Here is a 57,671-nt window from a genome sequence, read left to right as displayed (position 1 = left end):
TACTGGTGATGCAATCGGAATTACCTTTCCATCAATTTTTGCATTGTCTGTTTTTAAGTAATTTTCCGCTTGATTGTAATAGTAATAACCGCCAATACCGCCGCCAACTAGTACAATTAATGTGATAATGTTGATAATCACCATTCTTCGAAACTGATTCATTGCATTCCTCTCCTTATATCGCATATAATTTTTTTCTAAACTATTTACGTCCTTATTGTTTAGATTGTTTAATTGTTAATTATATTAACTTTTAAACAAAAAAATCACACCATCTGCGGTGTAAATCGAAATTTATCTACCTGCGAGCGGTGCTGATTTCTGAAGGACTATCGTTTATAATTATAAATAATTATTTTAAATCTACAACCGACAATTTACGTATGAAATGTCGCTTAAACAACAATATAATACCAATATGTTGCTTAAGTACAGAAAATTAAACGAGGGGAAATAAAAATGTCTATTAAAAATACAAATGATCCACGTGTAAAACGGACGAGACAACTCATACAGGATGCTTTTGTCGCTTTAGTAGGCGAAAAAGGGTTTGAAAATGTAACTGTTCAACATATTGCAGAACGTGCTCCTGTAAATCGTGCTACGTTTTATAGCCATTACCACGATAAATATGACTTATTGGACAAAAGCATTGAAGAAATGTTAGAGAAGCTAACAGAAGTTATTAAACCGAAAAATAGAAATAAAGAAGATTTTCAACTTGCATTTGATTCACCACATCCAAATTTCTTAGCATTGTTTGAACATATTGCAGAAAATGCGAATTTCTATAACGTCATGCTTGGTGATAAAGCTGCCGGAAACTATACGTATAAAATGATGAAAGCCATTCAAACACATTTAACATTAAGCCTCTCTATTTCACAACCTAACGATGAAAAACTAATGGTTCCGCGTGATATTCTCATTAGTTATGTTACCGGTGCCCACCTCGGCATGATTATGTCATGGCTAAAGAGAGGAATGATATATACCCCGCATTTTATGGCCATGCAATTAACTCGTTTAATCATTTTAGGGGCTCATACTGCAGCGGGATTAGAACGACCTTTTTAAAACATAAAAAAGCGAAGGAGAGGCTCCTTCGCTTTTTTTATTAATTAAATGTAATGTTATGTACAGCCTCTTTATCAAGACGTTTAATAACTTCTACAATTAACTTCACTGCATTTTCATAGTCGTCACGGTGTAACATTGCCGCGTGAGAATGAATGTAACGAGTTGCAATCGTAATTGCCATAGACGGAATACCATTTACAGCAATATGAATTGCACCTGCATCCGTTCCTCCGCCCGCTACTGAATCATATTGGTATGGAATTTGTAATTCATCAGCAACATCAACTACAAAGTCACGTAAACCGGTATGACCGATAACAGAAGCATCATATAAAATGATCTGTGGTCCATCACCCATTTTACTTTGCGCTTCTTTTGACGTTACACCAGGTGTGTCACCAGCAATACCAACATCTACCGCGAACGCGATATCTGGTTTAATATAGTTTGCAGATGTTTTTGCACCACGAAGACCAACTTCTTCTTGTACAGTCCCTACGCCGTATACAACGTTTGGATGCTTTTCATCTTTTAATTGTTTTAATACGTCAATTGCAATTGCACAACCAATTCGGTTATCCCATGCTTTTGCAAGTAACATTTTTTCGTTCTTCATCACTTGGAATTCAAAGTAAGGTACAACTTGATCTCCTGGTCGTACGCCCCACTCCATTGCTTCTTCTTGGCTAGAAGCACCAATATCGATGAACATGTCTTTAATTTCAACTGGCTTTTTACGCGCTTCTGGAGGTAAGATATGCGGTGGTTTTGAACCGATAACACCTGTTACATCTCCTTTACGCGTTACAATTGTTACGCGCTGTGCAAGCATAACTTGTGACCACCAGCCACCAACTGTTTGGAAACGAAGGAAACCTTTGTCATCAATTTGCGTAATCATAAAGCCAACTTCATCTAAATGACCTGCAACCATAATTTTCGGGCCGTTTTCTTCCCCTACTTTTTTCGCAACTAAACTTCCTAAATTATCAGTAGAAAGTTCGTCCGCAAACGGCTCAATATATTTCTTCATTACTTCGCGTGGTTCACGCTCGTTACCCGCAATACCACGTGCATCTGTTAATTCTTTTAGCATTGTCAATGTCTCGTCTAATTTTGTCATTGCCAACACCCTCCTTTTTCTTCAGTCACTTCATTATACAAAAGGAAATTGAAATATTCAAAAATTAACTTAGTATCCTTGTGTTTGACGCTGATGATTTACTTCGTTTTTATCTAAATATGCCTTTTCAATCTCTTCTTGTTCAAACTCAAGCGCTTGTCCAAGTCGAAGATAACTTGTAAATAATTCAATATAGTTCGTAATAGATGGTTGATCTGTAAAACGAATCACCTTCGCATATGTGTCTAAGAAAATTTCTACTTGTGTTTTATTCGTCTGTGCACACTTATAGAATAAGAAGTTTTTATCAATACCTAAATCAATTCCGATTGATAAAATAAAATGCAAACCATCTACGTATTCTTCTAGTATGACTTCACGTTCTGATGCTGGTTTATTGCTCCAATATTTAAAACAACGTGTTTCATTTGCAAGTTCTCCAATTTCTACAAGAAGAGCTAACATTTTCTCTTTTAACAATTTTTTCGGTTGTAAGTCATGTTCTTTCGCAATACGGTCATCTAATTCTTTTTGTAATTTAAATAGTTGTAGTAAGTCCACTCTATTGCCCTCCTCCAACATCGCATTTTACGCAACAATGTTGTTTCATCTCAAAGTTCATTATTATTTTTCGTTTCTTATTAATAAGTCAGCCATTTACCTCTTTACAAAATAGCTTGTCCTTAATTTACAAATACGTTTCAATCATCACGATTAGATTGTTCACTCCGATTGGTGATAGTTAATAATTATCCAGGAATTACCCACTATTAAAAATATTATTTTATCTGATGAAAGTTCCATATCATCTTTCCATTATAGCAGTGTCGTTTCAGGTAGGAAAGATACTCTTCTTTCCAGAGGATGATAATTAAAAGAAGCCAGGAGGATTCTCCTGACTTCATATGCATATTCTTCTATATTGCTATAACTTTTATATTGATTTTGTCATATCGATAACGACATACTTCTCTTTGCATACAAATAAAAAAACCTTAGAAGAAAAATCTTCTAAGGTTTCAACTAATTAATTAGTTAATGTTGTTTTTTGCAACTGTTGCTAATTCAGCGAAAGCTTTTTCGTCATGAACAGCTAAGTCAGCAAGCATCTTGCGGTTAACTTCGATGCCAGCATTTTTAAGACCGTGCATTAAGCGGCTGTAAGAAAGACCATTCATACGAGCTGCTGCGTTGATACGTGTAATCCATAATTTACGGAAGTCACGTTTCTTTTGACGGCGGTCACGGAATGCATACATTAGAGATTTCATAACCTGTTGGTTAGCAACCTTGAATAATGTATTTTTTGAACCGTAGTAACCTTTTGCTAATTTAATTACTTTTTTACGACGTTGACGAGTAACTGTACCACCTTTTACTCTTGGCATAATATTACCTCCTAATTGTTCTATATATCAGCCGAACTTATTTTAAGTTGTCAAGCATTTGACGAATGCGTTTGAAGTCACCAGCGCTTACTACACCAGCTTTACGTAGTTTACGTTTAGCTTTTGTAGATTTGTTAGCGAATAAATGGCTTGTGTAAGCGTGAGAACGTTTCAGTTTACCTGATCCAGTCTTTTTGAAACGCTTTGCAGCGCCGCGATGAGTTTTTTGTTTAGGCATAGGTATTTCCTCCTCTATCTATTACTTATCGTTTTTCGGTGCTAAAACTAAGAACATACTGCGTCCTTCCATTTTAGGCTTAGATTCGATTGTACTAACTTCAGCACAAGCTTCTGAGAAGCGATCTAAAACACGTTGACCGATTTCTTTATGAGTAATGGCACGTCCTTTAAAGCGAATTGACGCTTTAACCTTGTCGCCTTTCTCTAAAAACTTGATAGCATTACGAAGTTTTGTGTTAAAGTCGTGTTCATCAATTGTTGGACTTAAACGAACTTCTTTCATGCTAATTACTTTTTGATTTTTGCGCTGTTCTTTTTCTTTCTTCTGTTGCTCAAAGCGGAATTTACCGTAGTCCATAATGCGGCATACTGGCGGTTTCGCATTTGGAGCAACTAATACTAAATCAAGATTAAGATTTGCAGCTAAGTCTAAAGCGTCATTACGAGACTTGATTCCAAGTTGATCGCCATTTGCACCAACTAAACGTACTTCACGTGCACGAATTTGCTCGTTAATCATCATATCCTTGCTAATAGTAAGCCACCTCCAAGGTTTTCTCAGAACATAGTTTGTAGTCATAGAACCCGACAAAAAAAGTGCGGGCATACGACACCCACACTTGTAAAATCTTAAGTAAGAAATACATTTACCTGTAAACTGCGAATGCGTCCATCAGGTGAGAAGCGGGTGCTTCTACTTGTTCCACAAAACAATATTCTATTATCCTTGATGAGTTTATCATAGGACATGACGTCTGTCAAGAAGACGCGATGTGTTTTACTAACAACAAGAAATATTGTAACAAACAACTAACATACTTGCAATACTTTTTTACGATAAGTATTACATGGTTTTTTTTTCTAATTTCTCTTACTTATATTACATAGAAAAGCCGCGGTATACCGCGGCTTTTTCTTATCGTTTTCCTTCTACTTTAATCATATCAACAAAAGCATCTAATGCGATTGTTTCTGATTTTTGTTCACCGTATTTACGTACGTTTACGCCGTTTTCAGTTACTTCATTGTCACCTACTACAAGCATGTACGGAATTTTTTGCATTTGTGCTTCACGGATTTTGTAACCAATTTTCTCTTCACGAGTATCTAATTCAACACGGATACCAGCACGGCGCAATTCGTCTTGTACTTTCTTCGCATAGTCTAAATGTACTTGCGGAGAAACTGGAATTACTTGTACTTGAACTGGAGCTAACCAAGTTGGGAATGCACCTTTGTATTCTTCAATTAAGAATGCTACGAAACGTTCCATAGTTGATACAACACCACGGTGAATTACAACTGGACGGTGTTGTTTACCGTCTTCACCAACGTAAGATAGTTCAAAGCGTTCTGGAAGTAAGAAGTCTAATTGTACAGTTGAAAGTGTTTCGTCTTTTCCAAGAGCAGTACGAACTTGAACGTCAAGTTTTGGACCGTAGAATGCCGCTTCACCTTCAGCTTCATAGTAATCAAGACCCATTTCATCCATAGCTTCTTTTAACATACCTTGTGCTTTTTCCCACATCTCATCATCAGCATAATACTTTTTAGTATCTGCTGGGTCACGATAAGATAGACGGAATGAATAGTTCTCTAAACCGAAATCTTTGTACACTTCTAGAGTTAAGTTTACAACACGTTTTAACTCTTCTTTAATTTGATCTGGGCGAACGAAAATGTGCGCATCGTTTAAAGTCATTCCGCGTACACGTTGTAAGCCAGATAACGCACCTGACATTTCATAACGGTGCATTGTTCCAAGTTCCGCAATACGGATTGGTAATTCACGATAGCTGTGAATATCGTTTTTATAAACCATCATGTGGTGAGGGCAGTTCATTGGACGAAGAACTAACTCTTCATTATCCATTTCCATTGATGGGAACATACCATCACGGTAGTGGTTCCAGTGTCCAGAAGTTTCATAAAGCTCTCTGCTTCCTAGTACTGGAGTGTATACGTGATCATAGCCTAAGCTCGCTTCTTTATCAACGATGTAACGCTCGATAATGCGGCGGATTGTTGCACCCTTTGGTAACCAAAGTGGTAAACCTTGTCCTACTTTTTGGCTATTAGTAAATAGTTTTAATTCTTTACCTAATTTACGGTGATCGCGCTCTTTCGCTTCTTCAAGCATACGTAAGTGCTCATCTAATTCTGCTTTTTTAACGAATGCAGTACCGTAAATACGTTGTAGCATTTTATTATTGCTATCGCCGCGCCAGTAAGCACCTGCAACGCTTAATAATTTGAATACTTTAATTTTTCCTGTAGATGGAAGGTGAACACCACGGCAAAGGTCGAAGAATTCGCCTTGCTCATAAATTGAAATAACTGCATCTTCTGGAAGATCGTTAATTAAATCTAATTTTAACTCATCGCCGATTTCTTCAAAACGACGAATTGCTTCTGCACGTGGTACTTCATGACGAACGATTTCTAAGTTCTCGTTCACAATTTTTTGCATTTCTTTTTCGATTTTCTTGAAGTCTTCAACTGTAATTGCTTCTTCCATATCAATATCGTAGTAGAAGCCATTTTCAATTACCGGACCAATGCCAAGCTCAACCTTAACATCTTTATATAAACGTTTTAACGCTTGTGCTAAAAGGTGAGCTGTTGAGTGGCGTAAAATATATAAGCCATCTTCAGAATCTAATGTAATGATAGAAACTGCACCATCTTCTTCGATTGGTGTAACAAGATCAATCATCTCATCGTTTAATTTTCCAGCCACAGCTTTTTTCTTTAAGCCTGGGCTAATAGAAGCTGCGATTTCTTCAGTTGTTACGCCTTTTGGAAACTCCTTCACAGCTCCATCAGGGAAAGTAATTTTAACTACATCTGCCATCACTGGTCACTCCTCTTTTTCTCAAAATAAAAAACACTCATCCCGTAAAAAGGGACGAGTGTTGAATTCGTGGTTCCACCCTTGTTCCAATTAACCTTATTGTTAATTGCTCAAGTTCAACATAACGGTGTTGTCCGTTAGCAATTACTAGAAGAATCGTTCACTGCTAAAGTTTAGAGGTGGTAAGTAATAATCCCGTACTAGGAAGCTCACACCCTAAGGCTTCCCTCTCTGAAAATCGTAGAAAACTACTCATGTCCTCATCATGACATTTCAATATATTTCATTTATGTAGGTAATTATATGCTCAAAAACTTAGAAAATCAAGGGCGTTACCTTTATTTTTTAAATTTTTCACATTGCGCTCAAACTCATGTAATCCATGTAATTGTACCCGTTCTTGAAATACATTTCGCAAAGTAATAATCATATTATGGTCTTGTTCTTTCGTATATAAATAAATTTTTTTCGGCGAAATAGAAAGAAGTGGCGCAATTACTTTCGTATCAATATATACATCCTTTTGCTTCAATAATTCCTCATCTATATATTGAACCAATTTCTCCTGTTTTAAACGTCTACCTTTATCATCGTAGAAAATAAAACTCTCATCAAAAATAAGATGCACACAGGACAAACGTGATTTCCGACTACGCACTTGTTGCCTTAGCGACTCAATAAACATTTGATATTCTTGTTCCAACTTATACTCATCAATCGCCACTTCGGCAAGCTTAGCTACCATTTCCCTATATGTACGAAGACGAAAACGAACATATGATGAAAACGAGAATGAAAGCGGATCACAAAGCCAGTTATTTAAAGAAGATTTAATATATGATTCAAATGTGTGACGCGTTAATTCACGAGCAATTCCTTTTCTTCTTCCTTTTAAAATCTCTTGTGCCATATGCAATATTTGATGACACTCTTCCTCTTCTTCATAAAAAAACTTCTCTTTTAAGATTGTATATATCCACTCATTTTGTTTCACATTCACAATGAAATATACCATGACTGGTAATAAAATCTTTTCAATATAATTTGATTCACATACTGGTATGTGAATCACCACTTTTTGTTCCTGTAAATACACACTCGTTTCCTTATATAACAGTTCCGCTCTTTTCAGTAGTTGTCTATATACGTGCATAGCATCATTTTTTTCTTCGAAGCAAATTTCAATCACTTTTGTCCCCCCTTTTATCCCTGCTCTAAAGGACTGTATCTATACGTTACAAATCCTATAAGAGTCCGTCCCGCGTGAAAGTTCACTCTTAGTAGAATTACATTTCTTATCGTTAGAAAATCCACTCGATATGGCTTGCTAATTTTATATATATTAAGGGAGGGAGAAAAAAATGATACAAGCTACTAGGAATTTTCAATAAGAACTTTTCATTTTATAATTCGGCTACTTTAAAAAGCGTTTAACTACAAAAGAAGAGCAAGCTTCTCAGCTTGCTCTTTACTTATGACGACGGTTTTTCCCGCCAATCGGAATTGGTTTCGCCAAATATTTAATGCGTTCCATAATACGAGCTGCTTTCATTTCTTCCGCTTCACCGCGCTGCGTATATGTTAAATGATGTTCTAGTTGTTTAAAATCAAAGTTAGACGTAAAGAACGTCGGTAAGTTTTCTAACATACGGAATTGCAAAATTGCACCGAGTACATCATCACGCACAAAGCTTGACATCGCTTCTGCTCCAATATCATCTAACATTAAAACTTGTACGCGTTTCACCGCATCAATCTTTTCCCCAATCGAATTATCTTGAATTGAACTTTTAATTTCACGTAAAAATTCAGGGAAATATACGAGCATTGAACTTATTTTCTTTCGAGCAAGCTCATTCGCAATTGCTCCTAATAAATACGTTTTCCCTACACCAAATTTACCGTACAAATATAAACCTTGTACTTTTTTACCAGGTTCATATGTACTTAAAAATTCATTGGCTGCACCAATTGCATCAATACGCGCATCTAAATCTGAAGGGTCTAAGTTTTCCATCGTTGCTTGTAAAATATCAGTCGGCATATATACACTCTGAACGAGCTTTTCATATTTCTTTCTTTCGTCATAGGCTACTTTTCTCACGCAACGATCGTATTGAATATCAATCATCTTCCCTTGGATAACGAGCTTTGGCTCATACCCTTGCAGCATGTTTTTACACGAACCTAGATCCGGACAATCCGCGCAACCTACACTTTGTCCAATATATTCGTATAATTTCACAAGACTGCGTTCAATCATAGACGTTGTTACTTCCCCTTTATGTTCGTCTATAAATTCTTTCACACGCGGATGTGCCATTACTTCCGCCTTTAATATTTCATATCTATTTTTAAAATTTTCATTTTCCATTAACTTTGCAAATGAATTTTGAATATGCTCCATTTTCTCACCTCAAAGAGCGTTCATTCTCTTCTATTAATCACGCTTATATTTTTTTAACACTTCTTCTAATCGTTTTCGTTCGTCCTCTAACGTACTTGCACCTTTTTCAGCACTTACATCTTTTTTCACAGTTTCTTTCTCTTGTTCTTTCGGCTCTTCTTTCAGCCAATCTGGTACCATTTCTTTTCGTACCGTTTTCTTCGACGTACGGCCTTTCTTCTTCGTCTCAGCCCATTCTTGATATTGACGGTTTTCTTCTTTCGCTAACGCCATTGCTTCAGCTACTGTGCCGACCTTTTTACGTGCCCAATGTCCAGCAATCTTCTCCACATACGTTTTCGCAAGTTTCATATCTGAGCGTAGCATAACGTAATAAATAAGTACATTCACAACACCTGGCGTTAATTTTTGATTGATCATTACATCTTCAACGATTTGCAAGTCAGCCTTCGTTGCCTCTGCACCGCCAGAGATTTCTTTCAATAGTTGCTTTGGTGAGATTTCCTCTAGCTGTTTGATTAACATCTCTTCTTGCGTAGAAGGCTCTTTTTCTTTCATCATACGTGCAGCGTGAGGCTGTACTCTTTCACTTAATACAGGTAACGCTTGGCCGTTTTCGAACTGATACCAATCACGCGCTCCTTTTCTAAGCCTTTCGATATCAATTGTCTGCAGCTCTGTCACCGCACCAAGAACGATATTTTGCATCGATAACACATCTACATCATACACGTAAGCAAGTGTAATGACACATTCTCGCACTTGATCTGTAATCGCCTTTTTAGGGACAAGAGCGGACAAGCCATCTACAAATAAGGAGAAATCAAAGAAATCATTCCAAACTTTCGGAGCGTCTCCCTTTTCATTACTTGGCATAGCTGTCGTTTTTGGAATACGAAGGTCTTCTTGCGCATGCTCAAGCTGACCTGGATTAAACGAACCAAACACATCATTAAAAGAACGCGTAACATTTTCATAAGATGCAAAATCAAATTCTTCTTCTAAGAAATAATGCTTTACTTGATTATATTTTGTCCGACTCAATCGATTGTATAAAAAGATACTTAAAACAATATCATCAAAAAACTGCTTTGGAGATAAAGGTGGTTGCAGCTCATATATAAACATTCGAATATCTTTTTCTTTCTTAATATATACTTTCAAAAGTCCAATTGCCTCTAACTTTACTCGTTCCTCATATACTTCGGGAAGCTGCATTTGCATGGTCACCATAAGGGAATGATGCGTATTCTCTTTTCCAAATACACGATCTTGTTCTAACTCTCCCCATAGCGTCATGTACAAGCTAAAAGCTCTACTACCTATTAACGGCTGATATAACATCGTTAACACTTTTCGGTCGTAATTATGCAATAACCCTTTCGCACTTACTTTATAACGATCAATCGGCAATAGCTCCATCCATGACTGTTTTTCCATTCTTGCTTTCCTTTCTCTCATCCAATCTTCACTATATAATTTATTAGCGAAAAAGAGCTATTAGCTTTCGCTTCTAGCTCTCTTATCTCATTACTTACGGTATGTAAAGAGAATACGATACAGATTCTACTCTCTTTCTTTTTGCAGTATATCTTTTAATTCTTCAATAAATACATTTAAATCTTTAAATTGGCGATATACAGAAGCAAAACGCACGTAAGCAACATCATCGATATCACGCAGTTCTTCCATAACAATTTCACCAATCATATCACTTTTCACTTCTGATATACCTAAATTACGAAGTTCACGTTCCACACTTTGAGTTACTTCTTCTAATTGTCTTAAAGATACTGGTCTTTTTTCACACGCTTTAATTAAGCCACGTAAAATCTTTTCTTTATTAAACTCTTCTCGTGTTCCTTCTTTTTTTACAACGATAAGAGGTGACTCTTCCACTCTTTCAAATGTCGTAAAGCGGCTTAAACAGCTTTCACACTCTCTCCTTCTTCGAATAGAGCGCCCCTCGTCTACCGGACGCGAATCTAACACTCTTGTACCATTATGAGAACAGGATGGACAACGCAATATATTCACTCCTTTACACTATACTCTTTATTTTTCTCTACTTACTTCATCTGACAATATATATACATTATTATATAACTCATTTTAACTCTCTTACCACTTTAAGTTTAAGCGCATTATTTTATCATCTCGTTTTTAAGAATACGATGATAGATGCGTTGTTAACTTATTCGTAAGAGCTCCATTTATTCAACTAACGAGTACATCATATTTTTCCTTTTTTATAAACTAAAAAAGAGGTGCATTATACACCTCTTTACATTTTAAATCAATTATGTTCTTTTTTAAAGAGCTTTTGTTTCTCTCTGCTTAATTTCGAAGCTACCAGTGCCTCGAGGAAGCTCGATGCTCTCACGCGTTTTCGCGTTTAAACCTTCTGCAATATATTCTGCAGCAACATTTGGATCAATACGATCCCCACAAGTATAAACATCAATACTTGCGTAACCGTGCTCCGGAAAGCTATGAATTGTTAAATGTGATTCCGAGATAATTACTACTCCACTTACACCTTGTGGTGCAAATTTATGGAAAGCAACCTCACGCACTTCAGCACCAGCTCTTAGTGCTGCATCCACAAATAATTGTTCAATATACGGCATGTCATTAAGCTTGTCGAAATCGCAATCCCAAAGTTCAGCGATCACGTGACGACCCATCGTATCCATAGTATCCATTCTACAGTTCCCCCTTGTAAATTTATTCTAACTGTTCGAATTGAAAACTAATTTGCAATTTGGCTTGCTCCACTACCACGGGGGAAAGTTAGTCCAGAGAGGTCCTAACCCTTTAAGTAGTGACTACGTACCTCAGCTCTTAAGTTTACGAGTGTTAGTATACTTTGTTTATTTTCATTTTGCAACAACAGTTTTTTCGATTTTCTGTCATATTTTCCTCTTTACTTTTCCCTAAAAAAAATAAATGATTCACAAATACAGTAACCCCAACGTTTCGTGGTATGTCCACTATCAAAAATATACTCCTATAATTTTTTTCCTTTTCAGAAAAAAATAAAAAAAAGAGGGCAAATATTCCACTTGCCCTCTCCCTTATTCACTTAAATATGTTGCACATTTTCTTGCTTCGCTAATTCGTCAACAACTAACGTTACAAGATCTACAACACGACGAGAGTAGCCCCACTCGTTATCATACCAAGCCAGCACTTTCACTTTACGATCACCCATTACCATTGTAGATAAACCATCAATGATAGCTGAGTGTGTATTTGTATTAAAGTCAATAGATACTAAAGGCTCTTCGCTGAATTCTACAATGCCTTTTAACGCACCGTTTGCAACAGTTTTGAATGCATCGTTAATAGCTTCCACTGTCACATCACGTTTTACATCTACTACTAAGTCAACAAGAGACACGTTTGGCGTTGGTACACGAAGTGCCATACCATGAAGTTTCCCATTTAAATGTGGAAGAACTTTTGCTAGCGCTTTCGCAGCACCTGTCGTTGTCGGAATAATTGATTGTCCGCAAGCACGTGCTCTTCTTAAATCTTTATGTGGATTATCAATATTTTTTTGGTCATTTGTATAAGCGTGAACTGTCGTCATTAAACCGTTTTCAATTCCAAACTGCTCATCTAACACCTTCACAACAGGCGCTAAACAGTTTGTTGTACAAGATGCATTTGAAATAACAGTATGTTTTGTAATATCTAATTGGTCTTCGTTCACACCTACTACAATTGTTACATCTTCATTTTTACCAGGCGCAGTTAAAATAACTTTTTTCGCTCCAGCTTCAACGTGAAGAATTGCTTTTTCTTTTGAATTAAATTTACCAGTTGCTTCAATTACAACTTCAACACCTAAATCTGTCCAAGGCAATTCCTTTGGATCGCGGTTGTTTAAAAGGCGAATCATTTTCCCATCAACTAATAAGTGATCTTCAAATGCTTCTACTGTTCCGTCAAACTTGCCGTGAACTGTATCATATTTAATTAAATGTGCTAACGTTTCAGATGGATAGCTTGCATTGATTGCTACAATTTCGAATGCGCTTTCTTTTATTGCCTGACGAAATACCATTCTCCCAATACGTCCAAATCCATTAATTGCCACACGAGTCATAATATGTTATCCCCCTTGAATGCGTTATACTATTTATCTCCAATCCCAATAATAGTATAACACAAAAAGAGGATATGTCACTAAGCATTTTCATTAATTTCACAATTTTTTAGTCAATAATGTTCCATTTCTTTAAAATCCCCTGTAATTGTGTTTTCGTTCCCATAATTGTGCCATCATTATTTATCACTTCATCTGCATGTTTCACTTTTTCTTCTAACGGCATTTGAGATTGAATACGAGCTGTTGCTTCTTCTTCTGAAAAATTATTTCGCTTCATTAAACGTTCTAATTGCGTATGTGGCTTAACTGCTACAACTAAAACGCGGTCAACGAGACTTGTTAATTTACTTTCAAATAAGAGAGGAATATCTAACACAACCGCTTGCATACCTTCTTTTATGTACATTTCCTTTTGCCTATTCATTTCCTCACGCACTGCAGGATGAACAATTTTGTTTAACTGCAATCGTTTCTCTTCATTATAGAAAACGACACTTCCTAATTTCGGCCGATCTAGTTCTCCATCTTCTTGTAACACTTCCGTTCCAAACACTTCTACAATTTTGTTATATGCTGGTTTTCCTTTTTCTACAACTTCTCTTGCGATAATATCTGCATCAATAACTGGTATACTGAGCTCGCGAAACATTTGAGATACTGTACTTTTTCCGCTTGCAATACCTCCCGTTAATCCAATTACTACTGTCATCATAATCCTCCTCATAATAAAAGGCGCGAAACTAATGTTCCACGCCCGTACTTACATTTTCCAAATTCCAATAATAATGAGTAATACCCCAGGCAGGAATGTAAATTTTTGCAACCATTTCATATTTGATAAAACCGTTCCAAGTTTCATTCCAATAAATAAAAACAAAGAACTCATCACTGCAACTAATATCGCCATCATAGCAGGTGCATACCCTAATAAAGACGCACCAATTCCAGCACCGAATGAATCTACAGAAAGAGCGATACCAAGAAGCAATGCTTCTCCTGCAGAAATGGTGCCTGATTTATCGAAATCTGCTACAGTCGGTTTCCGTAAAATTTGAATGACTAACCCAAGCGAGGCAATCTCTAATTTCCAGACCTTCTCCTCTTGCTTCGGTTCTTCTTTTTTCTCACTTCGAAAAAATTGATATAATACCCAAATCCCTATTCCAATAAGAACAAGCCCACCGATACGCGTTGCGATAACAGGTGAAAATACTTTCGCGATCATATGTCCAATTCCCATTGAAACAAGCATAACAGCCGCTGAACACATTCCGATAATTACAATTGATCTTAGTGGAATTCTTACGCTTCTTAAACCATATGTTAGCCCTACACTACAGCTATCTAAGCTTAATGTAAAAGCTAATAAAATAAGAGATAAATAAAGGTACATCGGTAAGCTCCTCCCTTATACATAGCTCTGCTGTATGTATATGACAAATGCCTATCCGATGTTATCTCTTTTCTATATTCTTGGCTGACAAATCGGGCAATAATGCGTTCCTCTTCCGCCAACAACTGTTTTTTCTAATATCGTACCGCAAGTCACACACGGTTCTCCTTTTTTTCCATATACATTTAGCAGTTCTTGGAACGAACCAATTTGCCCTTGTGAGTTGATATACGTTCGAATTGTACTTCCGCCACGCTTCACTGCTTCACCTAACGTTGTAACGGTCGCCTCATAAATTCGCTCAATTTCTTCTACTGTTAAAGACGACGCTTCTCGTTCTGGATGAATTTGAGAACGGAATAAAACTTCATCTACATATATATTTCCAAGTCCTACTAAAAGACGCTGGTCTAACAATACAACTTTTATTTTACGATTTGTCTTTCGCAATCTCTCTTGTAAATACTGTGGTGTCAATTCAGCATCAAATGGCTCTGGACCTAAGTCAGCAAGAGGCATTTGATTCATTTCCTCACCTTTTTTAAAGAGATGCATCGTACCAAACTTTCTCACATCTTTATAATGTAATTCAGTTCCATCTGTAAATAAGAAACGGACGTGCGTATGCTTATCAATTGGTTCATCCTCTTGATGCAGTAAAAACTTACCTTCCATACGCAAATGTGAAACAATGACATAATTCGTTACATATAAAAGCAAAAACTTTCCTCTTCGCTTTATATTTTCAATCGTCTCGCCTTTTAGCATTTCTTTAAAGATTTCTGCATCATCCGGTCGTTTCACTATTTTCGGATAAGTAACAATAACATCTTCAATCGTTTTTCCTGTTACAAGATTTTCAAGTGTCCGTCTGACGTTTTCAACCTCTGGTAATTCAGGCATTTCATCACTTCCTTATTTTGCGTCGTACCAAGTTGGACCGTAAGAATAATCAACTTTCAACGGAACTGCAAGTTCAATTGCATGCTCCATTACTTCTGGTACAAGCTTCTCTAATTTTTCAATTTCTTCTTTTGGTGCTTCAAATATTAATTCATCGTGTACTTGCAATAGAAGACGCGCTTGTAATCCTTCTTCTTCTAAACGATCTGCCATAATAATCATCGCTTTTTTAATAATATCTGCTGCAGTACCTTGAATTGGTGTATTCATAGCTGTACGCTCAGCAAAGCTACGCAAGTTGAAATTACGACTCGTAATTTCCGGAATGTAACGGCGGCGATTTAATAATGTAGCTACATATCCTTTTTGTTTCGCATCTTTTACGATGTCATCCATGTATTCTTGTACACCAGGGAAACTTTCTAAATACTTTTCAATAAATTCCGCTGCTGCTTTTCTTGTAATTCCTAAGTTTTGTGAAAGACCATAATCACTAATACCATACACAATTCCGAAGTTAACAGCTTTCGCTTGTCGTCTCATATTTGAAGTTACTTCATCTTTTTCAACGCCAAATACATCCATAGCTGTTTTCGTATGAATATCCATGTCATGTTGGAACGCGTCGACTAGCCCTTTATCATTTGCAATATGAGCTAATACACGAAGTTCAATTTGTGAATAATCCGCTGCGTACATAATCCATCCTTCTTCTGATGGAACGAATGCCTGACGAATCTTTCTTCCTTCTTCTAATCGAATTGGGATATTTTGTAAGTTAGGATCCGTTGAACTTAATCGGCCCGTTTGCGTTAATACTTGATTGAAACGAGTATGGATTTTAGATGAATCTTCATGTACAACTTTTAATAAACCTTCAATATAAGTTGAATTTAGTTTCCCTAATTGACGGTAATGTAAAATGTTTGGAATAATTTCATGGTGATCCATCAGCTTGTCTAATACATCTGCTGACGTAGAATAACCTGTTTTCGTCTTCTTAATAACCGGTAAGTTTAAATTCTCAAACAGAATCACACCAAGCTGCTTCGGTGAATTTATATTAAATTCTGTTCCCGCCAGCTTATAAATTTCCTGTTCCATTTCCTTTAATCTACCTGCAAGTTCTTCTCCCATATTACGAAGACGTTCTGTATCAACTTTTACACCTTTTACTTCCATATCAGCTAATACACGTGCAAGTGGTAATTCTAACTCTGTAAACAGTTCATATTGCTCATTCTTTTCTAACTCTTCAACGAATGTTTGCTTTACATCATATAATACATGCACTTTACGAGCTACATGCTCCGCTACTATCTCTAACTCTGGAACAGCACGCTTCGCACCTTTTCCGTAAACTTCTTCATCAGATTTCACAGCATGCGTTTCTTTCATTTTCGCTACAGTACGGAAATCTTTATCTGTATCAGCCGGGTCAAGTAAGTAAGCAGCGATTAATAGATCAAAGTCAATCCCTTGCATATCTATACCGTTCCATTTCAGCGCAACGATCGCACGCTTCGCATCAAATGTATACTTTCTCATTTCTCCATCTGCAAGCCACTCTTTAAAAGCATCTGATTTAAGTGCAATGTCTGTCTGAATAAAGTAACATCCATTTTCATTTTGAATACCGAAACCTTGAATGTCTGCTTTATGATAATTATCTTCTTGTACTTCAACGATAAGCGCACTATCTTGCTGAAGCATTTCTTCTGTAACTTCTTCTACAATATCAAATGTAATATCATCTAATTCAGCTGGAGCCGTTTCTTCTGGCGTAACACCTAATTTGTTTAAAAGAGATGTAAATCCTAAATTCTCGAACATTGGAATGACATCACTTGGCTCATATCCTTTATACTCCATATCATCCACATGCACAGTAATCGGTGCGTCTGTAATAATGGTTGCAAGATCTTTACTCATAAGAGCTTGGTCTTTATTTGCTTCCAGCTTTTCCTTTAATTTCTTCCCGCTTACTTGATCTATATTTTCATACACTTCTTCAACCGTTCCAAACTGTGTTAACAATTTAATCGCAGTTTTTTCACCAACTCCTGGTACACCTGGAATATTATCTGATTGGTCTCCCATTAAACCTTTCATATCGATAATTTGCTTTGGTGATAAGCTGTATTTTTCAAATAAAGCTTCTTTCGTATATTCGTCTACTTCCGTAATCCCTTTTCGAGGAATACATACAAGCGTGTTATCAGAAACAAGTTGAAGTAAGTCTTTATCTCCTGAAATAACTTTTACACTTGCGCCTTGTTCACTCGCTTCTTTCGCTAGCGTTCCCATAATGTCATCCGCTTCATAATTTTCTAATTCATAACGCGGTACATTGAATGCATCAAGCATCTCACGAATAAATGGAAATTGCTCTGATAACTCAGGCGGAGTCTTTTGACGTCCTCCTTTATACTCACTATATGTTTTATGACGGAATGTCGTTTTCCCAGCATCAAATGCTACTAACATATGCGTCGGTTTTTCTTCCTCTAATATTCTCATTAACATCATTGTAAAACCGTAAATTGCGTTCGTATGTATACCTTTGTCGTTATTTAAAAGCGGTAGTGCAAAGAAAGCACGATACGCGATATTATTACCATCTACTAATACGACCTTTTTTTCCAAATCAGAAACCTCCCCATACAAATTTGAAATGATTTTTTTCACAGAAAAAAACCGTTTCTTTCCTCTCTCTATATTAACATGACTAATAGAGAGAAGAAAAATAACGGTTATTTTCTTTCATATATAAAACAGACTTATATTGGCATAAAGGGAAGTGACGAGAACAGCTTAACTATTCTCGTCCAAAATTACTCCTTGGATGAAGGGGTTTTCATGTATTATATTAACAGAGCTTTATTAATATTTAATTAAGCCATTGTTAATATATTGTAAACATCCTTCATCCTATTTTTCAGTTGCTGATTTTGGTAAAACAACTGTAAACGTTGTCCCTTCTCCTACTTCACTATCCACTGTAATCGTACCGTGATGGGCCTCGACTAAATGCTTTACGATTGATAACCCAAGACCTGTACCACCAGTATTTCTACTTCTCGCTTTATCAACTCGGTAAAAGCGTTCGAAAATACGCGGAATTTCATCTTTACTAATACCAATTCCAGTATCCGACACTTTTATATAAGCATTATATTTATCTTCTGCTAATTCTACAGAAACAACGCCTCCAGCCGGTGTATATACGATTGCGTTATTCATTAAATTAATAAAGATTTGCTGCAAGCGACTTGGATCTCCAATGACAGAGACACGTTTTAATGCATTTACTTGTAAAGAGATTTCTTTTTCTCCCGCTTTATTATCAAGCACCATATGAATATCTTCAAGAAGTCCCTTCATATCAACGGTACCCATATTCAATTTAAATCCTTGTTGCTCAATCTTTGATAAATCTAATAAATCTTCAATTAATCCTTGCATACGTTCACTTTCTTTTAAAATAATATGCAAGAAATGTTCGCAGAATTTTTTATTATCCATAGCACCGTCTAAAAGTGTTTCTGAAAAACCTTTAATAGAAGTAATCGGCGTTTTTAGTTCATGAGAAACATTCGCTAAAAAGTCTTTTCTCATTTGTTCTAACTTTTTCAGCTCAGTAATGTCATGGAATACAAGGACAATCCCTTTCCATTCATGGTTCGTCCCGATAATCGGTGCTCCATATACCTCGAAATGCTTTCGCTCAATTCCAAGTGGCAATAACATTTGTTTGCGCACTTTCACTTCTGTCATAAAGATTTCTTCCACAAGCTCTATAATTTCCGGATGATGAAACGACTCATAATATAAACGATCTAAATATTCTTCATCTGTGACGTGGAAAGTTTCCTTATACGAACGGTTTACAAGGTTGATATAACCGCGGCTATCAATTAAAATCATTCCGCTTCCCATATTTTCAATTAACGTATGCAGACGATCTTGTTGCATTTCTTGCTCAAGTGTCATCTCTTGTAAATTACGAGCTAAAATATTAATCGCTTTACTTAACATTCCCGTTTCATCCGAATGACTTTCATAAGCGCGTGCTTTATAATTACCCTTCGCTAATTCGATGGCAACTTTCGTAACGGACTCAATCGGCCTAATATATTGCCCTGTAATTTTCATACCTAAAAATACGACTACAAGACACGCAATAACAAATCCGATAATTAATAATCCCCACGTTTTTTGATGAACGTCTTTCAAAGGCTCGATTGTGCTCTTCACCAAAATGTATCCTTGTTTCCCTGCTACATCTTGCACGAACACCGCATGGTAAAATTCATTATTTTGATCTGTTTCTTTCGTAATGACTTTATTTCTTTGTTTCGTTGTTTCAGAGGAAAGTTCTTTTATTGTCCCTTGGCTAAAAGCAGACGGTTCTCCCCCGCTATATTGAACTTTCTTTTTCTCATCTACAAAAGCAATAGAAGCCTGAATTTTTTCTTCTAGCTTTTTAAATATATATGGATTTTTTAAAACATCATCAAAACCTTGTTCTTCTGCTAATACCGCAACATACTCTGTCTCTTTTACCATTCTCTCTTTCGCATGATCTATATAATAGTTTTCAAACACGGTTTCCAGCAATAAACCGAGTCCGACTAAAATAAAAACAATAAGAGAAACAAATGTAAAAAGAAGCCTGGAACGAAATTTATTCATCCCCTTTTGGCTCCTCTAATTTATATCCTAAACCACGTATCGTTTTAATGTACGTCGGTTTTTTCGTATTTTGTTCAATTTTATCGCGCAAATGGCTAATATGAACGTCAACAATTCGTGTATCACCAGCGAAATCATAATTCCATACAGCACTTAATAATTGATCACGCGTTAATACGCGACTTTTATTTTTCGCAAGATAAACAAGTAGTTCAAATTCTTTTGGTGTTAATTCAAGCTTTCTTCCTTGGAAATAAGCCTCATAAAACTCCGGTAAAATTTTAAGTTCAGCAATTGTAATGCTCTCTTCATCTGACGATTCTGTAACTTGCTCTTCTTGTTGTAATTTCGTACGGCGTAAAATTGCCTTCACACGCGCAACAACTTCCCTTGGGCTAAATGGCTTCGTCATATAATCATCCGCCCCAAGTTCAAGACCTAGCACCTTATCAAACTCATCATCTTTTGCTGTCAACATTAAAATCGGCGTCATAACGCGCTGCAATCGTAATTCTTTACATACTTCCATACCATCCATTTTTGGAAGCATTAAATCTAATATAATTAAATCTGGACGTTCTGTTGTCGCTTTTTGAAGCGCCATTTCTCCATCCATCGCTGTTATCACTTCAAAACCAGCTTGTTGTAAATTAAATTCGATTAAAGTTAAGATAAACTCCTCATCATCAACTACTAAAATACGATTGTTCATTCTTTTCCTCCAAGTTATAGACTTGAAACCTTCTTCATCCTAGTATTTTCCCCGTTATTCTCATCATACTAGAAAACAAGGTCCCTCTCAATATAATTGTCTATTCATGGATTCGGATTGCGCAATTAACTTGTAGTGATCCATCCTTTATACACTTCTATATCTTTATTAAATTCAATACTCGTATGGATATGATATTCTCGACTTTGCGCTAAGAAAAAGATACAGCGTACGCTATTTTATAATCTAGTGTTTCATACCCATCAAATACTCTTCCATGCATTTCATTCGCAACCCCGTCCGCCCACACTTCAGCTTCTCTTATCGTTTCAAAAATAACGTCTTCTCTCTTCCACTTCATCTTAAAAAACCCCTTTAATTGACTTTAATTATCAATTTATATATTATTAATTTTAATATATAAATAAATGCAATAAAGGAGCTATTATGCGAATATTACTACCTATTTTAACTTTAGTAGTAACATGTTTCCTTACTTTTAACGTACCGAGCTGGAATACGATTAAAACGGGGTGTTCAGATTTTGCTGAAGGGTTCAAAGAGGGATTCTTCAACTAAAAATAGCGCTAGCCCCCTTATGAAAGGTATGCTAGCGCTATTCACATTTTCATGTTTTAAAAATTATCTAATGCTTTTTCCATAATAGAGACTGATTTGTAAGGTGGCGTTACTGTTAATGAGCCTTTCACAACAGTATCCCCTTTTTCATCATGAGCAGATACAAGCATATCAATTGTATGTTCCTCCTCAGAAACAGCCACAACTTCAAAGTGGATTTGTAACGTTTCATAATGGTGAACATGCTTCACGAACGTAAGGTCCTTTCTCGTAATATGACTACCTGGACCTGGTAAATATTTCGTAACTGCCGTTGTAATCATTCCAGTTAGCATAATGCTTGGTACAATCGGCTTTTCATACGGAGTTTGGGATGCGTAATCATGCTGAATATATAATGGATTGGCATCATTCGTTAACCCTAAGTACAATAACAAATCTTTATCCTCAATTTTTTCAGTGATAGATAATTTCTCTCCTACTGTAATTTCATCCATTTTACGACCAATTTGAACTTTTTTCTTTAACATGTTACAACCCCCTCCGATTTTTTCACCTTATTATCCTACTAAAAGCGATACTTGATCCGACATTTACTATGATGAGGGCAATGTATAGTATAAATCTACAGTTTCATTATAGGATATTACAAATGATAGCGTTTTCATGTTATTTCAAAAAAACATTTGTATAAATAGTAGAAAAAGATTCGGGGCCCCGAATCTTTTTCTACTTATATTTAATGATTAAACAAGAACCTTCATAACATTACGTACAGATTCTACAGAGCGATCTAACGCTTCTTTTTCATCTGCAAGAAGTTCTAATTCAATAATTTTTTCAATTCCGTTACCACCTAGAATTACTGGTACCCCTAAGTAAAGGTCACTATAACCGTATTCACCTTCAAGGTACGCAATAGCCGGTAATACACGGCGTTGATCTTTTAAGATTGCTTCTGTCATTTCAACTAAAGAAGCAGCTGGTGCGTAATATGCACTACCGTTTCCTAATAAGCCTACAATCTCGCCGCCACCTTTACGGGTACGTTCTACGATTGCTTCTAAACGCTCTTTCGGAATTAACGTTTCTAACGGAATGCCACCTGCATATGAATAACGTACAAGAGGTACCATATCGTCACCGTGTCCACCAAGAACAAATCCTGTAATGTCTTTCACAGAAAGATTTAATTCTTGTGCGATGAATGTACGGAAACGAGCTGTATCTAATACGCCCGATTGACCGATAACACGCTCTTTCGGGAATCCAGCTTCTTTAAATACAGAATATGTCATTGCATCAACTGGATTTGTTAACACAACAATAATTGCATTTGGTGAATGTTTTGCAATGTCGCGCGTAATACTTTTCATAATTTTGGAGTTTGTTGCTACTAAATCATCACGGCTCATACCAGGCTTACGCGCAATACCTGCTGTAATCACAACAACGTCAGAATCAGCAGTATCTGCGTAATCAGATGTTCCAATAATGTTAGCATCAAAACCTTGTACTGGGCTCGCTTCTAACATATCTAACGCTTTCCCTTTTGTTGGATTTTCCAGCTGTGGAATGTCCACTAATACAACATCTGCAAGTTCTTTTTGTGCTAATAAGAATGCTGTTGTTGCTCCTGTAAATCCTGCACCGATGACTGAAACTTTCTTGCGTTTGATTGTCATAATTTACCCCCCACTTTAATCATGCGTTTTTGATTATCGCTACATCCATGTTTTTAATAAGTTCATTAGCGAACTCAGAACATTTCACTTCTGTTGCACCTTCCATTAAGCGTGCGAAATCATAAGTTACTACTTTTGAAGCAATTGTCTTCTCAACTGAAGCAGTTACTAATTTCGCAGCTTCGTTCCATCCTAAGTGTTCTAATAATAATACACCAGAAAGAAGAACTGAAGATGGGTTTACTTTATCTAAACCTGCATATTTTGGAGCTGTACCGTGCGTAGCTTCAAAGATAGCATGTCCAGTTACATAGTTAATGTTTGCACCAGGTGCAATACCAATTCCACCTACTTGTGCAGCAAGTGCATCAGAGATGTAGTCACCGTTTAAGTTCATTGTTGCAACAACATCGAACTCACGTGGACGAGTTAAAATTTGTTGTAAGAAGATGTCTGCAATAGAATCTTTTACGATGATTTTTCCAGCCACTTCAGCGTCTGCCATCGCTTTATTCGCTGCATCTTTACCATCTTTCTCAACGATACGATCATATTCAGCCCAAGTAAATACTTTGTCGCCGAATTCTTGTTCCGCTACTTCGTAACCCCAGTTTTTGAAAGCACCTTCTGTAAATTTCATAATGTTTCCTTTATGAACTAATGTAACAGAAGAGCGTTTTTCGTTAATTGCATATTGAATTGCAGCACGAACAAGACGCTTTGTCCCTTCTTCTGAGATTGGTTTAATACCAATACCAGATGTTTCTGGGAAGCGGATTTTATTAACACCCATTGCTTCTTTTAAGAAAGCAAGAACTTTTTCTGCTTCTGGAGATCCTTGCGCATATTCAATTCCAGCATAAATGTCTTCTGTATTTTCACGGAAAATAACCATATCAGTATCTTCCGGACGTTTTACAGGTGAAGGAACACCTTCAAAATAACGAACTGGACGTAGACATACATATAAATCTAATTCTTGACGAAGTGCTACGTTTAGAGAACGAATACCACCGCCAACTGGAGTTGTAAGTGGACCTTTAATCGCGATTAAATATTCACGAATTAAATTTAAAGTTTCTTCTGGTAACCACTCGCCTGTTTGGTTGAATGCTTTTTCCCCTGCAAGCACTTCTTTCCAAACGATTTTCTTCTCACCATCATAAGCTTTTTCAACTGCTGCTTCTAGTACACGAGATGCAGCTGCCCAAATATCAGGACCAATTCCATCTCCTTCGATAAATGGAATAATCGGATTGTTTGGTACATTCATAACACCATTAGTTACAGTAATTTTTTCACCTGTCGTCAATGTGATAACCCCCATGTTTGAAATTTCATATGTATGAAACTGAGGGAATAACCCCTCAGTTCAAACCGTTAGTCAAATTAAAATATTCTAATCATTACATCTTTCCGAAAAAATCAGACTTTTGAAAGCGTATTTTCACTATCAAAATAGTGTTATTCGCTTATCGTTGTGCAATTGGAACATACACTTGATGTGTTGGTCCATTATAATCAGCACGCGGACGGATTAAACGGTTATTTTCATATTGTTCTAGAATATGAGCTAACCAGCCTGACATACGGCTAATTGCAAAAATAGGTGTAAATAAGTCATGGTCAATTCCTAAACAATGGTATACAGAAGCTGAATAGAAATCAACATTTGGTGGAAGACCTTTTTCTTTTGTTACAATGTCTTCAATTTTGATAGACATATTATACCATTTCTCTTCTCCTAAAAGCACGCATAATCTCTTAGACATTTCGCGTAAATGTTTTGCACGCGGATCACCCTGCTCATATACACGGTGGCCAAAGCCCATGATTTTCACTTTATTTTGAAGAGCATTATGAATATATGATTCTACATTTTCTTCTTCGCCAATTTCAGTTAACATCTTCATTACATTTTCATTTGCCCCACCGTGAAGAGGACCTTTTAACGCACCGATTGCTGCTGTAATGCCAGAATATACATCTGAAAGTGTAGCTACACAAACGCGTGCAGTAAATGTAGAAGCGTTTAACTCATGATCTGCGTGAAGTACAAGCGCCTTATCAAAAGCTTCAATTTCAACTTCATTTGGCTCGCGATCATTTAACATGTACAAGAAGTTTGCAGCTAATGATAAATCATTTCTAGGCTCAACAACATCTAAACCTTTACGGATTCTTGCATAAGCAGCAACTAAAGTACCCACTTGAGCCTGTAATTTAACCGCTTTCAAATAATTGGACTTTTCATCCATAATTTCAGCGCTCTCATCGTATAATGATAGCATGGAAATTGCAGTTCGTAAAACAGACATCGGATGTGCGATTTTTAAATCTACTTGTTTCAAATATGCTAAAATCTCACCTGGAACTTTATAGTATTCCGATACAATCTCATTAAATTTCGCTAGTTCTTGCTCGTTAGGAAGCTTGCGATGCCATAATAAGTACACTACTTCTTCAAATGTAGCATTCTCAGCTAAATCATCAATATTATACCCAACATAAGTTAATGTATCATCAATAATAGAGCTCACAGATGATGTTGTTGCTACTACCCCTTCTAAACCTCGAATAACAGTCATGACATTCTCTCCTTTTCCTGAAAATTCTCCCAACCTTGCTCCTTATATCTATTTGCTCCCCTTTTGAATTATGAACGCCCGTTCACTCTTTAGGCAAGCAAAATGCACGATCATGCAAATTTGTTGCGATGTTCCCCTCTTATTGTCCATTGTCTACATGGAAAGCATGAGCGTGAATGTCTCCCCGAATCCTCACGCTCAAAACAACAAGTTAGTGAGGAAAATGAATTCCGAAGAGTTTTATGATAAAAACAACATAAAACAATATCATTATAAAATTGTTTTATGTTGTTTTTATTTTATCTGGTGTAAAGTCTCTGCTGTTATGTAACTTTTCAAAGTTTCTAATCCTATTATAAACAATTATCTGACTTTTGTGAACAGAAAGAATTCAAAAATTTTATATTACTATAAAATTCCTTATTTAAACATCTGTATAATACTCATTACTGCATAGGCAATTCCAGCCCCAATTAATGGACCTACAGCGACCCCATTAAATAAAGCAACTGCTATAATTGTCCCGAAAACGAGCGCAGTTGTAATATGAGGATCTGTCGTTAATAATTGTACGCCACCTTTTGCTAACAAAGCAACTGCTACCCCTGAAGCTAAAGCAATCCATGCATAATACGATTTCGCTGCTTCTCCAAGTTGCTTAAACCCTATTTCCCCCGTCGCAATCGGTACGAGTACTGCTATTGTAATAACCGTAACACCGAGGTTAATCCCTTTCGTTTGTAGATAAGGAAAGACTTTATCCCCTAGAAATGTAAATTTTAATAGAAATAACACACCAATAGCTACAGTAAGCGATTGGTTTTTCGCAATAAGTCCTATAATAAGTAGTATGAATAAAAATAACGTTGACTGACTAATCATGTTTGCACTTCCTTTCTGAAAATAATGAACTCATTTCCAAACAAAAATACCTTTAAACCTATCGTTATACATGCTATATCGATGCCTATTCAACATGAATCACTTCATTTTTTTACGCATTTTAAAATGCCAAACTGAGACTTTCACCATCCAAATGTAAGCATGTATACATTTTAAAAAACGGGCGTCTCTCCTTTCTTTTCTAATTAGAAACAGGTAAAATAAAAAGAAGAGAAAATGAAGTTTTTACCATATAGTAGAAGCATCAACACCAAGCTTTCACAGTCACTCACGTACCGAAAAAGCAGGAAAATCCATCATTCCACTATAACATAAAGTGAAACTTTAATCAGTGGGGCACACTCGTTATAAGTTGAACGAATTAGGATAATCCAAATTGGAATGGGAGGTATACATCTTTGAATCGAAACTTACTATATATGATATTGCGACTCGTATTTGTCATTATAGCGACGGTAGCCGGGTTCTATGCATTACTATATATGTCAGGGCTTATCTATCCTTTTATTATCGCTTTCGCATTTGCTTATTTAATTAATCCTGTCGTCAATTTCCTGAATCAAAAACTACAATTTCCTCGCGCACTCGCAGTACTCGTTAGCTTAATTCTCGTATTTGGAGCTATCGTCGGACTCGTTACATATCTTGTAACAGAAGCAATATCTGCCACAACATACTTACTACAACTTGTTACAGTAAAATTTCCGGATATCGTTGCATTCGCTCAGCAGTTTGCACTTAATCATATTATGCCTCTCTACGATGATTTAATCTCTAAATTTAATCATCTTGGGGAACCGCAGCGCTATACGATTACACAAAACATTCAAAACTTAGGAACCGAAGCAACGACGCAAATGAAAGAACTTTTAACCGCTATTATAAGCGGGTTAACAAATTTTATTAGTGCACTACCAACTACTTTAACTGTACTTGTATTCGTTTTATTAGCCACTTTCTTCATTAGTTACGATTGGCATCGTCTTGCTCAGAAAGTAAGAAAGTTTTTGCCCAACCGTGTTCATGGCTATGGAAAAACTATTTTTGTGGATTTAAGAAAAGCTTTATTCGGTTTTGTTAAAGCACAACTTACACTCGTATCTATGACAACTGTTATTGTACTAATCGGACTTTTAATATTACGCGTACCATACGCCATTACTATCGCGATTATTACAGGGGTTGTAGATTTACTCCCGTATTTAGGAACAGGAGCTGTCTTCGTTCCTTGGGTTATATACGTATTTTTCACTGGCGACACTGCTTTCGCCATCGGTCTTCTCATTTTATACATCGTCGTGATTGTCCAAAGGCAAATTATGGAGCCAAAGGTACTTTCATCTAATATCGGCCTTGATCCATTAGCAACACTGATTGCTCTATTTGTCGGCTTTAAGCTCTTTGGCTTCTTAGGATTAATCATCGGTCCAGTCACCTTAGTACTACTTAATACATTACACAAAGCTCGTGTATTCCATGATTTGTGGAAATATATTAAAGGCTCACCTTCAAAATAATAGTTTCTAATTCATACACAACAAAAAACTTACATATAATCAGTGGAAATTCCCCACTGATTATTCCTTGTACTTATTTTTCATACTCATTACACACAACAAGAGAATTACCCTAAAAACAGGATAATTCTCTTGTTTTTCGCATAAAAAACGCATATTTCGTGGTATTTTTACATATTTATTCTAATAACTTTATATTTATTACTTACATTTATTACTTTTTATGTAAATGAATAAATATACAAATCGGCATAGAATGAGACTTAAACTGACCATTTTCCTATTCTTATTTAACTTTTTTCATTCCAATTCATTCTTTTTTACATACAAAAACAATCTTAAGTTCAGATTCCCACTTTAAACACACTGATTCAGAGCTAATAACTCCCCAAATCACATATCCAATCGAAAAAATACACAACAAATACAACAAAGTAAAACTTTAATCTACAAGGGTCCTATCCCCATCGATTATCAACCATCACATTCGCCGCATATTAAAACACATCTTTCATTAACTGAACTTTAACCACCCTCTCATCCTTTTACAGACAAAAAAATAGTGCTTAGATCGCTATAATCTAAGCACTATTTCTGCACAATAATAGTTGAGTTTTTTCTAAACTTCCATTCCATCCACTTCATAACAAACGGCTTCAATAAAGCCCTCGTCATAGGGACAACAAAGATGAAACCTATTATATCCGTTACATATCCAGGAAGCACTAAAAGAATACCCCCTACAAAGATAAAAATACCATCTAAAACCGCTGCTCCTGGCATTTCTCCTCTATTCAACTTAGATTGAATCTCTCCAAGTACTTTAAACCCTTGTCTTTTCGCCAAATACACACCTACAACGCCTGTAAATACGATCATAGCGAACGTAGACCACAAACCTATTACATGACTCGATCCAATTAAGACTGTAATCTCAATAGCCGGTATTAATATAAACAAGAATAGTAACCACTTCATAGTTCTACACTCCTTTCATATCCTATCACTTTAAACACTCTCACAACGTCCATATACACCATATAAAAGCTAAACGCACTTTCCCATCAAACTTCATAATAAACAGCTTTTAAAAGCAATTTCAGACGTTTTAAGCTAGTTTCACCTCATTTTTGTGTAAAAAAAAAGAGAAGGACTCCGATCCTTCTCTCCGTATTACTTATAGCACTTCCGCATGTCCATTATAAACAATTCCGCGTGCTGCATCAACTGTTACTTCTTGGCCATTTTTTAAAGTTGCTGTTACGCCGTTTACACCAACGATAACAGGAATACCGATTGATACACCTACAACAGCCGCATGGCTTGTTAGGCCGCCTTCTTCTACAACTAGAGCAGCAGCTTTTTCGATTGCAGGAATCATATCTTTATCAGTGCTTGTTGTAACAAGGATATCACCTTCGTTTACGTTCGCTACAGCTTCAGCAGCTGTTTTCGCTACAACTACTTTACCTTTTGCAGCTTTACGACCGATTCCTTGTCCTTTAGCAACTTCTTCACCAACAACGTGGATTTTCATTAAGTTTGTTGTACCAGTTTCAGCAACTGGAACACCAGCAGTGATTACTACAGTGTCTCCAAGTCCGATTAGACCTGCATCCATACCTGTTTGAATCGCTGTATCTAACATTTCGTCAGTAGAAGCTGCACGCTTCTCAGCCATAAATGCTTGTACACCCCAAACAAGCGCAAGACGACGTCCTACTTGCTCGTCAGATGTTACAGCTACGATTGGAGATTTAGGACGGTATTTAGAGATCATTTTCGCAGTATATCCACTTTCTGTTGGAGCTACAATTGCAGCTACATCAAGAGCAAGTGCTGTATGCGCAACAGATTGGCTAATTGCATCTGTAATTGTTGGAGTGAACTCTTTAATACGTTTTTTGAACATATCTTCATATTGTAATGATTTTTCAACACGTACTGCAATGTTAGCCATCATTGTTACTGCTTCTACTGGGTATTGTCCAGCAGCTGTTTCACCTGAAAGCATGATTGCATCTGTACCATCAAAGATTGCGTTAGCTACGTCACTTGCTTCCGCACGAGTTGGACGTGGGTTACGTTGCATAGAATCTAACATTTGTGTTGCAGTAATAACTGGTTTACCTAACACGTTACATTTTTTGATTAGACGTTTTTGTACTAATGGTACTTCTTCTGGTGGAATTTCTACACCCATATCACCACGAGCTACCATTAAACCGTCAGAAACTTCTAAGATTGAATCGATGTTGTCGATACCCTCTTGGTTTTCGATTTTTGGTACGATTTGGATGTATTGAGCGTTATGCTCTTCTAGTAATTCACGGATTTCTAATACGTCAGCTGCTTTACGCACGAATGAAGCTGCGATGAAATCAACTTTTTGCTCGATACCGAAGATGATATCTTTTACGTCTTTTTCAGTGATACCAGGAAGCTTAATGCTTACGTTTGGTACGTTAACACCTTTTTTATTTTTTACAGTTCCGCTGTTAAGAACTTTTGTACGGATGTTTCCGTCAGCTTTTTCGATTACTTCTAGCTCGATAAGACCGTCATCGATTAGAATGCGAGAACCTGGGTTTACATCGTCATAAAGACCAGCATAAGATACAGAGAACTTCTCTGCAGTACCTAATACTTGCTCAGTAGAAATAACTACTTCTGCACCTGTTACAAGCTCAGCTTGTCCGTCTACGAAGTCGTGAGTACGGATTTCTGGACCTTTTGTATCAAGTAAGATACCAACTGTTTTACCAGTTTTCTTTGAAGCTTCACGAATGTTTTTAATACGAGCGCCGTGTTCTTCATGGCTACCATGAGAGAAGTTTAAACGAGCAACGTTCATACCTGCTTCGATTAATTGCTCTAATTTTTCAATACTTTCACTAGCAGGACCTATAGTACATACAATTTTAGTTTTACGCATATTGCACCTCCGAAAATTATGAAACCGTTCCCAAATATCCGACATTACGCCGATTAGATGGATAATTCTTTAGATAATTGATACATATCTTTATCGATTGTATGCTTTTGAGCTAACGCTTCGATAATATCATGATCAACAAGTTTGTTATCTTGAATACCTACACAACGTCCACCTTTACCAGCAATTAATAATTCAACTGCTCTTGCACCAAGACGGCTTGCTAATACACGGTCTTGTGCACTTGGTGATCCACCACGTTGTACGTGACCTAATACAGTTACGCGAGTATCAAAGTTTGTTGCTTCTTCAATGTGCTTACCGATGTCAATTGCACTTCCAACACCTTCAGCTACAACGATAATACTGTGTTTTTTACCACGTTCACTACCGCGCTTCAGACGAGCGATAACATCTTCCATGTCATACTCTTCTTCTGGAATTAAGATTGTTTCCGCACCATCAGCTAAACCAGCCCATAATGCGATATCACCAGCGTGACGTCCCATTACTTCGATAACATATGTACGTTCATGAGATGTAGCTGTGTCACGAATTTTATCAATTGCATCAATAACAGTGTTTAAAGCTGTATCGAAACCAATTGTGAAGTCTGTTCCAGGGATATCATTGTCAATTGTACCTGGTACACCAACACATGGGAATCCTTGTTCAGTTAATTTTTTAGCGCCTTGGTAAGAACCATCTCCACCAATAACAACAAGTCCTTCGATACCGTGTTTCTTTAATTGCTCGATACCTTTTAGTCGTACTTCTGGGTCTTTAAACTCAGGACATCTTGCTGTATATAATTTCGTACCACCGCGGTGGATAATATCGCCAACAGAACCTAGTTCTAATTTTTCAATGTGACCAGAAATTAATCCAGCGTATCCATGGTAAATACCATATACTTCAATATCATGGAAAATCGCTTTACGAACAACTGCACGAATGGCAGCATTCATACCAGGTGAATCTCCACCACTTGTTAATACACCAATACGTTTCATTTGTACTCACCTCATAAAGATTATTTGCCTTATAATAAAATAACACGAAAAAATATAAAAATACAATGGAGAAGATGTGTCTTTTCATAATAAAAACGTGCATTCGCGAAGTGGAACGCACGCTTTTCTTATTTTATCCAAATGGAAGCGTTTGAAAACGAAACTTGCCCAATTTTCATATATTTTTCATAACGTTTTTCGATTAATTCATCTTTCGAAATTCCGTTTAATTGTTCAAAAGTTTTCCCTAGCATTAAATCTATATTTTCTGACTGTTTCAAAATATTACGGTGTGCTCCACCCTTTGTCTCTGGAATAATTTCGTCAATTACACCTAATTCTTTCAAATCTGCTGCTGTAATTCTCATCGCCTCTGCAGCTTCCTTTGCTTTTCCTGCATCTTTCCAAAGAATTGCCGCTGCACCCTCTGGCGTAATAACAGAATAAGTGGAATTTTCTAGCATATGAATGTAATCTCCTACTCCAAGACCTAGTGCACCACCACTACCACCTTCGCCAATAACGATACAAATAACAGGCACCGTTAAGCCTGCCATTTCAAATAAATTGCGGGCGATAGCTTCACTTTGACCACGTTCTTCAGCAGCTTTACCAGGATAAGCTCCTTTCGTATCAATAAAACAAATAATTGGACGATTGAACTTTTCCGCCTGCTTCATTAAACGCAATGCTTTTCGATATCCTTCTGGGTGAGGCATCCCAAAATTACGGCGAATATTTTCTTTCGTATCTTTTCCGCGTTGATGCCCGATTACAGTTACAGGCATCCCTTTATACTTCGCAATGCCGCCGACAATCGCTGCATCATCGCCAAATAGACGATCTCCATGACATTCAAAAAAATCAGTAAATAAGTGCTCAATATAATCGAGCGTTGTCGGTCGTTCTGCATGACGAGCAATTTGAACACGGTCCCATACTTTCATATTGCCGTATATATCTTCCTCTAAATTTTCTAGCTTGTCTTCCAAAATACGAATCTCCTCACTGAAGTCCATCTGGCTGTTTTTCGTATAGTCTTTCAGTTCACGAATCTTATTTCTTAGCTCAACAACTGGTTTCTCAAATTCTAGCTCTGCCATACAGCCATTTCCCCTCCTTGATGAACTTCTAAAATCTTACGAAGCGATTCTCTCATATCATCACGATGTACCACCGCATCTAATTGACCATGTTCTAGTAAGAATTCTGCCGTTTGGAAATCTTCCGGTAGTTTCTCACGCACCGTTTGTTCAATTACACGTCTACCAGCAAATCCGATCAGCGCCCCTGGTTCTGCAAGATTATAATCACCAAGTGAAGCGAAACTCGCTGAAACCCCGCCCGTCGTTGGGTGAGTCATAACAGAAATAAATAATCCTCCTGCATTACTATGCTTTTTCAAAGCTACGCTTGTTTTTGCCATTTGCATTAAACTTAATATCCCTTCTTGCATACGGGCACCACCCGAAGCAGTAAAGATAATAAATGGAACTTGTAAGTCGTACGCCTTTTCAACCGCACGGGCAATTTTTTCTCCTACAACAGAGCCCATGCTCCCCATTCGAAAACGAGAATCCATTACTGCAACAACAACAAGCATGTCATCAATTGTTCCTTCACCAGTTACAACCGCTTCGTTCAAGTCAGTCTTCTTACGATCGCTCTCTAGTTTCTCTTCATAATCTGGAAACTCGAGTGGATTTAATGAAACCATTTCTTTGTCATACTCACGGAATGACCCTTCGTCCAATATACTATCAAGACGTTCCCATGCATTCATAGGATGATGATATCCACAATTCACACATACTTTTAAATTTTTTAGAAGCTCTTTCGTATACATGATTTTTTTACATTTCGGACATTTTGTCATAACGCCGTCTGGTACATCTTTTCGTACTTGTTCTGAAGGTATTGCAGCGTACTTTTTCTTTTTCACGAATAAATCTCTTAGCACAATTTGACCCCCTTCGTTGAGAGCTAAGGTTAGCGTAAGAAGAAAATTGGGCTAACACCAAAGTTTGATGTTAGCCTTATCTTCTCAATCTGTCTAATAACCTCACTCTTTACGTTTAACTTTAACCGCTACGCGATAGAATGTTTGTCATAACGTGTCATGGTCATTTCGACAAATTTTATACATTACGAGTAAAACTGTATATTCTCTACTAATTCATCGTAAATTTTTAGTGCATCATTTTCTTGTTTTTCTTCCAAAATAGCGTAAAGCTTTCTATACATATCGATAGAATCTCCTGAAACTTTACAAGAAAGCGTTGATACGTAATCATTTACGATCATCCAAATGCGATATAGTAAATAATTATCGACTTGTTCAATAAGTGTTTTAAAGAACGTTTGGTGAAGCATTGGAACTGAGTTTTCATTTCCTTCAAGCACTTGATGTAATTTACTTAGCACTTTAGAAAACATTTCTTTCGGTAAATTACATACAATTCGAATCATATCTTTCTCAAGCAATCGTTTTGTTTGTAATAAATCACGAATTGTTTTCTCATCTTGCAGCAAGAACGGAGCAATCAATTGTACAAGACCGTTATCGTAAAAGTTTCGAATAAACGTCCCTTCACCACGTCTCGTTTCAATTAATCCTACAAGTTCTAAAGCACGCAACGCTTCTCTTACAGAGGAACGTCCTACGTTTAAACGTGAACTTAACTCACGCTCAGACGGCAAACGATCCCCCGCTACCAATCCATCCTCTTCCATAATGGAACGGATTTTTTTTACAATTTCGAGATATACTTTTGTATTTGATGATGTCAATGGAAATTCCTCGCTTATTCTTTACCAATCAGCGCTAATTGTTTTGTTTTCTCAGCAACTTCATTTGGATCTACTTGACGGCGAGCTACTCCTGTCTCCATTGCAGCTTTTGCAACGTAAGCTGCTACTTGAGGCGCTACACGCGCGTCAAACGGTGCTGGAATGATATAGTCTGCATTTAACTCATCTTCTGCTACAAGCTCAGCAATAGCTTGTACAGCTGCCATCTTCATTTCTTCGTTAATTTGTGTCGCATGTACGTCAAGTGCACCGCGGAAAATACCAGGGAACGCTAGTACATTATTTACTTGGTTTGCGAAGTCAGAACGACCCGTTCCAACAACAGCTGCGCCCGCTGCTTTTGCCAATTCTGGCATAATTTCTGGAACTGGATTCGCCATTGCAAAAATAATTGCATCGTCATTCATTGTACGAACCATCTCTTCTGTTAATGCACCTTCTGCAGATACACCAATGAATACGTCCGCACCTTGTACAACATCAGCTAAAGAACCTTCGATACGATTCTTATTTGTATATTTTGCCACTTCATCCTTCACCGGATTCATACCTGTAGGACGACCATCATAGATTGCCCCTTTACGGTCACACATAATAATGTCGCGTACGCCATAGCGATATAAAAGTTTAATAATTGCAATACCTGCTGCACCTGCGCCATTTGCGACAACTTTAATGTCAGACATTTTCTTTCCAACTAGTTTTAGCGCGTTCACAAGACCCGCTACTGTTACGATAGCTGTTCCGTGTTGATCATCATGGAAGATAGGAATATTTGTTTCTTTTTTCAAACGTTCTTCAATAATGAAGCAGTTTGGTGCTGCGATATCCTCTAAGTTAACGCCGCCAAAAGTTGGCTCCATTAATTTTACAGTTTCAACAATTTTATCTACATCGTTTGTATTTAAGGCAATTGGGAATGCATCTACACCAGCAAAGCTCTTGAATAATACAGCTTTACCTTCCATTACTGGAAGAGATGCTTCAGGTCCGATGTTACCAAGACCAAGTACAGCCGTTCCATCTGTCACAACTGCTACCATATTTCCCTTCATTGTATATTCATATACCTTACTTTTATCGTCATAAATTTCTTTACAAGGTTCTGCAACCCCTGGAGAATATGCAAGACTTAAATCTTTTGCATTTTCTACTTTTACTTTTGATACAGTTTCTAATTTTCCTTGATGCACTTTATGCATGTGAAGTGCTTCTTCACGAAGTGTTGACAAACTATCCACTCTCCTCAAATTATTCTTGCTGATATCAATTTCTCCAAGTGGTCTGACCACGAACACTACTACTATAATAATCGAAGTGTAGGGAAATTGTCCATTATATTTTCACAACCACATTTTCTTCCCCGACAATTTCACGAAGTGCTCCTAAACATTCTTCACTTGGGTGAATCGATAAACTTCGAGATAATTGTACCATTTTATGTTCCTTTTCATAATAAATTAGTACTTTCGCAAAACCCGAATAGTCAAACAATATTTTAGTAACCTGATTTAAAATCTTTTTCTCATACTGAGACGGCAATTTCACGTAAACAGACGCATCTTTCTTTTCCTCATACACATCCATTTCTTCTAACGGATATAGTCCATTTACAATCCATTGCAACTTATGATTTCTAAGCTCAATCGTGCCGTCAACTAAAACAATTGCTCCTTCTTGTAACTTATCTGAGAAATGTATATACGTTTCGGGGAAAAGAACTGCTTCCATTTCATCATTTTGATCACAAAATGTAATAAATGCCATCTTTTGCAACTTTTTCGTACGAATCACTCTCACGCTTGTTATATACACAATAGCTCTTTGTACTTTTTTCTTATGTCGCATCGCCTGAGCGAGAGATGGAATTTCTAATTCTTTCGCTAACTTCACATACTGCGCTGTCGGATAGCTTGATAAATAAAAACCTAGTACTTCCTTCTCTTTATTTAACTGTTCAATAAAGGAGAGCTCTTCTCCTTGTACGTATTTTGATTTCGGAACAGCATCTCCTAAATCACGCGCAAGATTTGCATACTCTAACGCTCCTTTAAGACTTTTCCATAAATTTGTTCTCGAAACACCAAAATCGTCAAAACATCCAGACCAGACGAACGCCTCTAAATTTCGCTCTGTTACAAACTTTGATGGCATGCGCAAACAAAATTCAAATAAATCTTCAAACATTTTTTTCTCTCGTTCTTCAAGTAATGCTGTCACGGTAGCCATTCCAATGTTTCGAATGGAAAGTAAACTGTAACGTATTGCATTTCCTTCTATTTGGAAATTGTAACCACTTCTCTGAAGAGATGGCGGCAAAACATGAAAACCTTTTCGCTTCGTTTCCCGTATATATTGCACAATCTTATCTTCATTTCCAATTGCACTCGATAATAGTGCCGTCATAAATTCCAGCGTATAATTCGCTTTTAAATAGGCAAGCTGATACCCAATCATACTGTAGGCTACAGCGTGACTTCGGTTAAAACCGTAATTTGCGAATCTTACAATTAAATCGTAAATTTTCTCTGCAGATGTCTCGTCATAACCATTTTGTAAACACCCTTGCACAAAATGCTTACGTTCCTGATCTAAAATATCACGATTTTTTTTACTCACTGCACGGCGTAATAAATCGGCTTCTCCGAGCGAGAAGCCCGCCAACTTCGACGCGATTTGCATAATTTGTTCTTGGTATACAATTACACCGTATGTTTTTTCTAAAATCGGCTTTAAGTCCGGATGTAAATATTCAATTTGTCTTTTTCCGTGTTTTGATTCAATAAAGGTTGGAATTTGTTCCATCGGTCCTGGTCTATATAACGAGTTAACAGCAACAATATCTTCAAATTCATTCGGCTTTAACCCGCGAAGTACATTTCGCATACCACCTGATTCAAGCTGGAATACACCTGTTGTATCCCCTCTACCTAACAATTGGAATGTCTTTTCATCTTGAAGTGGTAAATTTCTTATATCGATTTCTTTTCCTGTTTTTTGCACGATAAACTTTATAATATTTTCAAGTAACGTTAAATTACGTAATCCTAAAAAGTCCATCTTGAGCAACCCAAGTTCTTCTAATGCATCAGCTGGGTATTGCGTAACATACACATCGTTATGCCCTTCTTGAATTGCAACACTTCCGGTTAATGGCTCTTGGCTCATAATAACGCCAGCTGCGTGAATAGACGTATGACGCGGCAAGCCTTCTACACGTTTTGCAATTTCAAACACACGTTCATGCAAAAGGTTTCCTTGTATAAACTCACGGAGTGATTGCGATTCCTCATATGCATCTTTTAACGTTATACCAAGCTTTGATGGGATAAGTTTTGAGAATATGTCGATATCTCGCGGCGGAAGCCCCATTACACGCGCAATATCTCTAATTGCCGCTTTCGCTGCCAGCGTCCCGAACGTTACAATTTGCGCAACACGAAGCTGACCATATTTATCCTTCACATATCGAATCATCTCATCACGTCTTATATCCGGAAAATCAATATCAATATCTGGAAGTGTCACACGCTCTGGGTTTAAAAACCTTTCAAATAATAGATCGTATTCAATCGGATCAATATCTGTAATTTCTAATACGTAAGAAACGAGTGATCCAGCAGCTGATCCACGACCTGGTCCTGTTAAAATATGATTTTCATGCGCGTACTTCATAAAATCCCAGACAATGAGGAAATAATCACTAAATCCCATGCTAGAAATCACGTTTAATTCATGATTCAAACGATTTATATGTACTTCTTTCGGCGTACCATAACGTTTTTGTAATCCTTCTTCACAAACGCGGCGCAAATACATATCATTCGTCTCGTTAGATGGGACAGGGAATTTCGGTAATTGATTTACATGAAACGGTATTTCTACTCTGCAACGTTCTGCAATTTCTACTGTGTTATAAATCGCTTCTTCTACGTGAGAAAATAGGGCTTCCATTTCATCTGATGATTTTAAATAATATTGATCTGTTTTCAGCCTCGGCCTATCTGGATCTGTCATTTTCGTTCCACTTTCAACAGATAATAAACATTCATGAACAAGTGCGTCACTTTGATTGATGTAGCGTACATCGTTCGTCGCTACAACCGGAATATTTATCCTATTCATAAATGCAGGTAATTTTTCTTGCAGAAGCAGTTCATCTTGAATCGCATGATGCTGTAAACTCATATAAAAATTGCCGAACATATTTTGATACATACGAGCTACTGCTTCAGCTTGACTCTCTTTGTCTTCTAATAATAATTGTTCGATTTCCCCATCTTTACCTGGTGAAATAGCAATTAATCCTTTCGCATAATGTGCAAGCCATTTCTTAGGAATACCTTCTTTTGACTTTGTCATAATGCTACTAGAGATCTTTAATAAATTTTGATAACCTATTTCATTTTCAGCAAGTAAGACAAGCGGATAAGACTTTTCTTCTTCTTCACTAAAAATAGAAGCTGTTAAGCCGATAATAGGATGTATACCATGTTTCTTACATGCTTTATAAAACGGAATAACGCCATACATAACATTTTCATCTGTAATAGCCAGCGATGAATAACCGAGCTCTTTCGCCCTAACTACAAGTTCATCAATTTTACAAGCACTTTTTAATAAACTAAAAACGGTTTGACATTGTAAATGCACAAACTTCACTGTTGTACCCTCTCTTTACCTATTTGACTACTTTTATTATAGGTGAAGAGGAAAGAGGAAATCAAAACATACTTCTTATACTTTGTCCATATATATGAAGAAGAAAGGGGAATGACGATGGATGTAAGAGAACATACTTTTTTCTCTCTGCTTATTATTAGTTATTTTATTGCCTTTGGGGTTATACTTGGTGGTTCATTAATTGGTGGATTTGGTGCATTTCTTATCGGAAAACCAACTCTCACTTACATTAATCAATTCGCCCAAAATTTAAGAATTTGGGCACTCGTTGCAGCGATCGGCGGAACATTTGATACTTTTTATAGTTTTGAAAGAAGTTTCTTTGGCGGGGATATGAAAGATATCGTAAAACAAATTCTCCTTATTTTTTTCGCAACAGGTGGTATGCAAACTGGTCTTATTATTATTAAATGGCTAACGCAGGAGCATGTATGAGAGTACCAAGTGCCAATACAGCAAAAAGATGGTATTTAGTTTTAGCTGGGGCTGCTGTTGGAGGTGTGTTGAGCTGGTTTATTTTTTTGTACATATACGGTGTTTTTCAAGAAGAACAAGCTAGTAAAATAGCAGAACAAAGAGAAATTATAGAAAAACAAGAAGCAAAGCTCCACGTCCTTCTCGAAGATCAAGAAAAATTAAATACTGAAAATAAACGGCTCTTAACCATTCAAGAGATTAAAATAAAACTTATAAATCGAGAAAAATACGATTTAGACAACCTTACAATTGAAAACATGACTACTTCTATCCATAATGACCTCCAGCATCTTTTAACGAAAAACATACAAAGTATCGCAAAAAATAAAGATCTACTCAAAAAGGTAATCGAAAACAAAACGTACAAACATTACGATCGGCTATACCGTTTCAAAGTCGATACGATATCTTTTGATACAGTGCTTGAAATTAGTATTACGATAGAGAAAGAAAAATAAAGAAGGAGGGCTTTAGCGCCGCTCCTTCTTTTTGTTCTACTATATAATCTCTTATCTACACAGCTCACGTAAATCAGCAAAAAGACGATCCGCTTCTTCCCAAGAAGATGCTTTTGCACCAGAAGCCATCGGATGTCCTCCGCCGTTATATTGCATTGCTAATTTATTTATAACTGGTCCTTTTGAACGAAGACGAACACGAATCACATCGTCTTCCTCTAAAAATAGAACCCACGCCTTTAATCCATCAATGTTACCAAGTGCTCCAACAACGCCTGATGCCTCAGAAGGAAGTACATCAAACTTTTCTAATACTTCTTTCGTTAATTTAATGTAAGCTGCTCCTTCTTCTACCATCGTAAAGTTTTGTAAAATATAGCCGTTTAAACGAGCAATCTTTTCTTTCGTCTTATACATTTCGTTGTATAAATCTGTAAATTTCACATCCATATCAACAAGCTCACTCACATAACGAAGTGTTTTCGCTGTTGTATTCGGGAATAAGAAACGACCTGTATCCCCAACAATACCCGCTAAAATAAGACGAGCTGCTTCTTTCGTTATTTGTAACCCTTTATCTTTTCCATAATTATAAAACTCATAAATCATTTCACTTGTAGAACTTGCTGTCGTATCTACCCACGTAATGTCTCCGTATGGATCTTCATTTGGATGATGATCAATTTTGATTAACATCTTCCCTTTTGTATAGCGTTGATCATCAACACGTTCTTGGTTTGCTGTATCACAAACGATAACGAGCGCATTTTCGTATACACTATCTTCAATATCATCCATTACTCGTAAATATGCTAATGACGGTTCATTGTACCCAACCGTATAAATATTTTTCTCTGGAAACGATTCTTGTAGAATTGTACTAAGACCGCCCTGTGAACCTAACGCATCTGGATCCGGACGCACATGACGATGAATAATAATTGTATCAAACTCTTTAATTGCTCCTAAAATTTGCTCATGCATATGTATAATCTCCTTTTTATTCAACTTCTTCACTTTAACGTGCAGTAAAAGCCCAATGAATGTGGGCTAATCATTAGCGCGGAAACATCCCCACACTAATGAAAGTCTCACTTTATCCTCCATTATAACGGAAAGTATTTCATACATGCGAACAATTGCTTTATAATAAAAATTAGAAAGTTTAGATATTTCTTTTTTCTCTACTATTTTTTCATAAAGCGATGGGAGTGTGCATGATGCCAGTATTAGTCTTCTGTATTATCGTCTCATTTATGTTGTACCTCTTCTACAAAACAAAATACTTTCGTACAAACCGCCCAATGGAGAAAGGTTGGCTCTCAGGAAAATCCGCAATGGCACTCGGTTCATTCGTCTTATTCTTTGGGATAAACCAATTCTTTTTAGAACTTTCAACCGCTCGCATTATCGTTGGTGTCTTATTCGTTCTATTTGGCAGTGCAAGTGCCTTTAATGGATTTCGCCAATACAAACATTTCTTACCATTAGCAGTTGAAGAAGCCGAAGTCTATGAAGCAACGTAAAAAAGCATCAACATTGTGATGCTTTTTTACGTCCTCTAACTTTCAAAATCATATATGCGACAAACGCAGATGGTATATTAAATGGGTTGCCTTGCACATGAAGATGTAATTGTTCTTCCCCAAAAGACATTTTTTCGTATAGTTCTCGCTGAGATAATCCTGTTTTTTTCTTTTTTTCATGTAAACCTTGTAAGTATAAATATTGAATCGGTATCATCACAAGGAAGTAAAATAGTGCGATACTACCAAAAAAGAGTACTGTTGATGACATCATGCATACCACCTTTCAGAAATCCATTTTCTTACAATTAAATTATAACATAGTCTAGAATCCAAATGAATTAATATTCTGTTTTTTTATCAGACAATTGTCTTACTGCATAACTCCTCTTCCGCATACTGAATATATCGGCGAATGAAATAATCAGGATTCTTTTTAATAGGTTCAATATCAAGTCTTAATGGTATTTTCCCAGCCATATAAAAGATTCTTGAAGCAGTTCCAAGTCGAATGGCTGCTTCCGAAATATTTCCCCTATATCCCATCATGAAGTTCCCCCATGCAATAATGAAACTTTCGTAAAACTATTTAAATTATATTGCTTACATAACCATTTTTTAGTGTGAAAATCCATTCCTATCCCCCTAGTTCGTATAGTGAAGCATAGTAATAATTAATAGCTTAAACTTTCTTATCGAGTAATCACCAATTTTCTATCCGCACCGATACATATCCTGCTATTTTTTTACTTCTCTACCCGAGCCCTTACGTAGCTTAAATAATAAATTTAAAACAAAATAAAACAAAATAAAGTTAAAGAAAAAGCCTAATGGATGAAATGAAAATTCCCATCCGCCATAATAAACAAATGTTTCAGCTGGTATACCAAAGTAAAGAAAATCGCTATTATTTTCTCCAATTGTAGGGGTAAAGGAACAAATAACAGCGAAAATCAAACTTATTACATACAATTTCTTTTTATTTAAATCCATTATTCTATGAGTTATCACATGAACAGTAATTACAAGTATTAAACCTAAAAAGAAAAGTACTACTCCCATTCGACACCTCCACAATTATTGCTCCAGCATCTTCAAATTATCGCATGCCCTATTTATGAATATGAAACAAAACGTAATTTAACATTCTCTTTTGCAATTCAAAATATAATACATTCGATAACTAAATTTTAAAACCCTCTAATGTAGCGTTCTAAAAAAAATGGAACAAACCAAAGCGGCTTGCTCCATCTTTTTATTTATCGATCAATTGCACCATAAGTAATGCTTTCCCAACAACATTACCTTCATGATGTACTTCTACATCAACCTTACCAAATTTACGTCCAATTTCTAATACTTTCGGATGAACCGATACAACATTGTCAATTTGAACTGGTTTTACGAAATAAATTGTTAAGTTCTCAACAATTAAATCGCTCTTCTTTTGCGCACGAATAACGCGATTCGTTGCTTCTGTCACAATCGTTGCGAATACACCGTAAGATAGCGTTCCGATTGAATTCGTCATTTGCGGTGTCACTGAAAATTGATATAGATGCTCATTTTTCGCTTCTTTCGGCGTCATAAATTGATTCGTTACAATATCATCGATTGTTTCACCGACTTGCGGTTGACGCTGAATCATTTGCAACGCCTGAAGTACATCTTGACGGCTAATAATACCTTGCAACTTATTTCCTTCATCAACAACTGGAAGTAACTCAATACCTTCCCACACCATCATACGCGCCGCAGCTGCGACAGACATTTTTCCATTTACCGTAATCGGATGCTTTGTCATCACTTTATCAATTGGTGTTTCTTTCGCTACACCGATCATATCTTTTGAAGTTACAATACCTAACACCTTTTTATTTTCATCAACAATCGGATATCTTCCGTGCATCGTCTCTTCGTTATACGCATGCCATTGCTGCACTGTATCATCTGGCTTTAAATATAACGTTTCTTCAATTGGCGTTAAAATATCTTCAACGAGTACAATTTCTTTCTTAATAAGCTGATCGTAAATCGCACGGTTAATTAACGTTGCAACTGTAAATGTATCGTAACTACTTGAAATAATCGGCAGTTTTAATTCATCTGCTAATTTCTTCACATGATCTTCCGTATCAAATCCGCCCGTAATTAACACCGCAGCTCCGGTTTCTAACGCTAATTGATGTGCGTTCGTACGATTACCGACAATAAGTAAGTTTCCAGCTTCTGTATAGCGCATCATCGCTTCTAATTTCATTGCTCCGATTACGAATTTATTTAACGTTTTATGTAGTCCTTCTCTGCCTCCAAGTACTTGACCATCGACAATGTTAACGACTTCTGCATATGTCAGCTTTTCAATATTTTCTTTCTTCTTTTGTTCAATTCGAATTGTTCCGACACGTTCAATCGTACTAACATACCCTTTATTTTCTGCATCTTTAATTGCACGATAAGCTGTACCTTCACTTACACTCAAATCTTTTGCAATTTGCCTTACAGAAATTTTATGCCCTACTGGCAGGCTATTAATATGTTCTAAAATTTGGTTATGCTTGGTAGCCAAATGGTTTCACCATACTTTCTTTTCCCTAAATTCTTCATGTGTTGTATTTTCAGTATACTATATTTTCAAAACTGTTACACTCTCTCTTTATATATCTGTACTATTTTTTTTATAACAAAATACGCCTTACATTACACCACTACTTCTATTACAACAATGTAATGGTATTGTCATCTCGTTCGATAGTTTGTCCAGCCACTTCCATATACAATGAAGACAAGAAATGAAACAAAGGAGCGGATACATGATGAAAAAATTATTAGAAGTTGTAGGTGCTGTATTGTTAGCTTTCGTAGACGGGAAAAAAGTTGCAATGGAATTGAATGAAACACCTGAACAGCCACTTCCAAAAAGAAAAGAATCATCAAAACAAGTACAACCTTTACAAGCTGTCCTACACACGTAAAAAACCCTTCACCTGTCTTTTCAAATGAAGGGTTTCTTTTCTATAGTGTAATACTTTCTCCAGCTTCTAATACTTTCCCTATACAATTTTGTAGCTTTTCTACAAATTGATATGGATCTTGCTCAATAACCGGGAACGTATTGTAATGCATCGGTACAACAGTTTTCGCCTGAACCCATTTTGCTGCTAAAACAGCATCTTCTGGTCCCATTGTGAAATTATCACCAATTGGTAAAAATGCTACATCAATGTTATTTAATTCTCCAATTAATTTCATATCAGAGAATAGAGCAGTATCCCCTGCATGGTACAAAGTCTTCTCTTCTGCTGTAAATAAAATACCCGCTGGCATACCTGTATATGTAATCGTCTTATTTTCTTCATCAATATAACTAGAGCCGTGGAATGCTTGTGTAAACTTCACTTTTCCGAAGTCAAATTCATGTGAACCACCAATATGCATCGGATGTGTTTTTACACCTTGCCAACTTAAAAATGTCGCTAGTTCAAACGGTGCCACTACAACTGCATTATTTTTCTTCGCAAGTTCTACTGTATCTCCAACATGATCACCATGACCGTGTGATAAAAGAATCGCATCTACTTTTACATCTTCAGCCTTTAAATCTGTTTTTGGATTTCCTGTTAAAAACGGATCAATTAAAATTACTTTTCCATTCGTTTCAATCTTTACAACTGAATGCCCGTGATAAGATACTTTCATTATTACATTCCTCCCCTTATTACATTCTCACTTTTTATTCTACATGATTTTTCAATTCCCTGTCTTTTCTAACATCGATTTACTTGTCATAACGCTTTCTTCCGAGTTAAAGTTATATTTGTAATTAAATATCTCGGGGGTGCCAATCAATGAATGCTAGATTAGAAAATTTAATGCAATGGCTAAAAGAAAAAAACGTTGAAGCTGCGTTCTTAACTTCTACACCGAACGTCTTCTACATGACAAACTTCCACTGTGAACCACACGAAAGACTTCTTGGTATGTTTGTATTCCAAGAAAAAGAACCTATTTTAATTTGCCCTAAAATGGAAGAAGGCCAAGCACGTAACGCTGGCTGGGCACATGAAATTATCGGATTTACTGATACTGACAGACCATGGGATATGATTGCAAAAGCAATTAAAGACCGCGGTATCCATGCAAATGCAGTTGCAATTGAAAAAGAACATTTAAACGTAGAGCGCTACGAAGAATTAACAAAATTATTCCCAAATGCAGCTTTCACGTCAGCTGAGGAAAAAGTTCGTGAACTTCGTTTAATTAAAGACGAAAAAGAACTTTCTATTTTACGCGAAGCAGCTAAAATGGCAGACTATGCTGTTGAGGTTGGTGTAAATGCAATTAAAGAAGATCGTAGCGAACTAGAAGTATTAGCAATTATTGAACACGAATTAAAAACAAAAGGCATACATAAAATGTCATTTGACACGATGGTATTAGCTGGTGCAAACTCTGCTCTTCCACACGGTATTCCAGGTGCAAACAAAATGAAACGCGGCGATTTCGTACTATTTGATTTAGGCGTAATCATTGACGGTTATTGCTCTGACATTACACGTACAGTGGCATTTGGCGACATTTCTGAAGAACAAACTCGCATTTACAACACTGTACTTGCTGGACAACTACAAGCAGTTGAAGCATGTAAACCAGGTATTACACTTGGCGCAATCGACAACGCTGCTCGTTCTGTTATCGCAGATGCAGGTTACGGTGAATTCTTCCCACACCGCCTTGGTCACGGACTTGGAATTAGCGTACACGAATATCCAGATGTAAAAGCTGGTAACGAGTCTCCATTAAAAGAAGGTATGGTCTTCACAATTGAACCCGGTATTTACGTACCAAACGTAGGTGGCGTTCGTATTGAAGATGATATTTATATCACAAAAGACGGATCAGAAATTTTAACGAAGTTCCCGAAAGAATTACAATTTGTAAAATAATAAAAAAGGCAGCGTGAGTGCTGCCTTTTTTATTTCTCTACTATTTCAAACTTCTCTACAATCATTTTTGCGGGATAGCTTTCAAGCATTTGAGAAGACCATACTTTTATTTTATCCCCTGTTTTTAATTGATCATATGCATCTTTATCCTTAAAAATTAGGACTATATCTGATGGATAATCTTGATTCATTTGTTGTTCTATATAATTTTGCAACTCTATTTTTGTCTCAAACGTTTTATCACCGACAAAAAACACCGTGTCATTTCTTAATATAATATATCCTTCTTTAGTTATTGCTTTTACCGCTACTTGTTTTGTAGTACATGCTGATATTACGAGTAGAAATGCACTTAAAAATATATACATAGAAATTTTCATATGCCTATTCATTCCTAACCCCTTATCCTACACTATTTCCGCTTTAACACCATCTTCTCTTCATACTTATCATCCCATTTAATCACAATCTCTATCGGTTCATCTTTAGATAGAGGCGCACAACTTACACAAGAAGACTTCATTTCAATCTTTGCTCCTTTATGATTTTCTGACGTTTGTGTCATTGTGCTAAAGGCTCCATTAATAGCAATCTCTAAATTTTTAAATTCTGTATTTCCATCTCCACCCTTATACCGAAATGTAAACATTCCATCTTCACTGTCATCCTTAATATGGCCTTTATATTGTCCCGTCCAACTTTTGCTCTCGCTAGAAAAAGTAAAATACCAAATCGAGCAGCTTCCTAAAAAGAAAATACTAATGAAAAAGAATAATGCTCTCTTCATCATGCCCCTCCATTCAAATGCACTTATTTATTGTCTATTTCTTCCTTCTATTATACTATTAAAATACAGAATTTTCTAAAACAGGAGGTTTATATGTTACAACAACAGTTAGAAGAAATTCGTAATAATAATTACATACTGGATAACAAAGTTAACATTGATTCTTTAAGTTCCAATATGCTTGAACATATCGGTGTTACTGATAGCTATTTAAGAGACAAACTTATTTACTCTACTTTTTATCATCTCATCAAAAAGGAATACCTTTCACACACGCAATTACAGAAACTACTATTAGAAAGCATCAGTGAAAAATATTTATTGTATAAGATTCATTCGGCTGATGAAGATGCGGTATTTACCCGTGCATTTACAACATTATTAATTGCCCTCATTATTGATGCTGATACAAATCATAATTTCTTATCACAGACTGATATTTCAAATGTAAAAGATCAACTAATTCTATATATGAACAACGAACATGATTTCCGGGGATATGTGCAAAACCACGGCTGGGCACATAGTATCGCTCATGCTTCCGATACATTTGAAGCGCTTGTTCGTAGTCCTAAACTGGAAACTTTACATTACGAAGAAATATTACAAACTTTATTAAACAAAGTCTGTGTCCATTCTATTTACTACAAATATGAAGAAGACGAGCGTCTCGTTTATCCGATTGTGGCAATGCTACAAAATGGTCTAAAGGAAGAAGTACTCCTATTAGCCCTTCATGACTTAGTAGCTCAATTACCCGTCAAAAAACAAACATTACATATTGAATCGTACGAGTACTTATACGGAAATGTAAAATCTTTCTTACGTAGTTTGTTTTTCCGACTACGCACACTGTCTATATGTGAAGAAACCGAATGCAAAATTGAAAAATTGCTACAAGAACTTCCAAAATATTATTAAAAAAAGAAGGCCACTTAAAAAGTGCCTTCTTCTATTTCACTAATATTTAATTGAAATTTCACGATCCAAACTGAGAAAAGGTGGACAAGAAGCGCAAACGCCATACATGCTCCGCTTAAAAAAGTTAGTATAGGATGCGAATACACGTGCCCTAATCCATAAGATATCGCCACGAAAAACATTGTTATGTAAATATAAATTGCTCCATGTATTTGCCTCATATAAACCTCCTTTTCATATAGTATAACATAAATTTTCTGATTATTCACATTAATAGACTGTAATTAATATTTCTCAACTGTTACACCTCTAACAGCAGCCTTAATATATGGTGCTCCTTGTAAACTTTGTAAATCCTCTGTTTTACCTATTACAACTACACCGTATATTGGTAAGTCTTTTGGTTTTCTGTTTTTTATTTCTTTATAGTTTGTCCTAAAAGATTCTTAATATCCCACTTTTATTTTCACTTAAAGATAGCCAAATACAGCTTTTCTACATTTTTATCATAATAAAAAGCACATCTATTTTGATGCGCCCTTCACATATACTTTAGTAACATATAAATCATTTTTTGAAACAAAAACTCTCACTCATCTCTCTCCATACTATCTATGACTTAGTTGCCATAATAATTGAACGAGGATAAAACCCCAGCTTTTCATAAAACGATATAGCTTCATTTCCGTACACTACTGTTAATTCAATTTCATCTATCTTCTTCGCTTTAAACCATTCCACTGCACTATTCATTAATTTCAAACCAAATCCGTTTCCTCGGTGTTTTTCATCAACGAATAAAACTTCAATCTTTCCGCTTACACTTTTGCTATACGCTATACAACATCCTAATATATTATCTGTTTCCGTCTCAACTAATAATTCAATTCTATACTCTCCGTACTTTGAATTTTGTTTATAATTTTCAATACGTTCCTCAAATGACATTCTTGGATAGTCACCAGAAAAATGTTTTGATGTATTATTATGATATTCATGCAATTTATTTAAAGGTTCTCTTATTACTTCTATTTCATCAAGAGTGATATATTTATTACTAATTCTCATCCTACAGCATCTCCAATAATGTATATTCCAACTAAAAAGATGACCATTTTACGGTTATAAAATACCAATCTATTATTTCATCGCGTCCTTCACAATATCTTGAATCATAACGACTTCTGTTTTCATATCAACAGAGGAGACTTCCTCATCGATACACTCATACCAAAATTCCAAGTGCTTTTTATCAATTTCATGATGAGAATTTTCGACAAGAGCCCCGCCTTCTCCTTGCACAGAATACCAATATAAGTACTCTTCTCCATCTCTTATTTCCCGGAAAATTGTCTCAACGTACATCTTTTCGTCGTTTAATGTCAAAAGTACTTCTTTCATATTGTCATTCAGAAGCTGCATCCATTCATCTACACGATGACTTTTATCTTGTTTCACTTTAAATCTCGTTAACTCCACATTCATTTTTATTCCCCCATTTTCTTACGTACAAACAATCTATATTCTATTGGATTATAAAAACTTAATTTACTAGCTAATTTTTGCGAAGGAATATTGTCTACATAACAATCCCAGCACGGTATAATATCATTTTGTATGCAATGTTCAATAAACCTTGCTGCAACAGCTTGGGCTAATCCTTTTCCTTGATGCGCTTCATGCGTCACGATATCAATTTCAGCAAATCCATTCCCGCTAAATATCGAAACACATTCCGCTACAATTATTCCCTCTAGTTCTATACAAAATCCAAAACCACCGTTTAAAAACGTTTCTTTTGATCCCCAATATTCTTTGTAGTACTCCTCTGTAAATTCACCGCTTCGTTCTATATCTCTTCTATCAATACGCTTCACTTCATATATATTTTTGTTACAATCTCGTTTTCTCTCTTCAAAGATTACGCTTTGAAACTTCATTCGCGGGATGTTTCGAAGTACATGACTAAAACGTTCTTCTATCATCATTTCCCACTCGTCACTCGAAGAGAACAATGTAAATCTCTTCTTTGTTTTTTCAATAGCCTTTTTTATAAAAGAAAATAAATCTTCGTTGTAATTTTGATCATCAGTATGACCAAATAAATAATAAATGCCATTCGCTGTACGAATTAGTCCTGCTGTTAACTTCTCGTTTACAAAAACATCACCATCTATCACTTGATCACATACCGCATAAGCAAACGTCGTCGTTTTTGTATGGCTTTCTAAAATCGGAAGGATTTTTCTATACTCAGCTACAGATAATTTTTTCATAATTGCTCCACTTTAATCGTATCCGCCTCTATATGTTCAAAACAAAGATTTACCGTTCTCTTTAATGCTCTCGTTCTATGAATCGTACATGCCGGAATTAAAATAGAATCATTCGGCTTTAATACCGCTGTTTCTCCATCTTCAAAATCAATAAGTAATTCTCCCTCTAACACAATAAATAATTCATCTGAATTAGAATGATAGTGCCAATCATATTCACCAGTAAATACAGCGATTCGTAAACAATGACTATTTACATTTGAAACGACGAAGTTTTTATGTTGATCTTGAATGTCCTTTGTTAATTCTATTAAGTTCACAGTTTCCATCTTTCGTCTCATCCTTTCATTAGTCGTTCTTCTGAAAAATTAACTTAGTCTCCACCACCTCCGCAATCTCCTCCACCATCACTTGAGCTGCTACAATCACTGCTACTGTAATCTCCGAATCCACTTGATGTGCTTGAAGCGTATGAAGATTTTTTACTCATATTTCTTTGCTTATCCTTCTTACTTTCATGACTAGGCCATACTTTATTAAATAATATAAAGAATAAGACTAACTCTATTACGACAAGGATATATCCAAAAACACTCTCAATAATATTGGGGGTTATCCCAAAACTGTAAAACAGCCTAGCTGAATAAAGACACAAAGTTACATACAGGGCCATACAAATATACCGAAATGTTTTTTCTATCATAAGGACTACCTTTTTTGAAATAGGTATGTGTATGTTCTGTTCTTGTTTTTTCTTTATATACTTTTGTCTCTTAGCCTGCTTTTTCTTCCTCTTTTTACTCCCCACCGAACCCCCTCTTTTGACTTTATTTTTTCATTTAATTCCAAATTATCACAAAAATTAACTTTGTAACAATCTATATTTCACGTAAAGTTTTATTTACTTTTTGTAAAGCTTCATTTACTTATTACCTAAAAATGGATATAATAAATGTAACAAATTTACAAAAAGGAGACTTTGTATATTTGATTAAAAATAAGGTAAAACAATTCCGCGTCGTTAGAGACATCACCCAAGAACAATTAGCTTCCTCTGTTCAAATCACTAGACAATCCCTCATCGCTATCGAAAAAAACAAATACAACCCAAGTTTAGAATTAGCATTGAAATTATGTGAGTTTTTCAACTGTAAAGTAGAAGATTTATTTCAATTGGATAAAACTGGGGAGGAAAAAGAATGAAAAATACTTCTAATCAAAAGTTCATTTCACATCTTACTATTTTATTGTTAGGATCATCTTTACTTTATTTCAATAGTAATGACGAAGAAAAGATTAGTTCTGTCCTTCTATTCGTTGGTGTATACATACTCTTAGATTTAATACTATTAGTAGTGAAAAAAATATTCTTTAAGAAAAAAAAGAGCGTTTCCGAGAAATATCCATTACCTGAAATGGATGAAAGAATCGAGAAGATGAGTTTAAAGCTTATGGCACAAATTTTCGGTCTCTCTCATTTAGTCGGCTCTGTGATACTATTTATTTTATATATCACTGACAAAAACTCGATGATACGAGTTGAGTATGCCTTATATTACTTGTTCGGCATTCTTTTCTTTACAATGATGTTCGGATTGAAAATTGTAAAGAAACTAGATAATTAACTCAAATAAAAAGCCCCTCCTTACGAAAGGAGGGGCTTACATGTATTTCTATTATGATAAAGCAGGAGCTTTTTCAAGAAGCTCTTTCGCATCAGCGTATTGTAAACCGTGAGCTTCTGCAACTGCTTCGAATGTTACGTATCCATCTAATGTGTTAATACCTTTTAGTAATGCAGTGTTGCCTAGGCAAGCATCTTTGTAGCCTTTGTTCGCAATTTGTACTGCATATGGTACTGTTACATTTGTTAATGCAAGAGTTGATGTACGTGGAACCGCACCTGGCATGTTTGCAACTGCATAATGAACAACGCCATGTTTTTCGTAAGTTGGGTTGTCATGAGTTGTAATACGGTCAGTTGTTTCGAAAATACCACCTTGGTCAATCGCGATATCTACAACGACAGAACCTGGTTCCATTGATTGAATCATTTCTTCTGTTACAAGTTTTGGCGCTTTTGCACCTGGAATTAATACTGCACCAATAACAAGATCAGATTCTTTTACAGCTTCTGCGATGTTGTATGGATTAGACATTAACGTTTTTACTTGGTTACCGAAAATGTCATCTAGTTGACGAAGACGTTCTGCACTTAAGTCGATGATTGTTACATCTGCACCTAAACCTACTGCAATCTTCGCTGCGTTTGTACCAGCTTGACCACCGCCGATAATTGTTACTTTGCCGCGTTTTACCCCTGGAACGCCTGCAAGTAAAATACCTTTACCACCCTTGTTTTTCTCAAGGAATTGTGCACCGATTTGTGCAGACATACGACCTGCTACTTCACTCATAGGTGCAAGTAATGGTAATGAACGATTGTCTAATTGTACTGTTTCGTATGCAATTGATACAACTTTGTTATCAATTAATGCTTTCGTTAATTCTGGTTCTGGAGCTAAGTGTAAGTATGTGAATAAAATTAAACCTTCACGGAAATAACCGTATTCACTTGCTACTGGCTCTTTTACCTTCATAACCATATCTTGATTCCATGCTTCTTCAGCAGTTTCAACAAGTTTCGCACCAGCTTGTACGTATTCTTCATCCGTAAAGCCAGATCCTAAACCTGCTCCTTTTTGAACAAAAACTTCATGACCATTTTGTACTAAATGTACTGCTCCCGCTGGCGTCATTGCCACGCGGTTTTCATTGTTTTTAATTTCTGTTGGAATACCGATACGCATTATTAGTTCCCCCTTGAGTTATGAAATGACCCCTGAATCATTTTTTAAAGCGCTTTCTACGCTCTTATATTTTAACATAATATCTCAATATTTGACAAAAAATAATACAAGTTTTCCGATAGATTTAATTTTATATTAAAGGACAGTATTATCCGTACCTCTTTGCATAAAGGATAAACTGTCCAATTATTCGAAACTTCTCTTTATTTTTCTCTATCGATGTCTATGAATAACATCAACTGCACCAGTCACTTCAATAATTGTACCGGTAATCATATCGGAATCGTCCTCACATAAAAACGCAATCGTTCTTGCAATATCTTCACCTGTTCCAGATCTACCAACTGGTGTGTTACGTTCTTTCAACTGACGTGCTTCTTGAATCGTCGCTTCTTTCATTTCACCAATAATATCACCAGGACATACCATGTTTGCAGTAATACCATATTCAGCTTCTTCGTAAGCCACTGTTTTCGTTAATGAAACAAGTCCTACTTTCGCTGCGGCAAAAGCTGAACGATAAATCCATCCCGGTGCGCTATCCGCCCCTTGAAATCCGTAATTAATAATACGGCCAAAGTTCTGTTTTCTCATAATCGGAACGACAAGTTTCAACAAGTGAAACACCGCTGTTAAATTACCCTGAATCATTTCATTCCATTCATCTTCTTCATAATCGACTAACTTTTTTCGTTCAAATACATATGGACCAGCATTATTAATTAAGAAATCGATTTTGCCAAAACGGCTTATCGCTTCTTCTACTATTTTATGTAAATCTTCCTTTTTCGTGACATCCGCTTGCACGAATTGTAGACGCTCTTCCATATTTTTATATGTTTCTTTCATCTTTTCCATAGCCGTGATATCGCTATGATATGTTACTGTTACTGAATAGCCTTTAGCCAATAATTTTTCTGTTACTTGCTTTCCTAAACCTTTCGTACCGGCTGTAATGAGCGCGTGTCTCACAAAACGGCCCCCTTTTAAATTGCTATAGTTCATATGTAACAAGTTCTCGCACCAATTACAACTAAAATGAATTGAAACAGAGTTTTCGAAATTCTGTAACGTTTCTGGCAAGCACATTACCAAAATTTGTTTTATAATAAAGTTGTAAACGGTAATAAAAATGATTGGGAGGAATTTACTATGAATAATACATATACAAATATTTTAATCGCGGTGGATGGTTCTAAAGAAGCAGAAAAAGCCTTTAAAAAAGCAATTCAAGTCGCAAAACGCAACAATGCAACATTAACTATTGCTCATATCGTTGATGTAAAAGCATACTCAGCAGTAGAAGCTTATAGCCGTGCAATTGCTGAACGTGCAAATCTATTTGCAGAAGACTTATTAGAAGACTACAAAAAAACTGCGCTTGAAGCTGGCCTTGAAAAAATTGAAACTGTATTAGAATTTGGTAATCCTAAATCAAAAATTTCAAAAGAAATCGCTCCAAATCATAAAGTAGATTTAATTATGTGTGGTGCAACTGGTTTAAATGCTGTTGAGCGTTTTCTAATTGGTAGCGTCTCTGAACATATTATTCGCTATGCGAAATGCGATGTCCTTGTTGTTCGTGGTGATGAGGAGCAAGGTGATCTTTAATTTATAAATAAAACACCAAGTCCACATGGGCTTGGTGTTTTTCATTTCACATATTTTACTAGAAATACAAGACAAGCCACAATAACAACAGTAATTGCTAATACATAAGGCGGAAGAAGTTTTAAGGACCACAGTGCCATCATGATCGTAGCGACGGTTAAATATGTTTTCTTTGCATCTTCTGTCATTTTTTTACGAAGGCATAAAACATACAAATAACCAATTGGCGGCGTAATAAAGCAAAGAACATATATGATTTTTGATTTCAAATACCATTTTTGTTCTCCAAGTTTCTGTATATCTTCTTCTATTCTCTTATGCTCTTGTTCTCTCGCTTCTTCTACAAGCGGATCTTCCCCTTCTCCTCGCTCTTCTTTCATATAAGGAAGAAAATGCATGAAAAAATAGTATGCAAATACGAACGCTCCAAATCCAATATTTACTCTTTCTAATGGAATATGTTCACTAAAACAAGCAGCGGCAATCACTAAAGAAAAACAATACGTCGTTATCCAAAATGAACGTTTTCTCTTTTTTCGTTCCATTTCTTTTTTATCTTGTACATGTTTTCTTTTCGAAAGCCATATCGAAATACAGCAGTCTACTACAAATAGAATAAAGATAAATATCCCGATATGTACTGTTTCTACATCCTCAAATGAAAAGATATTTGGGAATGCAACGTGCAATACAATTAGCGTATACAAAATTAACCCTATAAAATAAATACGTCTCATTTTCCATCCCTTTCTTATTTCCTAACATTACGTTAACATACATTTTTTAGAAATAGACGGACAAAATATATATGTTTAAAAAAGGAGGATGCCACATGGATGATTCTGAACGTATTATTTTAGATGTGAATGGGAAAGAAATCGAAATGTTAGATACAATTCGCGCACATTTTAGAGAAACACATGGAATTGAGCTAAGTAATGGTGCATTACTGCGAGATTTAATGGATATTGAGTATATTCGAATTACGGAAGATCGACATAAGTATGATTAAAAGAAAAACGACTGCAGGCGAATGCCATCAGTCGTTTTTCTTTCTTTATTTAAGCTCTTGATGCTTCCCGCCCATACCACCTGGCTCATTGCTATCTTGGTGTACAGTTACTTTATTTGTTTTCGCATCTTTCGAAACTCTATATGTATACGATTCGTTTGGTTCATCTTTAAACTGTACATTCATACCGTAAGAACCGATTTTACTATAAAAGGCCGGTTTTATGTACGAAATATCACTTTCTTTATATCCTTTTTCTTGCAAGTGCCACATCGTTGCGATAATCGCTTCCTCTCGCTTTACTTGTTCACCAACAAAGATATATTTGTCCAAGAGAAATACTTTAACATTTGCACTTAAGCTAATTAACAGTAAAACGATAAATATTACTTTTTTCATAGACTTCCCCTAAATTGTTATTTTTCACTATATCATAACTTAAATACTAGTAAAAAAGAAAGTACGCCAGACTTTAACAGACTGGCGTACTTTTCAACTCAATTCTTGATAACTTCTTTCGTTAATCCCTTCGCCTTCTCCAAAGCCTTTTCAATCTGTTCAAATCCTGTCCCGCCAGCACTGTTACGACGCTTTACAGCTGCATATGGTGACAGCACTTCATACAAATCTTCTTCAAATAGCGCACTCATTTCTTTATACGTTTCAAGTGGTACATCTACTAAATAAATTCCTTTTTGTGTGCAGTGCAGCACTAGCTTTCCAACAATTTCATGAGCTTGACGGAATGGTAGTCCTTTGTTTGCTAAGTAGTCAGCAATTTCTGTTGCATTAGAGAAATCTTGCGTTACAGCTTGCCCCATTTTTTCTTTGTTTACAGTCATTGTCTCTAACATGCCTGCCATAATATGAAGGCAGCCTTCTACTGTTTTCACTGTATCAAACATTCCTTCTTTATCTTCTTGCAAGTCTTTATTGTAAGCGAGCGGCAATCCTTTCATTACTGTAAGTAAGCTAAATAAATTACCGTACACTCTGCCTGTTTTACCACGAATAAGTTCCGCCATATCTGGATTTTTCTTTTGCGGCATAATGCTGCTTCCCGTTGCGTATTGATCGCTCATTTCAATAAATTGAAACTCTTGGCTACTCCATAAAATAAGTTCTTCACAAAAGCGTGATAAATGCATCATAAGCATAGATGAGTTACTGAGGAACTCCAGTATGAAATCACGATCACTTACTGCATCTAAACTATTTTCA

63 protein-coding genes, 3 pseudogenes and 2 other annotated features (2 of these 68 cut by a window edge) are annotated in these 57,671 nt (G+C 36.2%); of the genes and pseudogenes, 13 read left to right on the top strand and 53 right to left on the bottom strand.

Annotation, left to right across the window (positions count from 1 at the left end; all coding sequences use genetic code 11):
* Positions 1 to 162: the 5' end (the start) of an HlyD family secretion protein gene (locus MR147_RS16705; RefSeq protein ID WP_001071404.1), read on the bottom strand. 492 nt of this gene lie to the left of the window's left edge; only the first 162 of its 654 coding nucleotides appear in the window; it begins with the start codon at positions 160 to 162; the stop codon falls past the left edge of the window.
* 297 nt (positions 163 to 459) lie between these two features.
* Here MR147_RS16705 and MR147_RS16700 point away from each other — a divergent pair, with 297 nt between their 5' ends.
* On the top strand, positions 460 to 1,077 hold the full coding sequence (locus MR147_RS16700) for a TetR/AcrR family transcriptional regulator (RefSeq protein ID WP_000023665.1): 618 nt from the start codon (positions 460 to 462) through the stop codon (positions 1,075 to 1,077).
* A gap of 40 nt (positions 1,078 to 1,117) precedes the next feature.
* On the opposite strand, the gene MR147_RS16695 is transcribed toward MR147_RS16700, so the two are convergent.
* From MR147_RS16695 to MR147_RS16605, 19 genes and pseudogenes are all read right to left on the bottom strand, one after another.
* Positions 1,118 to 2,203, bottom strand: a complete 1,086-nt coding sequence (locus MR147_RS16695; RefSeq protein ID WP_000163568.1) for a M42 family metallopeptidase — start codon at positions 2,201 to 2,203, stop codon at positions 1,118 to 1,120.
* A 69-nt stretch (positions 2,204 to 2,272) separates the two neighbouring features.
* Complete coding sequence (locus MR147_RS16690; protein WP_000365050.1) at positions 2,273 to 2,764, bottom strand: dUTP diphosphatase; 492 nt, start codon at positions 2,762 to 2,764, stop codon at positions 2,273 to 2,275.
* Between the two features lie 470 nt (positions 2,765 to 3,234).
* Positions 3,235 to 3,591 carry a 50S ribosomal protein L20 gene (gene rplT, locus MR147_RS16685; protein WP_001138362.1) on the bottom strand — a complete coding sequence of 119 codons (357 nt, stop codon included), beginning with the start codon at positions 3,589 to 3,591 and terminating at the stop codon, positions 3,235 to 3,237.
* A gap of 37 nt (positions 3,592 to 3,628) precedes the next feature.
* Positions 3,629 to 3,829 (bottom strand): 50S ribosomal protein L35, encoded by a 201-nt coding sequence (gene rpmI, locus MR147_RS16680; RefSeq protein WP_001125945.1) that lies wholly within the window; start codon positions 3,827 to 3,829, stop codon positions 3,629 to 3,631.
* Between the two features lie 21 nt (positions 3,830 to 3,850).
* Positions 3,851 to 4,354 carry a translation initiation factor IF-3 gene (infC, locus tag MR147_RS16675; protein ID WP_000973214.1) on the bottom strand — a complete coding sequence of 168 codons (504 nt, stop codon included), beginning with the start codon at positions 4,352 to 4,354 and terminating at the stop codon, positions 3,851 to 3,853.
* 62 nt (positions 4,355 to 4,416) lie between these two features.
* Positions 4,417 to 4,537: a sequence feature (ribosomal protein L20 leader region), on the bottom strand.
* A gap of 210 nt (positions 4,538 to 4,747) precedes the next feature.
* On the bottom strand, positions 4,748 to 6,685 hold the full coding sequence (thrS, locus tag MR147_RS16670) for a threonine--tRNA ligase (RefSeq protein WP_000786083.1): 1,938 nt from the start codon (positions 6,683 to 6,685) through the stop codon (positions 4,748 to 4,750).
* Positions 6,686 to 6,732: 47 nt separating this feature from the next.
* Positions 6,733 to 6,961 (bottom strand) — a binding site (T-box leader).
* A gap of 31 nt (positions 6,962 to 6,992) precedes the next feature.
* Positions 6,993 to 7,874, bottom strand: a complete 882-nt coding sequence (gene ytxC, locus MR147_RS16665; RefSeq protein ID WP_074610069.1) for a putative sporulation protein YtxC — start codon at positions 7,872 to 7,874, stop codon at positions 6,993 to 6,995.
* Positions 7,875 to 8,153: 279 nt separating this feature from the next.
* Positions 8,154 to 9,092, bottom strand: coding sequence for a primosomal protein DnaI (gene dnaI / locus MR147_RS16660; RefSeq protein WP_074610067.1), 939 nt, complete (start codon positions 9,090 to 9,092; stop codon positions 8,154 to 8,156).
* A 33-nt stretch (positions 9,093 to 9,125) separates the two neighbouring features.
* Positions 9,126 to 10,532, bottom strand: coding sequence for a replication initiation and membrane attachment family protein (locus tag MR147_RS16655; RefSeq protein ID WP_000415041.1), 1,407 nt, complete (start codon positions 10,530 to 10,532; stop codon positions 9,126 to 9,128).
* Positions 10,533 to 10,658: 126 nt separating this feature from the next.
* Positions 10,659 to 11,120 carry a transcriptional regulator NrdR gene (gene nrdR, locus MR147_RS16650; RefSeq protein WP_001203687.1) on the bottom strand — a complete coding sequence of 154 codons (462 nt, stop codon included), beginning with the start codon at positions 11,118 to 11,120 and terminating at the stop codon, positions 10,659 to 10,661.
* 284 nt (positions 11,121 to 11,404) lie between these two features.
* Positions 11,405 to 11,788, bottom strand: a complete 384-nt coding sequence (gene speD, locus MR147_RS16645) for an adenosylmethionine decarboxylase (RefSeq protein WP_002003660.1) — start codon at positions 11,786 to 11,788, stop codon at positions 11,405 to 11,407.
* Positions 11,789 to 12,177: 389 nt separating this feature from the next.
* Positions 12,178 to 13,206 (bottom strand): glyceraldehyde-3-phosphate dehydrogenase, encoded by a 1,029-nt coding sequence (locus tag MR147_RS16640; protein WP_000198972.1) that lies wholly within the window; start codon positions 13,204 to 13,206, stop codon positions 12,178 to 12,180.
* A gap of 109 nt (positions 13,207 to 13,315) precedes the next feature.
* The gene (gene coaE, locus MR147_RS16635; RefSeq protein WP_074610064.1) at positions 13,316 to 13,918 is read right to left on the bottom strand and encodes a dephospho-CoA kinase; all 603 of its coding nucleotides are present in this window, start codon (positions 13,916 to 13,918) and stop codon (positions 13,316 to 13,318) included.
* A 51-nt stretch (positions 13,919 to 13,969) separates the two neighbouring features.
* Positions 13,970 to 14,602 carry a sporulation membrane protein YtaF gene (ytaF, locus tag MR147_RS16630; RefSeq protein WP_000281751.1) on the bottom strand — a complete coding sequence of 211 codons (633 nt, stop codon included), beginning with the start codon at positions 14,600 to 14,602 and terminating at the stop codon, positions 13,970 to 13,972.
* A 72-nt stretch (positions 14,603 to 14,674) separates the two neighbouring features.
* Positions 14,675 to 15,505 (bottom strand): DNA-formamidopyrimidine glycosylase, encoded by an 831-nt coding sequence (gene mutM / locus MR147_RS16625; RefSeq protein WP_074610059.1) that lies wholly within the window; start codon positions 15,503 to 15,505, stop codon positions 14,675 to 14,677.
* Between the two features lie 12 nt (positions 15,506 to 15,517).
* Positions 15,518 to 18,151, bottom strand: a complete 2,634-nt coding sequence (gene polA / locus MR147_RS16620; RefSeq protein ID WP_000412813.1) for a DNA polymerase I — start codon at positions 18,149 to 18,151, stop codon at positions 15,518 to 15,520.
* 285 nt (positions 18,152 to 18,436) lie between these two features.
* On the bottom strand, positions 18,437 to 20,200 hold the full coding sequence (gene phoR / locus MR147_RS16615) for a sensory box histidine kinase PhoR (RefSeq protein ID WP_074610057.1): 1,764 nt from the start codon (positions 20,198 to 20,200) through the stop codon (positions 18,437 to 18,439).
* Positions 20,193 to 20,912: a two-component system response regulator PhoP gene (phoP, locus tag MR147_RS16610; protein ID WP_001065225.1), complete on the bottom strand. Its 720-nt coding sequence runs from the start codon at positions 20,910 to 20,912 to the stop codon at positions 20,193 to 20,195. Before phoP ends, phoR begins: the two co-directional genes overlap by 8 nt.
* 125 nt (positions 20,913 to 21,037) lie before the next feature.
* A pseudogene (locus MR147_RS16605) lies at positions 21,038 to 21,273 on the bottom strand (hypothetical protein).
* A gap of 86 nt (positions 21,274 to 21,359) precedes the next feature.
* On the opposite strand from MR147_RS16605, the gene MR147_RS27055 reads away from it, so the two are divergent.
* Positions 21,360 to 21,491 carry a hypothetical protein gene (locus MR147_RS27055; RefSeq protein ID WP_074610055.1) on the top strand — a complete coding sequence of 44 codons (132 nt, stop codon included), beginning with the start codon at positions 21,360 to 21,362 and terminating at the stop codon, positions 21,489 to 21,491.
* Positions 21,492 to 21,547: 56 nt separating this feature from the next.
* On the opposite strand, the gene MR147_RS16600 is transcribed toward MR147_RS27055, so the two are convergent.
* From MR147_RS16600 to MR147_RS16580, 5 genes are all read right to left on the bottom strand, one after another.
* Complete coding sequence (locus MR147_RS16600) at positions 21,548 to 22,021, bottom strand: MaoC family dehydratase (RefSeq protein ID WP_000914178.1); 474 nt, start codon at positions 22,019 to 22,021, stop codon at positions 21,548 to 21,550.
* 216 nt (positions 22,022 to 22,237) lie between these two features.
* A complete protein-coding gene (gene mdh / locus MR147_RS16595) occupies positions 22,238 to 23,176 on the bottom strand; it encodes a malate dehydrogenase (RefSeq protein WP_000153232.1) in 939 nt (312 codons plus the stop codon).
* A 19-nt stretch (positions 23,177 to 23,195) separates the two neighbouring features.
* Positions 23,196 to 24,488 (bottom strand): NADP-dependent isocitrate dehydrogenase, encoded by a 1,293-nt coding sequence (gene icd, locus MR147_RS16590; protein ID WP_000206898.1) that lies wholly within the window; start codon positions 24,486 to 24,488, stop codon positions 23,196 to 23,198.
* Between the two features lie 160 nt (positions 24,489 to 24,648).
* Complete coding sequence (citZ, locus tag MR147_RS16585; protein ID WP_000503660.1) at positions 24,649 to 25,797, bottom strand: citrate synthase; 1,149 nt, start codon at positions 25,795 to 25,797, stop codon at positions 24,649 to 24,651.
* Between the two features lie 387 nt (positions 25,798 to 26,184).
* On the bottom strand, positions 26,185 to 26,646 hold the full coding sequence (locus tag MR147_RS16580; protein ID WP_000625507.1) for a DUF441 domain-containing protein: 462 nt from the start codon (positions 26,644 to 26,646) through the stop codon (positions 26,185 to 26,187).
* A gap of 419 nt (positions 26,647 to 27,065) precedes the next feature.
* Here MR147_RS16580 and ytvI point away from each other — a divergent pair, with 419 nt between their 5' ends.
* Complete coding sequence (ytvI, locus tag MR147_RS16575; RefSeq protein WP_001081394.1) at positions 27,066 to 28,184, top strand: sporulation integral membrane protein YtvI; 1,119 nt, start codon at positions 27,066 to 27,068, stop codon at positions 28,182 to 28,184.
* A 588-nt stretch (positions 28,185 to 28,772) separates the two neighbouring features.
* Here the strand turns inward: ytvI and MR147_RS16570 are convergent.
* The 8 genes from MR147_RS16570 to dnaE all read right to left on the bottom strand — a co-directional run bounded on the left by MR147_RS16570 (position 28,773) and on the right by dnaE (position 39,605).
* Positions 28,773 to 29,162 carry an FxsA family protein gene (locus MR147_RS16570; protein WP_000871625.1) on the bottom strand — a complete coding sequence of 130 codons (390 nt, stop codon included), beginning with the start codon at positions 29,160 to 29,162 and terminating at the stop codon, positions 28,773 to 28,775.
* A 199-nt stretch (positions 29,163 to 29,361) separates the two neighbouring features.
* Positions 29,362 to 31,119, bottom strand: a complete 1,758-nt coding sequence (gene pyk, locus MR147_RS16565) for a pyruvate kinase (protein WP_001232661.1) — start codon at positions 31,117 to 31,119, stop codon at positions 29,362 to 29,364.
* A 53-nt stretch (positions 31,120 to 31,172) separates the two neighbouring features.
* Complete coding sequence (gene pfkA / locus MR147_RS16560; protein WP_000821163.1) at positions 31,173 to 32,132, bottom strand: 6-phosphofructokinase; 960 nt, start codon at positions 32,130 to 32,132, stop codon at positions 31,173 to 31,175.
* A gap of 128 nt (positions 32,133 to 32,260) precedes the next feature.
* On the bottom strand, positions 32,261 to 33,235 hold the full coding sequence (gene accA, locus MR147_RS16555; RefSeq protein WP_000818797.1) for an acetyl-CoA carboxylase carboxyl transferase subunit alpha: 975 nt from the start codon (positions 33,233 to 33,235) through the stop codon (positions 32,261 to 32,263).
* Positions 33,223 to 34,092: an acetyl-CoA carboxylase, carboxyltransferase subunit beta gene (gene accD, locus MR147_RS16550; protein ID WP_000942861.1), complete on the bottom strand. Its 870-nt coding sequence runs from the start codon at positions 34,090 to 34,092 to the stop codon at positions 33,223 to 33,225. The genes accA and accD overlap by 13 nt, the downstream gene beginning before the upstream one ends.
* A gap of 185 nt (positions 34,093 to 34,277) precedes the next feature.
* Positions 34,278 to 34,922, bottom strand: a complete 645-nt coding sequence (locus MR147_RS16545) for a FadR/GntR family transcriptional regulator (protein ID WP_242304567.1) — start codon at positions 34,920 to 34,922, stop codon at positions 34,278 to 34,280.
* 14 nt (positions 34,923 to 34,936) lie between these two features.
* Positions 34,937 to 36,145, bottom strand: a complete 1,209-nt coding sequence (gene ystJ, locus MR147_RS16540; RefSeq protein WP_001970845.1) for an NADP-dependent malic enzyme — start codon at positions 36,143 to 36,145, stop codon at positions 34,937 to 34,939.
* Positions 36,146 to 36,278: 133 nt separating this feature from the next.
* Entirely contained in the window at positions 36,279 to 39,605 is a 3,327-nt protein-coding gene (dnaE, locus tag MR147_RS16535; protein WP_074606536.1) for a DNA polymerase III subunit alpha, read from the bottom strand.
* A gap of 42 nt (positions 39,606 to 39,647) precedes the next feature.
* Here dnaE and MR147_RS16530 point away from each other — a divergent pair, with 42 nt between their 5' ends.
* Both MR147_RS16530 and ytrI read left to right on the top strand, forming a co-directional pair.
* Positions 39,648 to 40,061, top strand: a complete 414-nt coding sequence (locus tag MR147_RS16530; protein ID WP_001998397.1) for a YtrH family sporulation protein — start codon at positions 39,648 to 39,650, stop codon at positions 40,059 to 40,061.
* Complete coding sequence (gene ytrI, locus MR147_RS16525; RefSeq protein WP_001265735.1) at positions 40,058 to 40,561, top strand: sporulation membrane protein YtrI; 504 nt, start codon at positions 40,058 to 40,060, stop codon at positions 40,559 to 40,561. Before MR147_RS16530 ends, ytrI begins: the two co-directional genes overlap by 4 nt.
* A gap of 51 nt (positions 40,562 to 40,612) precedes the next feature.
* Here ytrI and MR147_RS16520 read toward each other — a convergent pair whose 3' ends face one another.
* Positions 40,613 to 41,545, bottom strand: a complete 933-nt coding sequence (locus tag MR147_RS16520) for a DHH family phosphoesterase (RefSeq protein ID WP_074606535.1) — start codon at positions 41,543 to 41,545, stop codon at positions 40,613 to 40,615.
* A gap of 236 nt (positions 41,546 to 41,781) precedes the next feature.
* Between MR147_RS16520 and MR147_RS16515 the strand changes: the two genes are divergently transcribed.
* Positions 41,782 to 42,087, top strand: coding sequence for a YtpI family protein (locus tag MR147_RS16515; RefSeq protein WP_074606533.1), 306 nt, complete (start codon positions 41,782 to 41,784; stop codon positions 42,085 to 42,087).
* 7 nt (positions 42,088 to 42,094) lie between these two features.
* Here the strand turns inward: MR147_RS16515 and MR147_RS16510 are convergent, their stop codons facing one another.
* The 4 genes and pseudogenes from MR147_RS16510 to MR147_RS16495 all read right to left on the bottom strand — a co-directional run bounded on the left by MR147_RS16510 (position 42,095) and on the right by MR147_RS16495 (position 44,656).
* Positions 42,095 to 42,358: a DUF3949 domain-containing protein gene (locus MR147_RS16510; RefSeq protein ID WP_000099739.1), complete on the bottom strand. Its 264-nt coding sequence runs from the start codon at positions 42,356 to 42,358 to the stop codon at positions 42,095 to 42,097.
* Between the two features lie 89 nt (positions 42,359 to 42,447).
* A pseudogene (locus tag MR147_RS16505) lies at positions 42,448 to 42,651 on the bottom strand (phosphotransferase enzyme family protein); the annotation flags it as partial.
* A 174-nt stretch (positions 42,652 to 42,825) separates the two neighbouring features.
* Entirely contained in the window at positions 42,826 to 43,149 is a 324-nt protein-coding gene (locus tag MR147_RS16500; RefSeq protein WP_074606529.1) for a hypothetical protein, read from the bottom strand.
* A 193-nt stretch (positions 43,150 to 43,342) separates the two neighbouring features.
* The gene (locus MR147_RS16495; RefSeq protein ID WP_000201583.1) at positions 43,343 to 44,656 is read right to left on the bottom strand and encodes a CBS domain-containing protein; all 1,314 of its coding nucleotides are present in this window, start codon (positions 44,654 to 44,656) and stop codon (positions 43,343 to 43,345) included.
* A 244-nt stretch (positions 44,657 to 44,900) separates the two neighbouring features.
* Between MR147_RS16495 and MR147_RS16490 the strand changes: the two genes are divergently transcribed.
* Entirely contained in the window at positions 44,901 to 45,062 is a 162-nt protein-coding gene (locus tag MR147_RS16490; RefSeq protein WP_000976310.1) for a hypothetical protein, read from the top strand.
* A 40-nt stretch (positions 45,063 to 45,102) separates the two neighbouring features.
* Here the strand turns inward: MR147_RS16490 and MR147_RS16485 are convergent, their stop codons facing one another.
* On the bottom strand, positions 45,103 to 45,786 hold the full coding sequence (locus MR147_RS16485; RefSeq protein ID WP_074606527.1) for a metal-dependent hydrolase: 684 nt from the start codon (positions 45,784 to 45,786) through the stop codon (positions 45,103 to 45,105).
* Positions 45,787 to 45,935: 149 nt separating this feature from the next.
* On the opposite strand from MR147_RS16485, the gene pepQ reads away from it, so the two are divergent.
* Positions 45,936 to 47,033 (top strand): Xaa-Pro dipeptidase, encoded by a 1,098-nt coding sequence (gene pepQ, locus MR147_RS16480; protein WP_074606525.1) that lies wholly within the window; start codon positions 45,936 to 45,938, stop codon positions 47,031 to 47,033.
* A gap of 29 nt (positions 47,034 to 47,062) precedes the next feature.
* Here pepQ and MR147_RS16475 read toward each other — a convergent pair whose 3' ends face one another.
* Together MR147_RS16475 and MR147_RS16470 are read right to left on the bottom strand one after the other, a co-directional pair.
* Positions 47,063 to 47,425 carry a DUF3221 domain-containing protein gene (locus MR147_RS16475; RefSeq protein WP_001079369.1) on the bottom strand — a complete coding sequence of 121 codons (363 nt, stop codon included), beginning with the start codon at positions 47,423 to 47,425 and terminating at the stop codon, positions 47,063 to 47,065.
* Between the two features lie 20 nt (positions 47,426 to 47,445).
* Positions 47,446 to 47,820, bottom strand: a complete 375-nt coding sequence (locus MR147_RS16470) for a hypothetical protein (RefSeq protein ID WP_000816720.1) — start codon at positions 47,818 to 47,820, stop codon at positions 47,446 to 47,448.
* Between the two features lie 93 nt (positions 47,821 to 47,913).
* Between MR147_RS16470 and MR147_RS16465 the strand changes: the two genes are divergently transcribed.
* The gene (locus tag MR147_RS16465; protein WP_074606523.1) at positions 47,914 to 48,741 is read left to right on the top strand and encodes a DUF2785 domain-containing protein; all 828 of its coding nucleotides are present in this window, start codon (positions 47,914 to 47,916) and stop codon (positions 48,739 to 48,741) included.
* Positions 48,742 to 48,755: 14 nt separating this feature from the next.
* On the opposite strand, the gene MR147_RS16460 is transcribed toward MR147_RS16465, so the two are convergent.
* The 7 genes and pseudogenes from MR147_RS16460 to MR147_RS16430 all read right to left on the bottom strand — a co-directional run bounded on the left by MR147_RS16460 (position 48,756) and on the right by MR147_RS16430 (position 51,825).
* Positions 48,756 to 48,962, bottom strand: coding sequence for a hypothetical protein (locus tag MR147_RS16460; RefSeq protein WP_001248905.1), 207 nt, complete (start codon positions 48,960 to 48,962; stop codon positions 48,756 to 48,758).
* A 63-nt stretch (positions 48,963 to 49,025) separates the two neighbouring features.
* Positions 49,026 to 49,218 (bottom strand): annotated as a pseudogene (locus tag MR147_RS16455) (anti sigma factor C-terminal domain-containing protein); the annotation flags it as partial.
* A gap of 135 nt (positions 49,219 to 49,353) precedes the next feature.
* The gene (locus MR147_RS16450; protein WP_074606521.1) at positions 49,354 to 49,809 is read right to left on the bottom strand and encodes a GNAT family N-acetyltransferase; all 456 of its coding nucleotides are present in this window, start codon (positions 49,807 to 49,809) and stop codon (positions 49,354 to 49,356) included.
* A gap of 72 nt (positions 49,810 to 49,881) precedes the next feature.
* On the bottom strand, positions 49,882 to 50,226 hold the full coding sequence (locus tag MR147_RS16445; RefSeq protein ID WP_074606519.1) for a DUF6176 family protein: 345 nt from the start codon (positions 50,224 to 50,226) through the stop codon (positions 49,882 to 49,884).
* Between the two features lie 2 nt (positions 50,227 to 50,228).
* Positions 50,229 to 51,017, bottom strand: coding sequence for a GNAT family N-acetyltransferase (locus tag MR147_RS16440; RefSeq protein ID WP_074606518.1), 789 nt, complete (start codon positions 51,015 to 51,017; stop codon positions 50,229 to 50,231).
* On the bottom strand, positions 51,014 to 51,346 hold the full coding sequence (locus MR147_RS16435) for a cupin domain-containing protein (RefSeq protein WP_071678969.1): 333 nt from the start codon (positions 51,344 to 51,346) through the stop codon (positions 51,014 to 51,016). The genes MR147_RS16440 and MR147_RS16435 overlap by 4 nt, the downstream gene beginning before the upstream one ends.
* A 44-nt stretch (positions 51,347 to 51,390) precedes the next feature.
* On the bottom strand, positions 51,391 to 51,825 hold the full coding sequence (locus tag MR147_RS16430; RefSeq protein WP_074606516.1) for a hypothetical protein: 435 nt from the start codon (positions 51,823 to 51,825) through the stop codon (positions 51,391 to 51,393).
* A gap of 131 nt (positions 51,826 to 51,956) precedes the next feature.
* Here MR147_RS16430 and MR147_RS16425 point away from each other — a divergent pair, with 131 nt between their 5' ends.
* Together MR147_RS16425 and MR147_RS16420 are read left to right on the top strand one after the other, a co-directional pair.
* Positions 51,957 to 52,220 (top strand): helix-turn-helix transcriptional regulator, encoded by a 264-nt coding sequence (locus MR147_RS16425; RefSeq protein WP_002003636.1) that lies wholly within the window; start codon positions 51,957 to 51,959, stop codon positions 52,218 to 52,220.
* Complete coding sequence (locus MR147_RS16420; protein WP_242304565.1) at positions 52,217 to 52,642, top strand: hypothetical protein; 426 nt, start codon at positions 52,217 to 52,219, stop codon at positions 52,640 to 52,642. The genes MR147_RS16425 and MR147_RS16420 overlap by 4 nt, the downstream gene beginning before the upstream one ends.
* Before the next feature lie 51 nt (positions 52,643 to 52,693).
* Here MR147_RS16420 and ald read toward each other — a convergent pair whose 3' ends face one another.
* Both ald and MR147_RS16410 read right to left on the bottom strand, forming a co-directional pair.
* Positions 52,694 to 53,827 carry an alanine dehydrogenase gene (gene ald, locus MR147_RS16415; protein WP_001219405.1) on the bottom strand — a complete coding sequence of 378 codons (1,134 nt, stop codon included), beginning with the start codon at positions 53,825 to 53,827 and terminating at the stop codon, positions 52,694 to 52,696.
* A gap of 213 nt (positions 53,828 to 54,040) precedes the next feature.
* On the bottom strand, positions 54,041 to 54,832 hold the full coding sequence (locus tag MR147_RS16410; protein WP_002163505.1) for an SDR family oxidoreductase: 792 nt from the start codon (positions 54,830 to 54,832) through the stop codon (positions 54,041 to 54,043).
* A 147-nt stretch (positions 54,833 to 54,979) separates the two neighbouring features.
* On the opposite strand from MR147_RS16410, the gene MR147_RS16405 reads away from it, so the two are divergent.
* On the top strand, positions 54,980 to 55,438 hold the full coding sequence (locus MR147_RS16405; protein WP_001066672.1) for a universal stress protein: 459 nt from the start codon (positions 54,980 to 54,982) through the stop codon (positions 55,436 to 55,438).
* 41 nt (positions 55,439 to 55,479) lie between these two features.
* Here MR147_RS16405 and MR147_RS16400 read toward each other — a convergent pair whose 3' ends face one another.
* Positions 55,480 to 56,175 carry a hypothetical protein gene (locus MR147_RS16400; RefSeq protein ID WP_074606512.1) on the bottom strand — a complete coding sequence of 232 codons (696 nt, stop codon included), beginning with the start codon at positions 56,173 to 56,175 and terminating at the stop codon, positions 55,480 to 55,482.
* Between the two features lie 95 nt (positions 56,176 to 56,270).
* Between MR147_RS16400 and MR147_RS16395 the strand changes: the two genes are divergently transcribed.
* The gene (locus MR147_RS16395; protein WP_000342755.1) at positions 56,271 to 56,450 is read left to right on the top strand and encodes a hypothetical protein; all 180 of its coding nucleotides are present in this window, start codon (positions 56,271 to 56,273) and stop codon (positions 56,448 to 56,450) included.
* Between the two features lie 45 nt (positions 56,451 to 56,495).
* Here MR147_RS16395 and MR147_RS16390 read toward each other — a convergent pair whose 3' ends face one another.
* On the bottom strand, positions 56,496 to 56,849 hold the full coding sequence (locus MR147_RS16390; protein ID WP_074606510.1) for a DUF3139 domain-containing protein: 354 nt from the start codon (positions 56,847 to 56,849) through the stop codon (positions 56,496 to 56,498).
* A gap of 98 nt (positions 56,850 to 56,947) precedes the next feature.
* Positions 56,948 to 57,671, bottom strand: partial view of an argininosuccinate lyase gene (argH, locus tag MR147_RS16385; RefSeq protein WP_074606508.1) — the 3' portion only. The gene runs 665 nt beyond the window's last position; the window shows 724 of its 1,389 coding nt (coding positions 666–1,389); its start codon lies off the right edge, out of view — the gene reads right to left on this strand; its stop codon occupies positions 56,948 to 56,950.

Origin of the sequence: Bacillus cereus group sp. BfR-BA-01350, assembly GCF_022663775.1 — a bacterium.
In the GTDB taxonomy this organism is placed as follows: domain Bacteria; phylum Bacillota; class Bacilli; order Bacillales; family Bacillaceae_G; genus Bacillus_A; species Bacillus_A paranthracis.
Note: the sequence above shows the minus strand (reverse complement) of the source record. Positions and strands in the feature narration are given on the sequence as shown.

Coding starts and splice junctions, on each gene's coding strand:
- ald (WP_001219405.1), bottom strand. CDS start 53,827: ATGCGTATCGGTATTCCAACAGAAATTAAAAACAATGAAAACCGCGTG.
- MR147_RS16640 (WP_000198972.1), bottom strand. CDS start 13,206: ATGACTCGTGTGGCAATTAATGGATTTGGACGTATTGGGAGAATGGTA.
- pfkA (WP_000821163.1), bottom strand. CDS start 32,132: ATGAAACGTATTGGTGTATTAACAAGTGGTGGAGATTCACCTGGTATG.
- accA (WP_000818797.1), bottom strand. CDS start 33,235: ATGGCAGAGCTAGAATTTGAGAAACCAGTTGTTGAGCTAAGAAATAAG.
- MR147_RS16425 (WP_002003636.1), top strand. CDS start 51,957: ATGGATATAATAAATGTAACAAATTTACAAAAAGGAGACTTTGTATAT.
- mutM (WP_074610059.1), bottom strand. CDS start 15,505: ATGCCTGAATTACCAGAGGTTGAAAACGTCAGACGGACACTTGAAAAT.
- MR147_RS16515 (WP_074606533.1), top strand. CDS start 41,782: ATGCCAGTATTAGTCTTCTGTATTATCGTCTCATTTATGTTGTACCTC.
- MR147_RS16510 (WP_000099739.1), bottom strand. CDS start 42,358: ATGTCATCAACAGTACTCTTTTTTGGTAGTATCGCACTATTTTACTTC.
- rplT (WP_001138362.1), bottom strand. CDS start 3,591: ATGCCAAGAGTAAAAGGTGGTACAGTTACTCGTCAACGTCGTAAAAAA.
- MR147_RS16445 (WP_074606519.1), bottom strand. CDS start 50,226: ATGAATGTGGAGTTAACGAGATTTAAAGTGAAACAAGATAAAAGTCAT.
- MR147_RS16420 (WP_242304565.1), top strand. CDS start 52,217: ATGAAAAATACTTCTAATCAAAAGTTCATTTCACATCTTACTATTTTA.
- phoR (WP_074610057.1), bottom strand. CDS start 20,200: ATGAATAAATTTCGTTCCAGGCTTCTTTTTACATTTGTTTCTCTTATT.
- phoP (WP_001065225.1), bottom strand. CDS start 20,912: ATGAACAATCGTATTTTAGTAGTTGATGATGAGGAGTTTATCTTAACT.
- MR147_RS16490 (WP_000976310.1), top strand. CDS start 44,901: ATGATGAAAAAATTATTAGAAGTTGTAGGTGCTGTATTGTTAGCTTTC.
- MR147_RS16440 (WP_074606518.1), bottom strand. CDS start 51,017: ATGAAAAAATTATCTGTAGCTGAGTATAGAAAAATCCTTCCGATTTTA.
- infC (WP_000973214.1), bottom strand. CDS start 4,354: ATGATGATTAACGAGCAAATTCGTGCACGTGAAGTACGTTTAGTTGGT.
- MR147_RS16460 (WP_001248905.1), bottom strand. CDS start 48,962: ATGAGGCAAATACATGGAGCAATTTATATTTACATAACAATGTTTTTC.
- ystJ (WP_001970845.1), bottom strand. CDS start 36,145: ATGCATAAAGTGCATCAAGGAAAATTAGAAACTGTATCAAAAGTAAAA.
- pyk (WP_001232661.1), bottom strand. CDS start 31,119: ATGCGTAAAACTAAAATTGTATGTACTATAGGTCCTGCTAGTGAAAGT.
- MR147_RS27055 (WP_074610055.1), top strand. CDS start 21,360: ATGCGAATATTACTACCTATTTTAACTTTAGTAGTAACATGTTTCCTT.
- MR147_RS16390 (WP_074606510.1), bottom strand. CDS start 56,849: ATGAAAAAAGTAATATTTATCGTTTTACTGTTAATTAGCTTAAGTGCA.
- MR147_RS16470 (WP_000816720.1), bottom strand. CDS start 47,820: ATGAAGAGAGCATTATTCTTTTTCATTAGTATTTTCTTTTTAGGAAGC.
- rpmI (WP_001125945.1), bottom strand. CDS start 3,829: ATGCCTAAACAAAAAACTCATCGCGGCGCTGCAAAGCGTTTCAAAAAG.
- pepQ (WP_074606525.1), top strand. CDS start 45,936: ATGAATGCTAGATTAGAAAATTTAATGCAATGGCTAAAAGAAAAAAAC.
- MR147_RS16400 (WP_074606512.1), bottom strand. CDS start 56,175: ATGAGACGTATTTATTTTATAGGGTTAATTTTGTATACGCTAATTGTA.
- MR147_RS16695 (WP_000163568.1), bottom strand. CDS start 2,203: ATGACAAAATTAGACGAGACATTGACAATGCTAAAAGAATTAACAGAT.
- MR147_RS16500 (WP_074606529.1), bottom strand. CDS start 43,149: ATGGGAGTAGTACTTTTCTTTTTAGGTTTAATACTTGTAATTACTGTT.
- MR147_RS16405 (WP_001066672.1), top strand. CDS start 54,980: ATGAATAATACATATACAAATATTTTAATCGCGGTGGATGGTTCTAAA.
- MR147_RS16435 (WP_071678969.1), bottom strand. CDS start 51,346: ATGGAAACTGTGAACTTAATAGAATTAACAAAGGACATTCAAGATCAA.
- MR147_RS16700 (WP_000023665.1), top strand. CDS start 460: ATGTCTATTAAAAATACAAATGATCCACGTGTAAAACGGACGAGACAA.
- coaE (WP_074610064.1), bottom strand. CDS start 13,918: ATGACAGTAGTAATTGGATTAACGGGAGGTATTGCAAGCGGAAAAAGT.
- MR147_RS16410 (WP_002163505.1), bottom strand. CDS start 54,832: ATGAACTATAGCAATTTAAAAGGGGGCCGTTTTGTGAGACACGCGCTC.
- MR147_RS16580 (WP_000625507.1), bottom strand. CDS start 26,646: ATGATTAGTCAGTCAACGTTATTTTTATTCATACTACTTATTATAGGA.
- MR147_RS16655 (WP_000415041.1), bottom strand. CDS start 10,532: ATGGAAAAACAGTCATGGATGGAGCTATTGCCGATTGATCGTTATAAA.
- MR147_RS16600 (WP_000914178.1), bottom strand. CDS start 22,021: ATGTTAAAGAAAAAAGTTCAAATTGGTCGTAAAATGGATGAAATTACA.
- dnaI (WP_074610067.1), bottom strand. CDS start 9,092: ATGGAGCATATTCAAAATTCATTTGCAAAGTTAATGGAAAATGAAAAT.
- mdh (WP_000153232.1), bottom strand. CDS start 23,176: ATGACAATCAAACGCAAGAAAGTTTCAGTCATCGGTGCAGGATTTACA.
- MR147_RS16465 (WP_074606523.1), top strand. CDS start 47,914: ATGTTACAACAACAGTTAGAAGAAATTCGTAATAATAATTACATACTG.
- MR147_RS16520 (WP_074606535.1), bottom strand. CDS start 41,545: ATGCATGAGCAAATTTTAGGAGCAATTAAAGAGTTTGATACAATTATT.
- MR147_RS16395 (WP_000342755.1), top strand. CDS start 56,271: ATGGATGATTCTGAACGTATTATTTTAGATGTGAATGGGAAAGAAATC.
- MR147_RS16450 (WP_074606521.1), bottom strand. CDS start 49,809: ATGAGAATTAGTAATAAATATATCACTCTTGATGAAATAGAAGTAATA.
- speD (WP_002003660.1), bottom strand. CDS start 11,788: ATGGATACGATGGGTCGTCACGTGATCGCTGAACTTTGGGATTGCGAT.
- thrS (WP_000786083.1), bottom strand. CDS start 6,685: ATGGCAGATGTAGTTAAAATTACTTTCCCTGATGGAGCTGTGAAGGAG.
- MR147_RS16570 (WP_000871625.1), bottom strand. CDS start 29,162: ATGAAGTGGTTACTATTCTTGTTTATATTAATACCGGCTATTGAGATT.
- MR147_RS16485 (WP_074606527.1), bottom strand. CDS start 45,786: ATGAAAGTATCTTATCACGGGCATTCAGTTGTAAAGATTGAAACGAAT.
- ytaF (WP_000281751.1), bottom strand. CDS start 14,602: ATGTACCTTTATTTATCTCTTATTTTATTAGCTTTTACATTAAGCTTA.
- ytrI (WP_001265735.1), top strand. CDS start 40,058: ATGAGAGTACCAAGTGCCAATACAGCAAAAAGATGGTATTTAGTTTTA.
- MR147_RS16475 (WP_001079369.1), bottom strand. CDS start 47,425: ATGAATAGGCATATGAAAATTTCTATGTATATATTTTTAAGTGCATTT.